Genomic DNA, 55,715 nt, shown 5'->3' with positions numbered 1-55,715 from the left:
CCCGCGTGAGCCACGTTTCACGTGAAACGGTGAACTGAAACGTGGACGAAGAGTTCGTCACTGAGCCGCCAGCCGCACCTTCGGGTGCGGCTGCGGTTTTCGGTGACCGTATGCCGACCGCCCACTGCTTCGTGGAGATCCTTGCCGACACCGGTGTGAGTCATGGACTCATCGGTCCTCGCGAAGTCCCCCGGCTCTGGGAGCGGCACGTCCTCAACTGCGCTGTCATCGAGGATGCCTTTCCGGAGGATGCCAAGCTCATCGACGTCGGCTCCGGTGCCGGCCTGCCGGGCGTGGCCCTGGCCATTGCTCGTCTGGACCTCGACGTGCATCTCGTGGAGCCGATGCAGCGCCGGACCGAGTGGCTCACTCACACCGTGGCCGACCTCGGGCTGGAGAATGTGACGGTGCACCGCGGGCGCGCCGAGGAGTTCGTCGGGGTGTTGTCCGCGCCGTTCGTGACTGCTCGGGCCGTCGCCAGGATTGGCAAGCTCGCTCGGTGGTGTGTCCCGCTGCTCAGTGGCCCGGGCACCCTCGTGGCCATGAAGGGCCGCTCGGCCCACGAGGAGCTCGAGAGCGACCGGCGTGAGCTCACCAAGATGGGACTGGTTGACGCTTCCGTGAACGAGCACGGCGCAACGGTGCTCGAGGAGCCGACCCTCACGCTCGATCTGGCCTTCACCCCGAAGGTCCGCCCGAGCAAGAAGTCGAAGCGACACTGACGGGGTTCCCCGGCAGAGATCAACGGCCCGACTCCTGAGGGAGTCGGGCCGTTGGCGTCACGGAAGGCGGTCGGGGTGAGGCTGGGAGTCGGGCCACGTCCGCTGTCGCGGTAGGCATGGTGACGAGCGTCGTTCCGTTTCACGTGAAACATCGTGCGGCGATCCAGGCGACGAGTGGGAGCGTTGCCTCTGTCAGGTCGTGGCTCACCCAGCCCGTGGCGACCAGAGTCGAGCGCCCGTGTCGCGGAAACCACCGCCTCCGCGATGGACGGTCGCGACTCGGACCGCGCGCGTCGATGGGGGATTGCGGACAAGAGGCAACGCACGCCATCTCCACCGGGCGATCCTCGCGCCAGACCACGATGAGCAGACATGAACGGAGTAGCGCCGTGGGAGAGCGACGTCTCTGTCGTCTGAGTCGGCGAGACGCCTGTGCCCCCAGTGCACTCCGGAGAGGGAAGGGTGGGGGACGCACGGCTGGGACTGACCTCGCTCCAGTGAGAACGGAGAAGAGGTGCCCCGGCTCCGTTTCACGTGAAACGTTCGGATGCCTTTGCCGCACCGAGCCGGTCGTCAGCATCTGGTCATCTGCCGAGGACCGTGTACGCAGGGCCACCCCGACGAGGAAGCCATGGATCAGGGACGGGCCAACCAGTGCGCGGTCACCGCGAGCTTTCGTCGGCCCTGTAGGCGTGGCCCCTGCGGAATCACAAAGTGGCGGGGGTCGGCCCACCCGTGAGTCGAACACTCGAGCCGTGTGTGGGCCGGCGCGGCCCACGCTCGGGTGGCGGCGGTCTTCAGCCGGAGTGCGTAAGCCGGCGGACTCCCGTCTGGAAGTCGGAGTGCATCAGCCCAGGCTCTGGGGGCCACCAGGATCTCGTTCCTAGCGGATGGCTGCCTCGAGCACGAGGTTTCGCCGAATGTCGCAAAGGCCGAACGAGACACTCCCTCTGGGGTGTGAGAGTCGGAAACCACCGGCCGAACGGGTGGCCTGTCCGCGACACCGCCCGGGTTGAGAGCGTCTGTTTCACGTGAAACATTGTGCTGAGAGCGGACGAAGCGTTCGACGCGCCGGTGCAGTTTGGCGTGTCGCGGGTCGCCGGGGTTGGATTGGGTGTTCCCAGCCGACGACCGTGAGGTGGTTCCCGACAATGTCCGTCGAGACCGAACGCCGAGTGACCCCAGGACTCGGGTTCCCGGCCCTGCCGGGGCACGAGACTGCCCCCTTGGGATGGCCCGGCCCGGACGGCGTCGACCGTCGTGACGCCGCTGTTTCACGTGAAACGGAGGGTGAGGCAGCGGAGGGCGGTGCTCCGCAGGACACTGAGGAAGCAACGCACTCACCCGCGCCGGCACACGGAAGCCAGGCCGGTGCGGGGGAGTCCCTGTCTGAGCACGTCACACCAGCCGCGGGAGCGGAGACGGTGGACTCCACCTCCCCGCAAGTGGCCCATGCGCAGGACACGACACTCACCGAGCTCGGTGGACCGGATGTCGATGTCCCTGCTGGATCGACAAGGCAGGCGGTCGAGGAGAGCACTCCCACCGAGACGACCGTCGATGGAGCGACACCGGTGGAGGCCGTGACGGACCCTGAGAAGGCGCGCGGTGAGGTGGTCGGCGCGTCGGATGGACCGAGTGACCAGACCGTCGGTGGTCTGGGGGAGACTGACGCCGTGACTACTGAGACCGACGCCGTTTCACGTGAAACGCCACCCGTGAGCGAGTCCCAGAAGGCGGCCGACGCGCTGGCCCGGGTCTCACGCGACTCCCTGTCGAGCACGGACGCCGCCGTCGCGGACATCCCTGAGGCCGGCGAGGACACACCACTCGCGCGAGCCGTCGCCGAGGACACGCGCAAGCGACTCACCCTCGCCGGTCGCGAGCTTCCACGTCCGACCCGCACCCGCGTTCTCACCGTCGCCAACCAGAAGGGCGGCGTCGGCAAGACGACGACGGCCGTGAACGTTGCCGCCGCACTCGCCCAGGCCGGGGCGACCGTGCTCGTCATCGACCTCGACCCGCAGGGCAACGCGAGCACGGCTCTGGGGATCGAGCACCACGCCGAGGTCCCCAGCGTCTATGACGTCCTCGTCGACGGCGATCCGTTGAGCAAGGTCGTGCAGCAGTGCCCGGACGTTCCGGGGCTCCTCTGCGCGCCGGCCACCATCGACCTCGCCGGTGCGGAGATCGAGCTCGTGTCGCTCGTCGCCCGAGAGACCCGGCTGCAGAAGGCCATTGCCACCTACGCCGGAGAACTCGCCGCACGCGACGAAACCCTGGACTACGTCTTCGTCGACTGCCCGCCCAGCCTGGGCCTGCTCACCGTCAACGCGTTCGTTGCGGCGAGCGAGGTGTTCATCCCGATCCAGTGTGAGTACTACGCCCTCGAAGGGCTTTCGGCGCTGCTCAAGAACATCGAGTTGATCCGCAATCACCTCAACCCCGCACTCCACGTCTCGACCATCCTCCTGACGATGTTCGACGGCCGCACGCGACTCTCGGCGCAGGTCGCCGAGGAGGTCCGCAATCACTTCCCTGACCAGACCCTCAAGGCAACCGTGCCCCGCTCGGTTCGCATCTCCGAGGCTCCGAGCCACGGGCAGACCGTCATGACCTATGACCCCAACAGCAGTGGCGCCCTCTCCTACCTCGAGGCCGCCTCAGAGATGGCAGCGCAGAACGCCGCCGAGAACAGTGAGGACCGCTCATGAGCGACAAGCGACGGGCCCTGGGCCGCGGACTCGGTGCCCTCATCCCGCCGGGCAGCGGCGGTTCGGGTGCCACCCGTCCGGTGGACGTCTTCTTCAAGGAGAGCACCGACGCTCCAGCCGGATCCGTGGACACCGCCGAGCGGCCCTCGACCCCCGAGGCCACCCCCACCGTTCCCGCCTCCGGGGGTTCGAACGACGCCCAGAACACCGGACAGAACGAGGCGTCCTCGCAGGTCAGCGGCACAAACGGGGCCACGCCCGCCGATGCTGCCGGGGCCAGCGAGACGGCAGCGTCCCACTCCGCAACGTCAGCCGAAGCGGACTCCGACTCGGAGCTCCTCGCCGTGCCCGGGGCACGGTTCGCCGAGGTCCCGCTCGACGCCATCCGCCCGAACCCGCGGCAGCCACGCACCGTCTTCGACGAGGACGACCTGGCCGAACTCGTCCACAGCATCAAGGAGATCGGCGTCCTCCAGCCGGTCGTCGTGCGCCCCATCCCCGCCGGCACGACTGATGTTGCGGAGGGTGTCGAGTACGAACTCATCATGGGTGAGCGCCGCTGGCGTGCCAGCCGTGAGGCCGGCAACGACACGGTGCCCGCGATCATCAAGGCCACCGAGGACGACGACCTCCTCCGGGACGCGCTCCTGGAGAACCTGCACCGCAGCCAGCTCAACCCGCTGGAGGAGGCGGCTGCCTACCAGCAGCTGCTCGACGACTTCGCCTGCACCCAGGAGGAGCTCGCCACGCGCATCGGTCGCTCGCGTCCTCAGGTGAGCAACACCCTGCGCCTCCTCAAGTTGCCGCCCATCGTTGCCCGCCGGGTCGCGGCGGGTGTCCTCTCGGCCGGTCACGCGCGGGCACTGCTCGCGGTGCCGGACGCGGCGGCCATGGAGCGACTGGCCCAGCGCATCGTCGCCGAGGGCCTGTCGGTCCGCTCGGTGGAGGAGATCGTCGCGCTCGGGCTGGACGACGAGAAGCCGGCCAAGCGTCGTCCGCGTGCCGGTGGGCGCCACCCGCAACTCGACGACCTCGCAGCGTCCCTCTCCGACCGTCTCGAGACCCGCGTCGGGATCGCACTGGGCAAGTCCCGGGGCAAGGTGACCATCGACTTCGCGTCGGTCGAGGACCTCAACCGGATCCTCGACGCGATGAACCTGCGGTCCACGAGCGCTTCGGTCGAGTGACCAACGCGGCGTGAATCCCGTTGCCACAGAACGGAATTCACACAAAGAAGGAGCCCCCGGTCATCGACCGGGGGCTTCTTGGTGGAGCTGAGACGCTCAGGCGAGGAAGGGCTCGAGCTCGCGGAGCAGCTTGGGCTTGGCCATCGCGCCGACGATGGTCTTGACGATCTCGCCGTCCTTGTAGACGTGCATCGTCGGGATCGAGGTGATGCCGAGCTTGCCGGTCACCGCGGGGTTCTCGTCGGTGTTGAGCTTGACGATGTCGAGGCGGTCACCGTGGTCGCGTGCGATCTCGTCGAGGACGGGCGCGATCGCCTTGCACGGGCCACACCACGGCGCCCAGAAGTCGACGAGGGTGACCTTGCTGTTCTTGAGGACGTCGGCCTCGAACGAGGCGTCGTCAGTGGTGCGGGTGGCTCCCATGTCGGGGGTCCTTCCTGGGTTGGGGATGGTGGTCGGTGCGGGCCGGGTCTGCCTGGGCAGGACGTCGGCGGAAGTGGTCGGTGCGACGGGCGCGATCAGTGGGCGATGAGAGCGGCATCCGGTGCGGGTGCCCCGGCGTGCTCGGCTGCGGCGAGGAAGCGCTCCGCGTCGAGAGCGGCGGCGCATCCGGAGCCGGCGGCCGTGATGGCCTGCCGGTAGGTGTGGTCGACGAGGTCGCCACAGGCGAAGACGCCGGTGAGGTTGGTCAGCGTGGAGCGACCCTGCACGAGCACGTAGCCCTCGTCGTCGAGTTCCACGCGACCTGAGTCGTCGGTGTTCTTGAGGAGTTCGTTGCGCGGGTCGTGTCCAATGGCGATGAAGAGGCCGGTCACGGGCAGCTCGCGGGTCTCACCGGTCTCGGTGTCGCGCAGCGTGACCCCGGTGAGCTTGTCGCCGCCGTTGACCGAGGCGACCTCGCTGTTCCAGGCGAACTGGATCTTGTCGTTGGTCAGGGCGCGCTCGGCCATGATCTTGGAGGCGCGCAGCTCCTCGCGGCGGTGGACGATCGTCACCGATCGGGCGAACTTCGTCAGGAAGGTGGCCTCCTCGACGGCGGAGTCGCCGCCACCGACGACAGCGATGTCCTGGTCGCGGAAGAAGAAGCCGTCGCAGGTCGCACACCACGAGACACCGTGGCCGGAGAGTCGCTTCTCGTCGGGCAGGCCCAGCTCGCGGTAGGCCGAACCCATCGCGAGGATCACGGCGCGGGCACGCCACGTGCGACCCTCACCGTCGACGACGCTCTTGATGTCGCCGTCGAGCGACACCGACTCGATGTCGTCCGTGATGAGCTCGGCACCGAACCGCTCGGCCTGGGCGCGCATCTCATCCATGAGGTCGGGACCCATGATGCCGTCGCGGAATCCGGGGAAGTTCTCGACCTCGGTGGTGTTCATGAGCGCGCCACCTGCGGTGACGGCACCCTCGAAGAGGACGGGCTGCAGGTTGGCGCGCGCGGCGTAGACCGCTGCGGTGTAGCCGGCCGGCCCGGAGCCGATGATGATGACGTTGCGCACGTCCTGGTCGTCGGTCGCGATCACGGTCGCGTCGGCGGAGGAGCTCACGAACACCGTCCCTTGTGGCTGTGATGGGCAACCACCGCAACATGCGGTGGTTTGGATGCAACCGATCCTAGGTGCTCGATGTTCCCGAGACCCAGCCCGACCCGCGGTCAGGGGAGCGGGATCGGACCCGTTCGCAGTGCGGCATTGCCCGTGGTGCAGTTGCGACCGACGGCGTATGCCGTCCGCTCGCCTCCCAGCGTCACGACGACGATCGCCACGTCCTCTCCGTCGAGGGTGCCGAGGTCGACGTCGGCGGCGCTGCCAGAGGGGAGGCCGAGTGCCTCGAGGCAGCTCCGAACCCCGACCTCGGTGCCGATGGGACCGATCGCCGGCGACTCCGCCGTCAGCGGGGGGATGGTGGGACCCGGCGTCGCACCCGCAACCTCGGCGGCGAGCCCGGCGCTCGTGTAGGCCTGACCGGAGTGGTGCACCCGAACGGGACCGAGGGCGGCGGAACCCGCCATCCGGTCGCTGTCCGAATCATCGGTTCCTCCCTTGGCGCCCTGCGGCTTCGCGTAGCTCTCCGCCTGACTTCCCGCAGAGTCGGACACTGCCGACGAGGTGCCGCTGTCGCTGCTGGAGCCACCGAGACCGAGGTTTCCGGTGAGAGCCGCACCGCCACCGATCAGGACGACCGCCGCGACCGCCGCGTGACCGGCATGACGTGACCACCACGAAGGGCGCACCGCGGTCGTCGCGGGGAGTGCTCGCACACCGGGCTCGTCGTCGGGGACGGACCGGGGCGTGGACGTGGGGACGGCCACCGGGAGCGTTCCACGTGAAACGTCGTCGTCGCCGGACAGGTCGAGTGGTGGCAGGTCGGCCAGGGTGGCGTGGATCCGGGCGACGAGGTCCTCGGGCATGGGCCCGGGGTCGGGGAGCCCGCGCAGCAGCGCGCGCATCCCCGTCGGGTCCGTGTCGTCGTCGTGCGTGGTCACCACCAACTCCTTGATCCGCGCCCCGGAGTGCAGCCCGTCGCGATGCACGGCACTGGACGGAGGGGGCACTTCAGATAAGACGTCATGGCGACGTCTCCGGTTCCCGCGCTGCCGTCCCGGGAGTCTCCCGGCCGGGGTGCCCGAGCAGCGCGGCGAGCGCTTCGCGACCGCGAGCGCAGCGGGATTTCACGGTGCCCACCGCGACGCCGAGCGTCTCGGCTGCCTCGGCAACCGGCATACCGTGCATGTCCACGAGGACGAGGGCGACGCGCTGGTGCTCGGGCAATTGGGCCAGCGCGGCCCGGACATCGAGCCCGGTCTCGGCCTGCCCGTGCCGGTCGTGCGCGTCGATGACGTCGATCTCAGCCACGTCACCGGCCCGACGGAGGACATCACGCTCCTTGCGGAGACGGTCGAGGCACGCGTTGACGACGATGCGGTGCAGCCAGGTCGAGACGGCGGCATCGCCGCGGTAGGACCCGGCCCGACGGTAGGCGTTGATCAGCCCGTCCTGGACCGCGTCGGCCGCCAGCTCCCGATCGCCCGTCGTGCGCACCGCCACCGCCCAGAGGCGATCACGATGACGCCGGACCAGCTCCTCGAACGCCGCGGACTCACCCTCGCAATGACGAGCCATGAGGACGCGATCGTCGACGTCCCCGAGGTCGTCCATGGCTACTTCGTGACCTCGACCTCGCCGAGGACGGCGCGGTAGCGACCGTTGTCGTCGGTCGTGAGGCCGGTGAACCAGACGATGACGTATTGACCCGTCACACCTGCGGGGACGGGGAAGGTCACGGCACCGTCGGCGTCGGCCTTCTCGCCGACCTTCGTCGCACCCTCGAAGCCGCGTTCACCGCCGATCCACACCTCGACATCGGCCCGGTTGCGGAGCGTGAGCTTCACCTCATGCGCAGTGACGTTGGGACCGAGGTCGACCGAGACGCCGACGCCCTTCTTGAGCCCACCGAACGCCGCGGAGGAGTAGCCCTCGGACTGCCACACGGTCGAGGGGTCACCGTCGTAGACGCGGGGCGCGCGCGTGCCGTTCTCGCGACCGTCACCCTGGGGGTCGAAGCCGTCCGCACCGAGGATCTGGAGGGCCTCGCCGGTCGCCGCCCCCGCACTCGGCGATGCCGCCGAGACGCTGGGCGCAGCGGAAGCCGTGCTGGCCCCGGTCGAAGCCCGGGTCGGGATGCCACCCAGGTCCAGGTTGGTGTTGGAACCGATGCGGGACACACCCCAGAGCCCGATGATCAGGGCCAGCACGAGGAAGCCCGCGACGATCCCGAGGGCCAGCTTCGACTCGTCCTTGGTCAGGGGTTCGGCCGGAACGAGGGGTGCCGGGGGCTCGAGGAAGGTGTCGCTGCCCGTGCCCGGACGCAGCCGCTCGCCGTCGGGGGCAAGGCCGGGAGCGTTGGGAGCGGTGATGCGCTCGTGGAACTGACGACGCTCGGCTGCCTTCTCGGCGGCCCGGTCGCTCACCTGCCGACTCAGGGCACCGACCCGAGAACCGACCCGGCCCATGGCACCGGCCACCGCAGAGCCCGCCCCGGCCAGGGCTGCACCCGTGGCGGCCGCCGCTGCGGAAGCAGCCGCTGCGGCACTCGCCGCGCTGCTCGGCCCGGTCGGCTCCGACGGAGCCGGAACGGGGGCCGCAGAGTATCCGGGGGCCGCCGAAGAAGGAGTCGAGGACGCAGCGGTCGGGGAGCCCGCGGGAGCAGGGGCACCCTCCGGCGTGGACGGAGCAGGCGCCTGCACAGGCTCGAGTTCAGCCGTGCCATCCGTCGTGCTGTCGAGGGCCGTGCGCGGAGTCGTGTCGACCTCCTCCGCGCGGACGGGGAGGGCCTCGGCCACCGGAGTCGCGGAGGCAGCGGGCTGATCCGCGTGACCCGGGCGGTCGATGACGCGCGTGGGGGAGTCGTCGTGGAACACCTCGACCGGCTCGTGCTCCGGCCCCTCCGAGGTCGGCGCCGGCGAAGGCGTCGCTGTGGCAGCCGGAACCGCGGGAGGCACGGACCGCTTCAGACCCGCCGGCACGCGCGGGTCGACGGTGCTCGTCGTCGCGATCGTCGAGCGACCGGCCACCTGACGCGAGGGCCACGGAGCGATCTGGCGGGCGAAGTCGCCCGGCGATGTCGGGCCCTGGTCCTCGGACAGGGTGAGCCGGCACAGTGCGTCGAGGTCGCGAGGCACACCCGCGGCAATCTCGGACGGCGCGGCGACCCCACCCAGCACCTTGGGTGCTGAGCCGAGCGACGTGGGACCGGAACCGGGCCACAAACCGGTGAGGCCGGCATACGCGAGGGACACGACGCCGACCGCATCGCGACGGGACGCATCATCGGACTCGAGGTCGTCGAGTTCGACGAGCGCGGCACTCGTCGCGACACCGCGGACGTGGACCTCGCCGTCGAGCGTGCGCAGGACGTCCTCGGGCCGCAGGTCGAGGTGGTGGAGCCCGCGCTGACGAGCGGACTCGAGCGCGGTCGCGACCTCGCCGGCGATGCGGCGGACCTCGTCAGCGGGCAGTCCGCCCTCGTGGACGAGCTGGGCCAGGGTCCGCGCATCGGCCACGTCCGCCTCGACGACCCAGGCGACGCCACGCTCACGACCGACGTCGAGGACGCGGTGCAGGGCAGGCGTGTCGAGACCAGCGGCACGGCGCGCGGCGTCGAGGACGGCGCTCGCGCGGTGGTCGGACTCGGGGAGGCACAGCACGACGACGGAGCGCCCCAGGGTCGTGTCGTCAGCGGACCAGCGTTCGCCACCGTGGCGTTGCTCGATCCTGCGCTGCGTGGTGTACCGCCCATCGAGGGTGGTTCCCGGTCCGACGCCCTCCAACGGGTGCCCCTTCCGCTCGTGTGGCGCCCATCCTAGGTGGGGAGGCTGGGCGTGGCGGGGTTCACTCCCCGGCGAGCCGCTGCCAGGCGATGCGCGCGATGCGGCGTTCGTTGGGGAACGTCAGGTGCCGGTGCGCGTCGCGCAGGGCGAACCACGCGACGTCGATCGCCTCGTGGTCGGGGTCGTTCTCGATCGTGAGATCGCCGCCGATCGCCTCGAGGAGGTAGTGGTGGACGAACTTGTGGATCCGCCGGTCGCCGACCGCGAACCAGTAGTCGATCGTGCCCAGCTCGATGAGGACACGACCCTGTATGCCGGTCTCTTCCGCGACCTCGCGGGCTGCGGTTTGCGGGAGGGTCTCGGCGCCCTCGATGTGACCCTTGGGCAGGCACCACTCGATGCGCCCGGCGCGGTTGCGTCGCGCGATGACGGCGATGCGGGCCTCACCCTGGTGGACGTCGACGACGACGCCACCGGCCGACCGCTCCTCGACCGCAGCGAGCCGCCGGGTGGCCCGGGGCGGTTCGGCTGCGGCATGGCTCATCTGGTCACTCTAACCACGGTGGCCCGACGTGGTCCGGCACGTGGCCGGGTACGGCGAGGTCTCGGGGCCCACACGGTCTGGGTGCAGTTTCGGGCCCAGGGACCCATCCGTCGGGCGCGGGCCCCGACGTAACCTCTCGGGGTCATCGTCAGAATCAGAGGGGGACCCATGCAGCCCGACCGGGGGCGTCGACGCCACGATCGAGGGGCGATCGGCACGGAGTACGGCGCCATGATTGCCGTCGCGGCACTCGTGGTCGGGCTCATCGCCGTGGCCATCTCATCACCAGCCGCCGACGTTCGGGGGCACGTGTGCCGGGCCGTCGCTGACGTCTTCAACCTGGATGCCTCCTGCAGTGGTGGGGGCGACGATGGCGAGACGGAGACGGGCGATCCGGATCAGGAGTTCGAGCCGGAGAAGTGCAAGATCCACGAGACCGGCGACGAGTACAGCTCGGTCATCAAGATCGGCTTCATCGAGATCGGTGAGAACGCCGGATTCGTCGTCACGGAGTACAGCGACGGCACCGTCACCATGATGGCGACGAACGGGTCGGAGATCGGTGCGACGGGTGGGTTCGGCGCCGATGCGGCCTACGGCGAGCTCGAGGCCAATGCCAGCGTCGACTTCGGTGGGGGTCTGAAGTTCGATTACGGCAGCACCTGGACCTTCGAGAGCCAGGAACAGGCCGACGAATTCCGCGAACAGCTCGACGACTACCTGATGGACCAGTGGTCGATGACTCACCCCGTCTGCGGCCCCACCGGCATGTGTATCCCGCGGCCCACCACCGGTGCTGAGCCGCCCCCCGTGCCGTCCACGACCTTCGGTGGCATCGCGCTCACGGGCGAGGTGTCGGCAGACCTCGGCATCTCGCTCACGTCCGGCACGACACCCCTGACCCAGGCCGAACTCACCCAGCAGGGAGTGGCGGGGTCGATCTCGGGCGACGCTCACTGGACGGTCACCAACGACAACAACAACACCCCCGACGACCCCTCCGACGACACGCGGACCTACGTCACGGACATGAGTCTCAACTCCGAGGTCACGGGTCAGATCGGGCTCGCAACCGGCGGCGTCGGCTCGATGGTCGGCATGTCCTACTCGATCAAGAAGGACGCCGACGGGAACATCATCGAAGTCCAGATCGTGTCCACCAGCCAGGTCGACTCCAGCGGCGGCGCCGGTGCCGAGGGTGAGGTGAACCAGGGCCAGGGCAAGAACCAGAACAGCGGGGGCGGCAGCGTCACCGACACCACGACGGACGGCGACGTCGTCGTCACCGAGACGACACTGGCGATCGACCCGGACGACTCGGCGTCGCAACAGATCGTCCAGGACTGGATGGGCGGCGACGGTGACTTCGCCTACCCCGGCCTCATCAAGCTCAACATGGTCGACCCGTCCCAGGCCGATCCGAACGATCCCTTCGCGATGCTCCTGCACAACAACGCCACGAGCAGCACGATCGCCTATGACCACGTGAGTGATGTCGAGGGATTTGCCCTCAACGTGAAGTTCGGACTCGCCTTCGGCGTCGACTTCTCGATGGAGAACTCCGAGACCACGGCGACCGAAGCGACCTACCTCGGTGCGCCGCGACCCGATGGCACGAGGCCCGTCCTCGACTACACCGAGTGCGTGTCATGATCGAGACGCAGCGCGACAGACGACGGGGCGTCGTGCGAGTGCGCACCACACGACAGGGAGGACGACGGATGAAGGGCAGGGCACTGGGCGCCGCTGTGGCCACGCTGGTGGCGTTCGCCACCACGTCCTGCGCGGGAGGCGGGTCGGACGACTCGACGGGCTCCGCGGACGGGTGGACCAAGGTCACCGTGGGCCAGCTCACGCTCGAGCGGCCGTCGGACTGGACCGAGGAAGCGCCCACGGGCGAGAAGTGGACCAAGCGCTTCGTCGGGGACGGTGTCGAGCTCCAGGTCGCGGGGGAGTTCAGCGAGGACCCCACCGCATCGGCCGCACTCAGCAGACTCGACCTCCCGGCCATGGTTGGCCTCGAGAACTACGACGGGGGTGGCGCGACGAAGGTCGACGTCAAGGGGGCTGATACGGCGGTTCGCAGCGACTTCACCTTCTCGGACGCAGGGACGGCAAAGAAGGGCGTCTGGCTCATTGCCGGGCAGTACCCCTACCCCCGCACCTCGGCCGTGTCGATCACGGGCTCCTCCCTCGAGGATTCGACCGTGGCGCACATCGTCGAGAGTCTCTCCTACGAGAAGAAGAACTCGTGAGTGCTCGTGCGGTTGGCGTCGCTGTCCTCACCGCCGTGCTCGTCGGGCTCGGCCTGTCACGGCTCGCCCTCCTCCTCCCGATCATCACCATCCCCGTGGGCTGTGTCGTCGGGGGCGCCGTTCTCGCGGTCTGGGGCCGTCCGGTCGATTGGGGGCAAGCGCTGTTCGGGGGTGGCCTGGTCGCCGTCGCCGTGACCTTCACGACGATCATGTCGTTCACCGCTACGGGTGCCAGTCCTCTCGAGGGGCGCTACCTCATCTCCTGGATCCTGTGCCTCCTCGTGGGTGGCGCGGCTGCGGCCGCCGTGGCTCGACTCGGCGGCCAGCGGGTGGACCGGGCCCAGGTCTGAGCGCGTCCGACTGACTGCGTCGCTCCCACTACCCTTGGTCCTCGTGTCACCCGAGTCCCAGACCCCTTCGCCGACCGCGGCCCAGATGCAGCGTGCCGTCGCCGAACTCGTGCCGGTGCTTCCGCTCCTCACCGATCTGGGGACCCGTTTCGCCGCGGCGGGACACGAGCTGGCCCTGGTGGGTGGACCGGTGCGCGACGCGTTCCTCGGGCGGACGCCCCCAGACCTCGACTTCACGACGTCAGCCTCGCCCGACGAGACCGAGGCGATCCTGCGCGAGTGGGGCACAGCGACCTGGGACATGGGTCGGGACTTCGGAACGATCGGCGCACGTCGACGCGAGGGTGGGACCGAGACCGTTGTCGAAGTGACGACGTACCGGGCCGACGCCTACGACGGAGTGACCCGCAAACCGGTCGTGGCTTTCGGTGACTCCCTCGAGGAGGACTTGGTCCGGCGTGACTTCACCATCAACGCCATGGCGCTGCGCCTGCCCTCACTGGAGTTCGTCGATCCGCACGGCGGCCTCGGCGACCTCCGTGACCGTGTGCTGAGGACCCCGTCGACTCCTGAGGTGAGCTTCGGCGACGACCCACTTCGGATGATGCGAGCGGTCCGCTTCGTGGCTCAACTCGGGTTCGTGCCCGCACCCGAGGTCCTCGCCGCCCTGCGTGAGATGGCGGGGAGCCTCGAGATCGTCTCGGCCGAGCGGATCCGCGACGAGCTCGTCAAGCTCATCCTCGCGAACCATCCCCGAGCGGGACTGGAGCTCCTCACCGAAAGCGGGCTCGCGGCATACGTGCTTCCCGAGCTTCCGGCCCTCCAACTGGAGGTAGACGAGCACCACCGACACAAGGACGTCTACGTCCACTCCCTCATCGTCCTCGAGCAGGCCATCGACCTCGAAGGTCCGGCCGATGGACCGGAGGAGTCGGTGCCCGGGCCCGACCTGTGGCTGCGTCTGGCGGCGTTGCTCCACGACATCGGCAAGCCCGCGACGCGTCGCTTCGAAGGTGGTGGTGGCGTGAGCTTCCACCATCACGAAGTCGTCGGTGCCAAGCTCACCGCGAAGCGGTTGCGGGCGCTGCGCTTCGACAAGGACACAGTCAAGGCTGTCGCGCGCCTCGTGGAACTGCACCTGCGCTTCCACGGGTACGGCGATGGGCAGTGGACGGACTCCGCGGTGCGCCGGTACGTCACCGATGCCGGACCGCTGTTGCAGCGGCTCCACCGCCTGACACGGGCCGACTGCACGACGCGCAATGCCCGCAAGGCACAACGGCTCTCTCGCACCTACGACGAGCTCGAGGCGCGGATCGAGAAGCTCCTGGCCGAAGAGGAACTGGCCGCGGTGCGACCCGAGCTCGACGGCAACGAGATCGCCGAGGTCCTGGGGATCGCTCCTGGACCGGCGCTCGGTCGCGCCTACAAGTTCCTGCTCTCGGTGCGACTCGACGACGGCCCCATCGGCAAGGAAGCCGCGGCGGACCGTCTGAGGACGTGGTGGGCCGAGCAAGAGGAGTCCACGTCATGAGTCTGGGAGTTGGTGCCGGCGCGGCCTTGCTCTCGGTCCTGTTCGGTCTGTGGGCGACGCGGTGGCTCGACTCGCGGGCCTATCGCTATGAGGATGAGTCGGACATCCGTCTGCGGACGCACTCCTGGGTGCCCTTTGTCCTGCCGCTTGCGGTCACCGCGGTTGCCATCGGCCAGACGTATGCCGTGGGGGTGGCTGCCGGTGTGGTCGACCGTCTCGGCACCCAACTGCGAGAGCCGCGCCGCGACGACTTCGGCGAGCCCCTCGACAGCGCGCGCCATGAGCTCACCCGAGGCGAGCTCCTCCTCGAGAGCCGCCTCGGCGGCATACACGTCCTCCGGGTTCCACGCCTCGATCACTGGGACTCCTCGGGTCGGCGGGTCAGGTGCATCAGGATTCGGCGATGACGACGGCGGAGGCGATCCCCGCGTCGTGCGACAACGACACGTGCATGTGCTTCACGCCGAGCTCGTCGGCGCGAGCCTGCACCGTGCCCTGCATGACGATGTGCGGGCGCCCGTCGTCGCCGCGGACCACCGTGACGTCCGTCCAGGCGAGACCCGCCGGAGCGCCGAGCGCCTTGGCCAACGCCTCCTTCGCGGCGAATCGCGCTGCGAGAGAACGCATCGGCAACTCCCGCTCCGTCTCCGTGAAGAGCCGGGTCAGCAGGCCGGGCGTGCGCTCGAGGGTCTCGGCGAACCGCGGGATGTCGACGACGTCGATGCCCGTGCCGACGATCATCGCTGCGCCCCGCGCCTCACCGAGTCAGCCTCACTCGACGGTGACGGACTTGGCGAGGTTCCGGGGCTGGTCGACGTCGAGGCCCTTGGCGGTGGACAGGTGCAGCGCGAAGACCTGGAGCGGCACGACCGTGAGCAGCGGCTGGAGAAGCGGCGACGTCCGAGGCACGCGGATCACCTCGTCGGCGAACGGCACGACGTCCTCGTCGCCCTCTTGGGCGATGACGATCGTGCGCGCACCGCGGGCCCGGATCTCCTGGATGTTGGAGACGACCTTCTTGTGCAGCTCGTGCGGGGTGTCCGGTCCCGGCACGACGATGAAGACCGGCTGGCCCGCGTCGATGAGGGCGATGGGGCCGTGCTTGAGCTCGCCCGCGGCGAAGCCCTCGGCGTGGATGTAGGCGAGCTCCTTGAGCTTGAGCGCGCCCTCCATGGCGATGGGGAAGCCGACGTTGCGGCCGAGGAAGAGCACCGAGCGGGTGTCGGCCATGAAGCGGGCGATCTCCTTGACCCGGTCCATCGTGCCGAGGAGCGCCTCGATCTTGCCGGGCACCTCGTGGAGCTCCTGCATGACCGCCTTGGCGTCGTCGGCGTAGGTGCCACCGCGGAGCTGGGCGAGATAGAGGCCGAGGAGGTAGCAGGCGGTGATCTGCGCGAGGAACGCCTTGGTCGACGCAACCGCGATCTCGGGGCCGGCGTGGGTGTAGAGCACGGCGTCGGACTCGCGCGGGATCGTCGAACCGTGCGTGTTGCAGATCGAGAGGGTGAGGGCGCCGAGCTCGCGGGCGTGCTTGACGGCCATGAGCGTGTCCATCGTCTCGCCAGACTGGCTGATGCTCACGACCAGGCTGCGCTCGTTGACGATCGGGTCGCTGTAGCGGAACTCGTGGGCCAACGACACCTCGACCGGGATGCGGGTCCAGTGCTCGATGGCGTACTTCGCGACCATGCCCGCGTAGGCCGCCGTGCCACAGGCCACGACGGTGATGCGGTCGACGTTCTTGAGCTGCTCCTCGCTGATCCGCAGCTCGTCGAGGACGAGCTCACCGTCGTCCTTGGTCCGGCCGAGGAGCGTGTCGCCGACCGCGTGCGGCTGGTCGAAGATCTCCTTCTCCATGAAGGTCGCGTAGCCGCCCTTCTCGGCAGCCGCGGCGTCCCACGTGACGTCGTAGGCCTTGCCCTCGGCGGGCGTGCCGTCGAAGCCGATGACCTGGTGACCCTCGGCCGTGATCGTGACGATCTGGTCCTGACCGAGCTCGAGCGCCTTGCGGGTGTAGCCGATGAAGGCGGCGACGTCGGAGCCGAGGAAGTTCTCGCCCTCGCCCAGACCAACGACGAGCGGGCTGTTGCGGCGGGCACCGACGACGACACCGGGCTGGTCGGCGTGGACGGCGAGGAGGGTGAAGGCGCCCTCGAGGCGGTTCACGACCTGCTGCATGGCCGTCGTGAGGTCGCCGGTCTCGTCGAACGCGCGCCCGACGAGCTTGGCCGCGACCTCGGTGTCGGTCTCGCTCGCGAAGCCGACCCCCTCCGCGAGGAGCTCCTTCTTGAGCGAGTGGAAGTTCTCGATGATGCCGTTGTGGATGAGCGCGAGCTTGTCGTCCGTGCCACCCAAGTGCGGGTGGGCGTTGCCATCCGTCGGGCCGCCGTGCGTGGCCCAGCGGGTGTGGCCGATCGCCGTGCGCGACGCGTCGAGCGGGTGCGACTCGAGGGCGCCCCGGAGGTTCTCGAGCTTCCCCGCACGCTTCTCGGACTCGACGCCGTCAACGGTCACGAGCGCGATGCCGGCGGAGTCGTAGCCGCGGTACTCGAGGCGGGCCAGACCCTCCATGACCACGGCCTCGGCGCGCTCACCGTTGGCGCTGCCGACATATCCCACGATTCCACACATGTCGGCAAGACTAATGGCTCCCCGGACCCAACCCGAACCATGCGGAGCCCGCCGCTTCAGCACCCCCAGAACGCCCGGGTGAGTCACAATGGCGCGCGTGTCTGCCTCACTCGACGTGCCGTCGCCCTATGTCGACTTCACCCGTGCCGATTGGGCCGCCCGACGCGAGAACCACCCGCTGACGCTGATGCCCGACGAGGTCGCGCGGGTGCGGGGTCTCGGCGACCGGGTCGACATGAAGGAGGTCGAGGAGGTCTACCTCCCGCTGTCCCGCCTCCTCGCCTTCTATGTCAATGCCACTGCGGGTCTGCACCGGGTCACCACGGACTTCCTCGGCGACCGCCCGGCCAAGGTTCCCTTCGTCATCGGCATCGCCGGATCGGTGGCCGTGGGCAAGTCGACAACCGCCCGCGTCCTGCGAGAACTGCTGCGCCGCTGGCCCCAGACCCCTCGGGTCGACCTCATCACGACCGACGGATTCCTGCGCCCCAACGCAGACCTCGAGGCGCGAGGACTGTTGCAGCGCAAGGGTTTTCCCGAGTCGTACGACCGCCGCGCGCTCTTGCGTTTCGTTGCGGACGTGAAGTCCGGTATGCCGCGTGTGTCGGCTCCGGTGTACTCGCACCTCACGTACGACATCGTTCCCGGCGAGGAGATCGTCGTGGACCAGCCGGATGTGCTGATCGTCGAGGGGCTCAACGTCCTCCAGCCGGCGACGGTGCGGACCGACCCGTTGCGGACCCGCCAGGTGCTGTCGGACTACTTCGACTTCTCGGTCTATGTCGACGCCCCGGTCGAGCAGCTGCGCGCGTGGTACGTCGAGCGCTTCCTGCGCCTGCGTGAGACCGCCTTCGCCGATCCCGACTCGTACTTCCACCGCTATGCGGCCCTGACCGACGCCGAGGCCCGCGAGACCGCGGCAGGGATCTGGCAGCGGATCAACGAGCCCAACCTGCTGCGCAACGTCCTGCCGACGCGCGACCGGGCCACGCTCGTGCTCACCAAGGGTGCGGACCACGCTGTGACGAACATTCGCCTGCGCCGACTCTGAAGCACGCCCGCCGGGTTGCGGAACGGGCGCCGTCAGCGCGGGCTCAGTACCAGTGGGGGTAGCGGCTCTGCCACTTGTTCCAGGCGTTGCACGGCGAGCCGTAGGACGCCTCGATGTACCAGAGGCCCCACTTGATCTGGGTGATCGGGTTGCTGCGGTAGTCCGCGCCAAACTTCGCCATCTTGCGGGCCGGCAGGCTCTGCGGGATGCCGTAGGCCCCGGACGAGGGGTTCTCGGCGGTGTAGCGCCAGGAGCTCTCGCCCTCCCACAGGAGGTTGAGGCAGCGCCACTGCGAGTCGCCCCAGCCGTACTCGGACGCGGCCAGCTCGCGCGCAGCCGAACGAGGGTCGGACTTGGCGTTGGCGATGATCGAGGCGCGCTGCTTGTCGCGGGCGGCCTTCTCGGCGGCAGCTGCGCGGGCTTTGGCGAGAGCCTCGGCCTGCGCCTTGGCGGCAGCCGCGGCGGCGTCGGCCTTGGCCTTGGCCTCGGCCTCCTGCTTCGCGTTGACGGCTGCCCTCTGGGCGTTCGCGCCCGCACGCTCGGACGAGATGCGGCTGTTGTCGGCCGAGGTCTCCTTGGCCGACAGCGCGGCCAGGGACATCGCGTTGGGGCTGAGGGTGAAGGGCTCCGCATCTGCGTTCGCGCCGGTCGCCCCGGCACCCATCGCACCCGTGCCGACGAGGGTCAGGGCCATGCCAGCGGTGACGGCGGGACGGCGGGCCACGCCCAGGGCCTGCGCGAGGGGTCCCTCGGACGGACGGGCGTGGCGCCCACGGTGGGCTCCGCGATACCGGCTCATACGGAAGGTTTCCTCTCACGACGTGCAACAGCCCGGCTGACGGGGCAGTCGGGCTGCGTTACCAAATCGAGACCAACGTACGCGATGAGCCGCCGATGACCAAACCGGGCTCTCCAGCATGGCCCTCTCGGCAGCACGACGTGCCCGAACGCATCGTGACGCGGGTCACATCGCGACCACACGACTCCGGTATGCCGTCCGCCCACCTCGGGCGGACGGCATACCGGATCGTCGTGGGACGCCGATTCGGGCGTCAGAGGTCGCCGTGCTCCTGCTCGAGCAGGTCGGTGACGAGCGCGGCGATGGGGCTGCGCTCGCTCCGGGTCAGGGTGACGTGCGCGAACAGCGGGTGGCCCTTGAGCTTCTCGATGACGGCGGCGACCCCGTCGTGGCGGCCGACCCGAAGGTTGTCACGCTGGGCCACGTCGTGGGTCATGACGACGCGCGAGTTCTGGCCGATCCGGGAGAGGACGGTCAGGAGGACGTTCCGCTCGAGCGATTGGGCCTCGTCGACGATCACGAACGCATCGTGCAGCGACCGCCCGCGGATGTGGGTGAGCGGCAGGACTTCGAGCATGCCGCGGTCGAGGACTTCCTCGACGACCTCGCGCGAGACGAGGGCGGAGAGGGTGTCGAAGACCGCCTGGCCCCACGGGTTCATCTTTTCCTGCTCGGATCCGGGGAGGTAGCCGAGCTCCTGACCGCCGACGGCATAGAGCGGACGGAAGACGACGACCTTGCGCTGCTGGCGACGCTCCATGACGGCCTCGAGTCCGGCACAGAGCGCGAGCGCCGACTTGCCGGTGCCCGCGCGGCCACCGAGGCTCACGATGCCGATGTCCGGGTCGAGCAGGATGTCGAGGGCGATGCGCTGCTCGGCGCTGCGACCGTGGAGGCCGAACGCGTCACGGTCGCCCTTGACGAGACGGACCTGCTTGTCGGCGCCGACCCGGCCGAGGCCACTGCCGCGGGGTGAGAGCAGTTTGAGGCCGGTGTGGCAGGGCAGCTCCGCGGCACCGAGGTGCTCGAGGCGGCCGTACTCGTAGAGGTGGTCCATCTCCTCGACTGTCACCTCGACCTCGGTCATGCCGGTCCAGCCGGAGTCGACGGCGAGCTCGGCGCGGTACTCCTGCGCCTCCATGCCGCACGCCGATGCCTTGACCCGCATGGGCAGGTCCTTGCTGACGATCGTGACGACGCTGCCCTCGTTGGCGAGGTTCTTGGCCACCGACAGGATGCGGGTGTCGTTGTCGCCGAGGCGGAATCCGGCCGGGAGCGACGACGGGTCGGTGTGGTTGAGCTCGACCCGGAGCGTGCCGCCGTCCTCACCGACCGGGACGGGAGCGTCGAGCCGGCCCGCCTTGATGCGCAGGTCATCGAGGAGGCGCAGAGCGGTGCGGGCGAAGTAGCCCAGTTCGGGGTGGTGGCGCTTGGCCTCGAGCTCGGTGACGACGACGACGGGGAGGACGACCTCGTGCTCCTTGAACCGTAGGATCGCCCGCGGGTCCGAGAGGAGGACGGAGGTGTCCAGGACATAGGTCCGAGTGGGCGCGGCCTCGGCCACTCCCTTGCGCTTGGCGCGCTGCCGGGTGCCCCCGGCGCTGGTCGTCGAGGAGGAGGTCGATCGCGAGGTCGTGGCCACGGCAGGGCTCCTAAGCGCGCACCGGTGTCAGGTGCGCTTGCTCGAAGGTGGTGGTGCCGGTCGGCCCGCTGCGGTGAGCAGGAGCCGGGTCCGGCCCCTCCTCCGGAGCATCGTGAGCTCCATGCGTTGGGCCTTCCCGAACACGTCAGGGTGACGCGTCCCTGCTGACGCTACGACTCCCGCAGGCTGGCGTGTCGAGCACATTGGGCGGCGTGTCGGAGTGTTCACGCAGCCTTAACTCGACGGCATCTCGGAGAGCGCGATGACGTTGTGTGACAGGCGTGCTGGGTGTGACTGGTGTGGTTCCGGCGTCAGGTTCCGAAACGGCGGTGGCGCTCACCGAAGGCCCGCAGCGCGCGGAGGAAGTCGACCTTGCGGAAGTCTGGCCAGTACGCCTCGCAGAAGTAGAACTCCGAGTGCGCGCTCTGCCACAGGAGGAAGCCGCCGAGCCGCTGTTCCCCCGACGTGCGGATGACGAGGTCGGGGTCCGGCTGTCCCTTGGTGTAGAGGTGGTCGGCGATGTGCTCGACGTCGAGGATCTCGGCGAGCTCTTCGATGGTCGTGCCGCGATCGGCGTGCTCGAGGAGCAGCGAGCGCACGGCATCGGCGATCTCACGACGTCCGCCGTAGCCCACCGCCACGTTGACGAGCAGCCCGTCCACAGTCGCGGTCCGGGCCGCCGCCGCCTCGAGTCGTTCCCGGGTCTCGGCGGGCAGGAGGGACAGCGCACCGACGAGGTTGAGCCGCCACTGCCCCGAGTCGGCGAGGGTCGACACGGCCCGCTCGATGATCCCGAGGAGGGGGCGCAGCTCGGCCTCGGACCGGTTGAGGTTGTCGGTGGACAGCAGCCACAGGGTGACGACCTCGACCCCGACCTCCTCGCACCACTGCAGGAGGTTCGCGATGTTGTCGGCTCCGGCCTGGTGCCCCTCGCTCGTCCCGGCGCCGCGGGCCTTGGCCCACCGCCGGTTGCCGTCGAGCATGATGCCCACGTGTCGCGGGATGCTTTCCGGACCGAGTGACTTCGCCAGACGACGCTCGTATGCCGTGTAGAGGACATCCGTGAGCGCCATGCGGTCACGGTACCGCTGGCCCACCCGCTGCCCGGTAACGAGACCTTTCCCACCACGAACCCGTCACATTTTGGCCAGGGAACCTACGCAAACGTAGGTATCGTTGATGGACCATGAGCAACCCACGCGAGCCCCGCACCATCGACGCCCTCGAAGAGCGCGTCGACGCCGTCCTAGACGCCGTGAAGCCCAAGCTCCGTGGTTGGCTCCACCTGGCCATGGCACCGATCGCCTTCATCGGTGGCCTCGTCCTCGTCGTCCTCGGCGACACCGTCCAGGCCCGCGCGGCCGCAGCGGTCTTCACCCTGACCGCGGTGCTGCTCTTCGCGATGTCCGCGGTCTACCACCGTGGCGACTGGTCGCCGCGCTGGGGTGCGGTCCTGCGCCGCATCGACCACTCGAACATCTTCCTCATCATCGCGGGCAGCTACACGCCCTTCGCGCTGCTGCTGCCGCGCGACCAGGGACGCACGCTCCTCGCGATCATCTGGACGGGCGCCATCCTCGGCGTGCTGTTCCGCCTCGTGTGGATCCACGCGCCCCGGTGGCTCTACGTGCCGGTCTACGTCGCACTGGGCTCCGTCGCGGTGTTCTTCCTCGGGCCACTCCTCAAGCACGCCGGCACGACCGTCGTCAGCCTCGTCGTCGCCGGTGGCGTGCTCTACATCGCCGGCGCCGTGGTCTACGGCATCAAGCGACCGAACCCCTCACCGCGCTGGTTCGGGTTCCACGAGATCTTCCACACGCTGACGATCCTCGCGTTCGCGACGCACTACATCGCTGCGTCGATCGCGCTGTACGACAAGGTCTGAGCGCCGTGGCGCGTCAGCGCCCGGAGTTGTCGGACTCGCCGGAGTCCTGCCCTTCCGCGTCGTCCTGCGCCGCGGTGTCCTTGGCGGTGTCCTTCGCAGGGTCGCCCTCGGGGCCGGCCCCGGCCTCCTTCTCGGCCGCCTTCGCCCGGTAGGACATACGGCGCAGTCGGGAGTTCATGTTGCGCATGAGCAGCCAGAGCGCGATGGCGAGGAAGAGGAAGGCGACGAACGCCCACAGTCCCGGAGCCGCCTGCTGGCTCGGGGTGCCGTCGAGGGCCGCACTCGGCGACGGCGACGGGCTCGGCGACATCGGCAACGCGTGCGCGAGGGTGAGCATCGGGGTGACAACGGCGTTCATACGGTGCGCTCCTTGCGTCCGTCATGGGCGATGGTGAGCGTGCCGGACGTCGCGAGCGCGTCCGCCTCGGCGAGGTCCGTGGGCAGGCCGGCGAAAAGGTCGTCCTCGCCCTCGACGATCGGGACGTAGGACAGTCCGGCCTCGAAGTCCTCCCACGGCCACACCTTCGCCTGCTGCTGGCGCGAGACCCGGAAGAAGTTGCCGTTGGGGTCGACCTGGGTCGCGTGCGCCAGGAGCGCGTTGTCACGCCGCTCGAACCACTCGTCGCACTTCACCCGAGTGGTGATGGTCCGCTCACGCGAGGGATCCCAGTTCTCCAGCCACGCGGCATACGGGCTCTCCTCGCCCAGCGCGGTGAGGGCTTCGTGGAAGGCGACGACGCGGCCGCGACTGAAGGTCTGGTTGTAGTAGATCTTCAGCGGCTGCCACGGGTCACCGGCATTCGGGTATGCCGTGGGGTCCCCTGCCGCTTCGAAGGCCGCCATCGACACGGTGTGGCACATGATGTGGTCCGGGTGCGGGTAACCGCCGTTCTCGTCATATGTCGTCATGACGTGCGGGCGGAACCGGCGGATCTCGCGCACGAGCGCCTCGGTGGCCACCTCGACCGGCTCGAGGGCGAAGCAGCCCTCGGGCAGCGGCGGCAACGGATCGCCCTCTGGCAGACCGGAATCGACGAAGCCGAGCCACGTGTGGTCGACACCGAGGATCGCCTGGGCGCGGGCCATCTCGTCACGCCGGACCTGGGCGAGGTCACGCTGGATCTCGGGGTTGTCGGCCAGGTTGGGATTGAGGACGTCGCCGCGTTCGCCGCCGGTGCAGGACACGACGAGGACATCGTGGCCCTCGTCGACGTACTTCGCCATGACGGGGGCACCCTTGCTCGACTCGTCGTCGGGATGCGCGTGAACACACATGAGACGGAGGCGATCAGCCACGGAAGGTCCTTCTCGTTCGGGTGGTCGCACGCGCAGAAATCGCACCGGCGACAATGGTCTCCGACCATCTTTGCACCCACTGGGTGCACGGCCGCTCTCGACCCAGGACGCTGTATGCCGCTCCCCCGCCCCGCCCCCGGCACCACCAAGTGGTGGGTCATCGGTGCCGTCGGCATCTCGGCCGCCGTGGCCGTCATCGTGTGGTTCGCCCTCGCATCGGCGAACTCGCTCCGGGCGGTCGTCACGGCATACAACGTCGTGTCCGACTCCGAGGTCACCGTCTCCTACGACGTCCACCGGCCCGACGGCGCCGCCGTGCAGTGCACGGTCGACGCCCAGGACGTGAGGCACGGACGCGTCGGCACGATCACCGACGACGTCCCCGCGGGTGCGACGTCGGTCCACCGCGTTGTCACTGTCCGGACCAGTGCCCGCGCTGTCGTGGGAATCGTCTCGTCCTGCGTCCGGATCCCCTGACCCCGTCCCCCCATTATCGGGTCACCCGACAAAGGGCCGCTCCGCCCGGGTTGCCACCTCGGATCAAGCAGCCCAAAGTCGGGTCACCCGATAAAGGGCCGAACATGGCCGCCGTGGCCCGCCAAAGCACCAATCGGTGTGCCTTTTCGCCACCTCGTTGTTATCCTTGTCCTTTGCACCACTGGGTCTGGGGCCCACCGAACCGCACTGGTTCCGGCCCCGGGCCCTTTCACGTAGGACCACCACCCCCGTGACTCGATGCGGCTGCGCCGCCCGATCGCGGGCACCCGAGGAGTGAATCTCAGTGAGCGAGACCGTCGTCAAGACGAGCTACCTGACCCAGGAGGCGTTCGACCGCCTCAAGGCCGAGCTCGACCAGCTCTCCGGCCCCGGTCGCGCCGACATCGTCGCGAAGATCGAGGCGGCCCGTGAAGAGGGCGACCTCAAGGAGAACGGCGGCTACCACGCAGCGCGCGAGGAGCAGGGCAAGAACGAGGCCCGCATCCGCCAGCTGACGCAGCTGCTCGAGAACGCGATCATCGGCGAGACACCGCCCGACGACGGCATCGTCGAGCCCGGCATGCTCGTCACGGTCGAGATGTTCGGCGAGGAGGAGACCTTCCTCCTCGGGTCGCGCGAGATCGCCGACGGCTCCCTGCAGGTCTACAGCGAGCAGTCCCCCATCGGCGCGGCCGTCAACGGCAAGCAGGCCGGGGACTCGACGAGCTACGAGGCCCCCAACGGCAAGCAGATCGACGTCAAGATCCTCTCGGCCAAGCCGTACACCGGCTGACCACCCTCGAGCGAACCGCCCAGCGGTCGCCGTCACACGAACGCTGAGCGCGAGGTCTGCGCTCGGCGTTTCGTGCTGTCTGGGACCATCGCGCGACCGGTTGCCCGGTCCACCGCTTGGTGGACCCGCGCCCCACCCAGGAGTGGATGTGGGGGTGCCGGGTGTCCGGCGAGCATGGACACATGACGACAGGGCATCCCGACATGGCATCCGCAGCACCCATCGGCTCACGCATGGGTGCGCTCGTGTTCGGAATCATGGGCACCATCTGGTGGCTGGCCGCGAGCAACGGGTTGAACGGCGGCGCGATGTTCGCGTTCCTCGTCGCCGGAATCGTCGCTGGCATCACCACGACCGTGATCACCGCACGAGGCACCCGCAATGACGGCCCGATGAACGCGCCACAGGTCACGCGCACCTACAACCTCGTCAACCTCACCCAGCTCGTGGCGATCGTTGTGACGGTGTGGGCGTGTGTCCGAGCCGGACGACAGGAACTCATTGCGCCGATCGTCGCCGCCATCGTCGGGGTGCATTTCCTCCCGTTCCGACGGCTGTTCCAGTGGTCGGGCTACGGCGTCGTCGGCGGGCTGTTCGTCCTCGTCGCGTTGGTGGGGCTCGCCGTGGCGCTGACGACCGGCGAGGTGCAGATGTCGCTGCTCGTCACCGGCGTCGGCGCCGCCCTCGTCCTCTGGGGCAGCGCCTGGGCCCTCCGACAGGCCCAGTCGACTCGACCGTCTCTCAGGGCCTGACCCCCAAGCCCACTTCTTGCCCGGGCGGGACACGTGCGGGCGGCCTACGGCCGCTGCTCCGTGTCCCGCTGGGGCAAGGAGTCGTGGGAGCGGTCAGTCGTGGTCGGGGTCGTGGATGACCTGGTAGCCCTTGTCACGCATCGCGGTGAGCACCCGTTCGATGTGCTCGGGCCCCCGGGTCTCCAACCGGAGGGCGATCTCGACCTGGTCGACGCTGATCTCCCGGCCGGTGCGGATGTGTTCGATCTCGAGGATGTTGGCGTCGGCTGCGGCACAGTCGGCGAGGATCGCCGCGAGTGATCCGGGGGTGTCCGGGACGCGAACGGAGAACTGGAGATAACGGCCGGCCGCGACCATGCCGTGCCTGATGATCCGCATCATGAGGAGCGGGTCGATGTTGCCTCCCGAGAGGACACACACGATCGGGCCCTCGATGTCCGCGCTGCCGGCGTTCTCGAGGAGCCAGCCGGCGGCCGAGGCACCAGCGGGCTCCACAACGAGCTTGGCCCGCTCGAGAAGGAAGAGCAGTGCCCGTGAAATGCCCTCCTCGCTCACGGTCTCCACGGAGTCCACGAGGTCGCGCACGAGTGGGAACGTCACGTCGCCCGGGAGTCCGACGGCGATGCCGTCCGCCATGGTCTGCATCCTGGTCGCGGCCACGGGGTGGCCCGCTGCGAGTGAGCCCGGGTAGGCCGCAGCCTGCTCGGCCTGGACGCCGATGATGCGGACGTCCGGCTTGAGCTCGCGCATCGCGACGGCGATCCCCGCGAGGATGCCACCGCCACCGAGCCCGACCACGACGGTCTTGACGTCGGGGCACTGCTCGAGGATCTCGAGTCCGCAGGTCCCCTGCCCGGCGACGATGTCGTCGTGGTCGAAGGGGTGGATGAGGATGGCGCCGGTCTCCTCGGCCCAGGCGCGGGCGTGGACGAGGCTCTCGTCCAGCGTCTCCCCGACCTGCTCGATCGTCGCGCCATAGGCCTTGGTGGCCTGGACCTTGGGCATGGGTGCCCGCACGGGCATGTAGACCTTCACCGCGATGCCGAGCATCTGTCCGGCCAGAGCCACACCTTGCGCGTGGTTCCCCGCGCTGGCAGCGACGACGCCGCGGGCCTTCTCCTCGTCGGTGAGGTGGTACATCCGGTTGTAGGCACCGCGGATCTTGAAGGAGCCGGCCCGTTGGAGGTTCTCGCACTTGAGGTAGACGTCGGCGCCGATGCGCTGCGACAGACCTCGGTTGAACTCCATGGGTGTGGGAGCAATGACAGTGGAGAGCAGGTCAGCGGCGGCACGGATCTCGGCCACCGTCACCGACGACGATGTGGGTGTCATGGGCGTGAGGCTACTCACGTCCCGCGCGGCGCCGTCGAGTGGCTGATCAGTCGGTGGTGCGGGCGTTGAAGGCGCGGAGCGCGAGCGGCGCGATCACGGCCGTGATGGCGAGCGACCAGATGAGGGTCGCCAGTTCCGGATGGTGCAGCGGCCACGGGGCGGTCGCCCGGACCGGATCGCCCGCGACCCCCCAGTTGTCACGCAACGCCTGGGTCAGGGCACTGATCGGGTTCCACTCGGCGATCGTCCGCAACCAGCCCGGCATCCGGTCGGCCATGGTGAAGGCGTTGGAGAGGAAGGTGACCGGGAAGATTGTCGTGAACATCAGCCCGTTGACGGCTTCGACCGAACGCATCGCCGAACCGACGAGGATGCCGACCCAGATCATGGCGAAGCCGAACAGCAACAGGAGGAGAAAGCCGAGCACGGCACGGCCGAGGCCTTCGTGGAAGCGCAACCCGATGAACAGGCCGGTCACCGTCATGACGGCGACACCGATGCTCGAGTGGATCAGGGCTGCGATGGAACGGGAGACGAGGATCGACGACCGCGCGATGGGGAGTGACCGGAGCCGGTCGACCATGCCCTTGCCGATGTCGGTGTTGAGCCCGATGGCGACGATGAAGGAGCTGAACGCGATCGTTTGAGCCATGATCCCCGGCACCAGCCACGGCTTGTAGTCGACACCGGGAACGTTGATCGAGCCACCGAAGACGTAGGCGAAGAGCAGCACGAACATGATCGGCTGGATCGTCACGTCGGTGAGCATCTCGGGCTGGCGCTTGATGTGCGTCAGGTTGCGCCGCACGAGCGTGAGGACTTGGCGCAGCCGACCGGCGCCCTGCGGCGTGGGGGCCGCCCGGTCGATGGCGATGGCATCCGTGGCGGCGCTCATGCCGGAACCTCTTCCTGGTTGGTGGAGTCTTCGGCCTTGTGCCCGGTGAGGGCGAGGAACACGTCGTCGAGGCTGGGTCGCTGCATGCCGAGGTCGTCGACGTCGATCTCGGCCTCTCCGAGTCGACTCGCAATGTGGCTGAGCGCGGAAACGTCCCCGCCAGGTGCTGTGAGTTTGCGGGCATCGACGTCGACGTGGACGTCGCCCTCGACGACGCCGCGCAGCAGTTCGGCCGCCTGCTCCACCCGGTCGTGGCGCGACACGGTGACGACGAGGCTCGCCGCACCCGACTGGTTCTTGAGCTCGAGCGGCGTGCCCTGGGCGATGATTCGACCGTGGTCGATGACGACGATGTCGTCGGCGAGCTGGTCGGCCTCGTCGAGGTACTGCGTCGTGAGCAGCAGCGTCGTCCCGTCGCGCACCAGGTTGCGCAGGACGTCCCACAGCTCCACGCGGCTGCGGGGGTCGAGGCCGGTCGTCGGCTCGTCGAGGAAGAGCACCGACGGCTGCGCGATGAGGCTCACCGCGAGGTCGATACGACGGCGCATTCCGCCGGAGTAGTCCTTGACGACCTTGTTGCCCGCTTCGGTCAGCGAGAACTGCTCGAGCAGCTCCTCCGACCTCGAGCGGACGAACTTGCGGTCGAGCCCATAGAGATCGCCGATGAGCCGGAGGTTCTCGCGCCCCGTGAGCAGGTCATCGACGGTGGCGCTCTGCGCCGTGAGTCCCATCGAGGCACGCACGGCCGCGGGCTCGGCCACGACGTCGTGCCCGGCGACCCGGGCCGAACCCGCCGTGGGCACGGCGAGCGTCGTCATCATGCGCACCGTCGTCGTCTTGCCTGCTCCGTTGGGACCCAGCAGGCCGAAGACCGATCCCTTGGGCACTTCGAAGCTGACGTCGTCGACGGCGGTGAAGTCGCCGAACTTCTTGACGAGGCCATGGGCCTCGATGACGATGTCGCGCATCACGGTGCTCCTACGAGGCAGAAGGGGTGGCCGGCCGGGTCGAGGTAGACCTTGAACGACCCGCTCTCGCTCGGCTGTTCGGCCGCGACACTCGCCCCGGCTGCGAGGACGGCGGGCTCGGCCTCGGAAATGACGGGCACGGCGAAGTCGAGGTGGAACTGCTGCGGGTGCGAGCCACCGGGCCACGTGGGCACAGCCCAGTCGTCGATCCGCTGGAAGGCGAGCGTCGCACGCCCGTCGGGCCGGTCGGGAGCGATGCCACCACCGGGTGGCACGAGGGTGGACCAGTCACGGTCAGAGGAGTCCTCGAGGTCCCAGCCGAGCACCTCGCCATAGAACTGGGCCAGCGCGAGGGCGTCAGGGCAGTCGAGCACCACGAGGTCGAGGAGTGGCTTCACAGGAGGTCGAGCGGCATCATCACTCATGTCCACGAGGCTAGATCCGACCACCGACAGCGGCCCACCCCTTTTCTCGACGGCTACCCCTGCAGGACGGTCGCGGCGAGCCCACGCGCCGCCTCTGGATGCTCGTCGGCGAGCAGTCCACAGGCAAAGAGGACGTTTGCCGTGTCGACGCCTCGCGCTGCGGCTCCCGGCACCGTCCACCCGCCGGCGTGGTCGCTCGTCACTGCGCCCAACGCGGCCTCGGAGGGGGTGTTCGGTCCGTGACGGAACACCCCACCGGACCCGAGGACGAGTCCGACGTCGGCGAGCGGCCGCGGTCGGTCCCCGACGACCCGGGGTCGCCCGTGTCGACGCGCTGCCACGACCGCAGCGACCCGGGCCAGCTCCGCCTCGGACTCCCACTCCCCCGGCGACGACGCGCGGTGACCGGTCTCGGAAGCGACGTGGCCGGCATACGCGATCGCCGAAGGCGTCAACGGGAGGTGCTCGCGCTCGGCGGCCTCGACGATGCCGAGGGCGTTCCAGCGCATGCCGAGGTCGGCCTCGACGGTGCGTTCGTGCCACAGGGTGCCGGCGACGTCGCGCTCGATCTCGGCGTCCTCGCCCTGGGGGCTGAGGACGGTGTAGACGTCGGTCGTGGCCCCGCCGATGTCGACGACCATGACATCCTCGCCACGGACCTCGGCGAGCAGCTCGACGCCACGAAGCACGGCGTCCGGGGTCGCGGCCCTGACGAGGTCGGCGAACCCACGCCCGTGCGACAGACCCTTGCCACCGATGACGTGCACGAGGAACGCCTCGCGGATCGCTGCTCGGGCCGCGTCGGGGGCGATGACGCCGATCCGGGGCAACACGTTCGACGTGACGACGTGGCGCCGACCGGTGCGGGACAGCTCGGCCGACACCTCGTCGGCGACGTCGGCGTTGCCGGCGACGACGATCGGCACCGTGATGCGCGCGTTGGCGAGGCGAGTTGCGTTGTGTCGCAACACATCTGCGTTGCCACCGTCTGTACCGCCGACGAGCAGGACGAGGTCCGGGGCGGACGCGCGCAGAGCACTCACACCCGAACCAGACAGCGGTCCGGCCGACACGTGCACGACCCGCCCGCCCGCCGACAGAGCCACACGATGCCCGGCCTCCGCGGTCACCTCACGCTCGTAGCCGACCACCGCGATCCGCAGACCGCCACCCGCCGAGCTGCACACCAACGTCGAGGTGACGGGTCCGTGGGAGGCGAGCTCCCGGCATACCGAATCGACTCCGTCCATGACATCGGTCGCGACGGTCGTCGGGGACGACGCAGCCCCGACGAGCGCGCCGGAAGTGACGTCGACGAGGACGGCCTTGGTGAAGGTCGAGCCGACGTCGACGCAGAGGACGAGCGACACCTCAGGTGAGCCGGTCGAGCGCCTGCTTGAGGTCGGCGATGAGGTCCTCGACGTCCTCGATGCCGACGGACAGGCGGATGAGGTCGGACGGCACCTCGAGCTCGGTCCCGGCGACGGACGCGTGGGTCATCCGGCCCGGGTGCTCGATGAGCGACTCGACGCCACCGAGCGACTCGCCGAGCGTCCAGATCTGCGTCTCGGCGCACACCTTGACCGCCACGTCCTCGCCACCCTTGACGCGGAAGGCGACCATGCCACCGAACCGCTTCATCTGCCGCTTGGCGACCTCGTGGCCGGGGTGATCGGGCAGGCCCGGGTAGTGCACCGCTGTCACGCCGTCGTGGCCCTGGAGGAACTCGACGACCTTCTCGGCGTTGTCGCAGTGGCGCTCCATGCGGATCGCGAGGGTCTTGAGGCCGCGCTGCACGACCCACGAGTCGAAGGGCCCGGCGACGGCACCCATGGAGTTCTGGTGGAAGCCGATCCGGTCGCTCGCCGGCTCGTTGTCGAACCACGGCACGGTCACGCCGTGGCCCACGACGACCGCGCCACCGACGACGTCGGAGTGGCCACCGCAGTACTTCGTCGTCGAGTGCATGACGATGTCGGCGCCGTCGGCCAGCGGCTGCTGGAGGTAGGGCGAGGCGAAGGTGTTGTCGACGACGAGGAGAGCACCGGCCTCGTGGGCGATCTCGGCCAGGGCCTTGATGTCGGCGATACCGAGCATCGGGTTCGTGGGGGTCTCGACCCAGACGATGCGGGTCTTGCCCGGCTGGATCGCGGCGCGCACAGCATCGTTGTCGGCGATGGCCGCGATGGAGTGCTCGACGCCCCAGTGCTTGAGGACCTTGTTGAAGAGGCGGTAGGTGCCGCCGTAGGCGTCCGACGGCACGACGACGTGGTCGCCGGGGCTGAGCAGCGCACGCAGGATCGTGTCCTCGGCGGCAAGACCGGACGCGAACGCGAAGCCGCGCTGACCACCCTCGAGAGCCGCGAACCCGGTCTCGAGTGCGGTGCGGGTCGGGTTGGCACTGCGGCTGTACTCGTAGCCGTTGCGGAACCCGCCGATGCCGTCCTGCTTGTAGGTCGAGGTCTGGTAGATCGGGGTGACGACGGCGCCCGTCGTGGGGTCCGGATCCTGTCCGGCGTGGAGCGCGCGGGTGGAGAAGCCGAGGTCCGGGTTGCTGCCTGCGTCAGTCATGAGCACAGGGTATGCCGGGTGGTCGGCTCGGCCTTCGGCGAGCCGCTTCTGCCCCTCGCCATGTGTGCCCCAGCGGTCCCGATTCAGGCTCGCTGGGGCACACAAGGCGCGGCGGAATCCGACTACTTGCCGTTGCCGGGGCGGCCGTCGGGACCGCGACCGAAGCTGGCGAGGTTCTTAGCCGCTTCGTCGGCGAGCTTCGTGGCGATGGTGCGAGCCTGGACCTGGGTCTCACCCTGGGCCACCACCGAGATCAGGACGTTCCCCTCGAGGCGGAGAGCGATCTGCTGTGGCCCGTTCTCTCCCGGCTGCCCGGCGAGGAAGGTCGTCCCCTCATCGTGTCCACTCCACGCTTCACGCGTGGGAGCTGTCAGCCACCGGGCCGTCCCCTTGTTGGCGATGATCTCGTCGAACGCCTTCTTCCCGTCAGGGAAGGAGTGCCACACGATAGAGGTCTCCAGCGATGCGTTGGCCCCTGACTGTCGCGCGTAGAAGGCGACTCGACCGGCGACCGACTCACTGCCGGGGTGGACCGGGTCCCCCACCTGCGCCCCCAGGACGGGCACCGTGTAGAGATCCGAGCGGGGGAAGATGCTCTCCGGGCCATCCGACGAGACGTCCACCCGGGTCAGACCCTTCACACCGGCGACATCAGCCGAGGGGGCGATGTCGGGGAGGATGAACTGGGCCTTGTCCGGACCTCCCTCGGAGGTCCCGTCGGTCCACGCGAACTCGGCCGGCTGCGGATCGTCGAGGACCTTGCTCGCGAGCAGGTTGGCAACCGAGTCGTCGACGAGCCGGCGGGCCGTCGCCAGAGCCGCCTGTTCGTCCGAGCCGCTCGTCCAGGCATCGACCGTCACGTCACCGACCCGACGGATGGCGACATAACGCTTGCCCTCGGCGATGCGGGACTCGTCGACGACGAACTGGTTCCCCTCCGAGGCGGACAGCCCCGACCACGCGACCTTGCGGAAGTGCTGGTCGAACGTGCACGCACCCGAGTTCTGGTCGAGCTGCTGCATCGCCGTGATGGCAGTAGTCGTGGGCCAGCCCGCCACCGTCACACCCGCCCTGACCGCCCCGTCCGTTCGGCCCGCCCGCTGGTAGGTCCACCCCTCGGTACCCCACTGCTGGGGCTGCGGCGCGGAGGACCCGTACTGACAGGGCGCGGAGGCCATGGTGTTCCGGCCGGGGTCCGCGCCGGCCGGCTGCGTACCCATGCCCTTCGTGGAGCGGACGAGGCCCGCGGGAGCCTTGTCACCCTTGGGGGCGATGTCCGGGAAGGCCATCGGCATCGTGTAGCCACCGTTGGCGTGCTTGACCCGGGGCACGAAGGGCGTCGAGTCGGGCACCGTCGACGTCGTCGAGCCGGCTGGCGCGGCACCGTCGCCCTCGAACAGGGGTGCCATCGCGACCCCGGTTGTGATGGCCGCCACTGCGGCAGCCGCAGCGAATCCCGCAACGGAGCCCCGCAGCATACGGACGCGTCGTTTGCCTTCGGCACGGTCCTCGACGGCGGCCCGCAAAGCCGCCCAATCGGGTTCCGGCGCATCGCGCAGGACGTCCCTGACCTGATCCTCGAATGACGTGTTCATGACGTGACTCCCGTGAGCTCAAAAGATGCGGACCTGGCGCGCAATGCGGCCAGGGCGTGGTGGATGGAGGATCGGACGGTGCTCACGGAGCAGCCCATGAGGGCGGCGACGTCGGCATCGGGCAGATCCTCGAAGTAGCGCAGGGTGACGGCTGTGCACTGCCTCGGTGGCAGGCTCCGCAGGGCCTCGACGAGGGCGCCGCGCTCCACGACACCTCCGGCGAGGTCATCGGTGGCCGGGACCAACTCCGTCACCACCGCGTCGGAGACGACCTCTCGCGTCCATCGCTTGCGCTTCTGGCTGAGGAAGGTGTTGACGACGATCTGGCGGGCGTATGCCGTGGGGTTGTCCGCCCGTGACACCGTGCGCCACTTGCTGACGACGGTCGCGAGCGCCTCTTGGCTGAGGTCCTCCGCTTGGTGCCGATCCTGGGCCAACGCATACGCCAGCCCATAGATCCGCGGCATGGCGGCGTCGAGCCACCCGTCGAGGTCCGCCCCTGCTGTATTGGTCATACCCACCCAGACGCATGTCACTCGGGAATCATTGAGTCGCCCTGAGCATTGCATCGAACGAATCCCAGTCCCAACGGAGGAGCGACGATGTTCGGTTCGCGCGCGAAGACGACGATGCCCACTGCAGCCGAGGCCCTGGCCGGTCGCGAGACGCGATCGTTCACGGTGCCGACGACGCACGAGGTGCTGGGCACGCCGCTCGAGGGGCCGTGGCCCGCGGGCACCGAGGTCCTCTATGTCGCGATGGGCTGCTTCTGGGGTGCCGAGCGCATCTTCTGGCAGCTCCCGGGTGTCGTGACGACGGCTGCGGGCTACATGGGCGGCTTCACGCCCAACCCGACCTACGAGGAGACGTGCACCGGCCGCACCGGTCACGCGGAGAGCGTCCTCGTCGCCTACGACCCGACGGTCACGTCCCCGGAACTGCTTCTCAAGGCCTTCTGGGAGAACCACGACCCCACGCAGGGCAACCGGCAGGGCAACGACATCGGCACGGCATACCGGAGCGCGATCTTCTGGACCACCCCCGGTCAGGAGGCGGCCGCGCGGGCGACCCGCGAGGCGTTCCAGGGTGAGCTGACGCGCGTCGGTGCCGGCGAGATCACGACGCAGCTGACGCCGGCTTCTGAGGCAGGGACGTTCTGGTATGCCGAGGACTACCACCAGCAGTACCTCCACAAGAACCCCAACGGCTACTGCAACCACGGCCCGAACGGGCTGACCTGCCCCATCGGTGTCGCGAACCTGCCCGCGCAGACCGAGATCGCGCCGCCCGCCTGACGCTGTCGTCTTCGGTCGCCGAGGACGAACAATCCGGTATGCCGGGTGCCCGCCTCCGTGGCACAGTCACCTCTCGTGACTGCGGACTTTGCGACCAAGCCGACGCTCGAGGGTTCACTCGTGACGTTGCGGCCGATCCGGGCCGAGGACGCCGACCTCATCGATGCCATGGTGCGGGCAGACCCCGAGATCGCCAGGCTCACGGGTTCGGCGAACTCGAGCTCCGAAGAGCCGGCCGCGATGCCGCTTGAGAAGCTGCGCGAGATCTATGGCGGGTGGGCGGAGGCCGACGACCGGCTCGTGCTGGGGGTCGAGGACCGGGCGTCGGGTGAGCTCGTCGGCGAAGTGGTGTTGGCGGGCTGGGACGAGGGGAACCGGTCGTCCTGGTTCCGGACGCTCATCGGGGCCGCGGGGCGTGGCCGTGGTCTGGGGACGGAGGCGACGCGGCTCATCGTCGGGTACGGGTTCGAGGCGCTCGACCTGCACCGGATCACGTTGGAGGTCTACGACTTCAACCCTCGGGGGCGGCACGTCTACGAGAAGGTCGGGTTCGTCCACGAGGGGACGGGGCGCGAGGCGCTGCTGTTCGACGACGCCTGGGTGGATGTGCACTACATGGGGTTGCTCGCGAGCGACTGGAGCCGCGGTTCGGACGCGACCTGAGGGCCGGGCGGCGCCACCCCCGACGGGAAATCGTGAATCGTCCCGGTTGCAACCGGGCCAGGTGACGATTTCCGGGCAGTGGGTCAGAAGGCCTTGGCGATCGTGAGGATCAAGCCGATGACAGCGGCGACGATGACCGCGCAGAACCCGGCGATGCGCAGTGGCGCGCCGACCTTCCAGTGGTCTCTGGGGCCGGGTGCGTTGAAGTTGGGGTGAGTGCCGACATCGGCGCTGCCTGCGGGGCCGCCGAAACCGCCCTTGATCGTGGCGTCGGGTCTCGCCGCGCGCATCTGCAGGAACCCCACGACGAGCAGGAGCACGCCGAGCACGGCCAGCACGATGACCACCCACCACCATCCGCTCATGGGACCCAGCGTGCCACGCACAGCGCCGCAAGCGGGGTCTCCGGCACCCTCCAGATCCGGCTCGAGGGCGGTCAGATGCGGGCGGCGAGCTCCGTGCCCTGACGGATGGCGCGCTTGGCGTCGAGCTCGGCCGCCACATCGGCGCCACCGATGACGTGGACCGGCAGCCCACTCTCGGCCAGGTCGTCCGCGAGGGTCCGCACCGATTCCTGACCGGCACACAGGACGATCGTGTCGACGGGGATGACCCGCGTCTCGCGCTCGCCCGTGGAGCCACCCTTGCCGCCCTTGCCGCCCTTTCCGCCCTTGCCGCCATCGGCAGCGAACGAGACATGCAGCCCGTCATCGTCGATCAGGTCGTAGGACGCACCCGTGACCTGCTCGACGCCCTTGGCCTTGAGCGCCGCACGGTGCACCCAGCCCGTCGTCTTGCCGAGGCCCTTGCCGATGCCTGAAGCCTTGCGCTGCAACAGGATCACCTCGTGCTTCGGCGTCTCGACGACCGCCGGTGCCAGACCCCCGCGCGACTCGGCCGGGTCACCAACGCCCCACTCAGCGCGCCACAGGTCGAGGTCGAGCGTCGGCGACGGCTGAGCCGTGAGGAACTCCGACACATCCACCCCGATGCCACCGGCACCGATGACGGCCACTCGCTGCCCGGGCTCACGCTCGCCGCGCACGAGCTCGGCATAGGTCATGACCGACGGGTGGTCGACACCCGGGATCGACGGCACGCGCGGCTCGACACCCGTTGCGACGACGACCTCGTCGAAGCCCTCGGCGCGCAACTCCTCGGCCGTCACCCAACGCCCGAGGTGCAGCTTCACACCCGTCACCTCGATGCGCCGACGGAAGTAGCGGATCGACTCGGAGAACTCCTCCTTGCCCGGGATGCGCTGCGCGATGGCGAACTGCCCCCCGATGTCGTCCCGGGCCTCGAACAGCTCCACCGAGTGCCCGCGCTCGGCCAGCGCCGTCGCGCACGACAGCCCCGCCGGCCCGGCACCGACGACGGCCACACGCTTCACCGAACGCGTCGGCCCGAGCACGAGCTCGGTCTCGTAGACGGCACGCGGGTTGAGCAGGCACGTCGCCCGCTTCTTCTTGAACGTGTGGTCGAGGCACGCCTGGTTGCACGCGATGCACGTGTTGATCTCGTCGACCCGCGCCTCGGCGGCCTTGCGGACCCAGTCCGGGTCGGCGAGGAACGGCCGGGCCAACGACACCAGGTCGGCGTCACCCGCGGAGAGCACACCCTCGGCCACCTCGGGCATGTTGATCCGGTTCGTCGCGATCACCGGAAGCGACGTCTCCGACTTCAGCCGGCCGGCATACGAGGCAAAGGCGGCGCGGGGCACGGAGGTGACGATCGTCGGGACGCGTGCCTCGTGCCAGCCGATTCCAAGGTTGAGGGTCGTGGCACCGGCGGCCTCGACCTCACGCGCGAGCGCGGCCACCTCATCCCACGTCTGACCGTCGGGCACGAGGTCGACCGCGGAGATGCGATAGACGATGAGGAAGTCCGGACCGACGGCCTCGCGGATCCGACGCACGATCTCGACGGCAAAGCGACGGCGCTTCTCGGGCGTGCCACCCCACTCGTCGGTGCGCTTGTTGGTCCGCGGTGCGAGGAACTGGTTGACGAGGTAGCCCTCGGAACCCATGACCTCGACACCGTCATAGCCGGCCTCGCGAGCCAGCCGCGCGGCCCGGACGAACGACTCGATCGTCTTCTCGACGCCACGCGACGACAGCGCGCGCGGCTTGAACTTCGAGATCGGGCTCTTGATGGCCGACGGCGCGACGCACCACGGCGTGAACCCATAGCGTCCCGAGTGCAGCAGCTGCAACGCGATCCGCCCGCCCTCTGCGTGCACTGCATCGGTGATGACCTTGTGCTGGCGCGCCTCGCGACGCGTCGTGAGCTTCGATGCGAGCGGCAGGAGCGTTCCGGCGATGTTGGGCGCGAACCCACCCGTGATGATGAGTGAGGCCCCACCGCGCGCCCGCTCGGCGAAGAAGGCCGCGAGCTTGGGGAAGTCACGCGCCCGGTCCTCGAGACCGGTGTGCATGGAACCCATGACGACGCGGTTGGGCAGCGTGACGTGGCCGAGCTCGATCGGGGACAGCAGGCTGGGGAAGGCACTCACTACTCGAGGGTAGGCAACACCCGCACCGGTCGGAACCGGTACGGGTGTGTTCCTGCTCTCGCTGGCCGAGAAGCCGGTATGCCGTCCGCCCACCTCGGGCGGTCGTCTGCGGCTCCTCGGTCAGTTGCGGGAGATGGCCTGGACGACGTCGCCGGTCTGGTCGTTCGGCAACTCCCGGGCGAGGTCGGCCTGGCTGATGATGCCGACGAGTTCGTCGCCATCGAGGACGGGTACGCGGCGAATCTGGTTGTCGGAGAACACCTTCGAGACGGCGGCCGCGTCATCGTCGGGTCCGACGCTGACGACCGTCCCCGAGCAGACTTCGTCGACACGCGTCGAGTTCGGGTCCTTGCCCTCGGCGATGCCGCGGATGACGAGGTCCCGGTCCGTGACGACACCGCACAGGGCGCCGTCGTCGCCGCGCACGGGCATCGAGCCGACGTTGCTCGTCTTGAGGGCCTGGGCGGCGACGTCGAGGGTGTCGCTCGCGTTGAGGTACTCGGCAGGACTGGTCATGAGGTCACGTGCAGTGGTCATGCTGGAACTCACTCCTTGTGGCCGGTGGGGCGGCCGGGCGACCGCCGGGATCCACCTTGCTCTCGACGTTAACGCGTCGGAGAGCTCGCGTGCGGTTCAGGCGTCGGCTTCAGGTCGCAGCACCCGGGCAACGATCCAGGACACGAGCTCGGCCGTCTCGTTCGGTGAGGCCGACGGTCGCATGACGTGGCTGACGACGAGCCGCACGATCGTGTCGACGAGTGCACCGACGCGCTCGAGTTCGAGGCCGTGGTCGTACTCCCCCAACCGCAGCTCGATCGCCACGGCCGCTGCTGCCACGAGGGATTGCGAGTCGGTCGTCAGCAGGGGCAGGAGCTCGGTGTCAGCGCCCTGGGTCGCGGACACCGCGGCCCGCAGCAGGGGGTTGACCTCCGCCCGCTCGAGGACCCGACGGATGGCGTCACGTGCCGCGTCGACGAGCTCGTCCGGGTGAGCGTCGAAGCCCTCGTTCACGGCGGTGAGGAAGTGTCCGAGCTCCCACAGGACGAGGGACTCCGCCAGCTCCGTCTTGCCACCGACCTCGTTGTAGACCGTCTGCCGACTCACGCCCACCACGTCGGCGAGACGCGACATCGTCACGCCCGACCACCCGTGCTCGACCGTGAGGTCGGCCGCAGCCTCGATGAGGCGCTCGCGCAACGAGGTCGTCTGCTCGGCCGTCACCCAACCCATCATGCCGGTGTTCTCACGCCTCGCACGTCATGCGGCCCGGGGTTCCACGACGACGAAGTCGACCTTCTCGCGCACGCCGCAGTCGGGGCAGCACCAGTCCGCCGGGATCTCCGCCCACGCCGTGCCCGCAGCAAAGCCTTCCCGCTCCTCACCGGCCACGACGTCGTAGGTGTAGCCACACCCCGGGCATCGCGCCGCCAGCACCTCGTCGACGGCTGCCGAACCGAGCACATCATCCGAAAGCCCCTGTCCCACAATGGAACTCGGCGGCGGATATGCAGTGAGAATGCGCTCCCGCTTGCGCGGCGACAGGTTCGCCCGCGACAGGTCTCCATCGAAATGACGCAGCACCCGCGGGTCCATGACCCGGCGCCAGACCGCCGGGACCAACGCGAGAACGATCATCCCGGCATACCCCGTCGGCAGGACCGGGGACTCCTCGAAGTCGCGCAGCGTCTGGTAGCGCCGAGTCGGGTTCGCATGGTGGTCGCTGTGCCGCTGCAGGTGGTAGAGCAGGACGTTCGTCGCGATGTTGTTGGAGTTCCACGAGTGCGACGGGCCGACCCGCTCGTAGCGCGTGCGGTCGCCGTAGCCGACCTTCTGCCGGAGCATCCCGTAGTGCTCCATGTAGTTGACGACCTCGAGCAGCGAGAAGCCGACGACCGCCTGGATGACGAGGTAGGGCAGGATCCCCCAGCCGAGCCACGCGATCAGCCCGCCGAAGAGCACCGCCGACATGAGCCACGCGTTGAGGACGTCGTTCGACAGTCGGAACGGGTGCTGCTTTCGGCGACCGATGCGCCGCGCCTCGAGCCGCCAGGCACTCTTGAGCGAGCCCCACACCGTGCGCGGCCAGAACTGGTAGAAGTTCTCCCCCACCCGGCTCGACGCGGGGTCCTCGGGCGTCGCGACGCGCACGTGGTGGCCACGGTTGTGCTCGATGTAGAAGTGGCCGTAGAAGCTCTGCGCCAGCGCGATCTTGCTCAGCCAGCGCTCGTTTGCCTCCCGCTTGTGGCCGAGCTCGTGCGCGGTGTTGATGCCGATGCCACCGATGCAGCCGATCGAGACGGCGAGCCCGATCTTCTGCCCGAGCGTGAGCTCCCACGGGCTCGCCCCCGAGACGACCCACATTGCGCCGACGAACCCGGCGTACTGGATCGGTAGGTAGAGGTAGGTGATCCACCGGTAGTACCGGTCCTTCTCGAGCGCCTCGATGACGTCGTCCGGTGGGTTGGCGCGATCGAGCCCCGCGAACAGGTCGATGGCCGGCACGACGCCGAGGATGATGATCGGCCCGAGCCAGAACCACAGGGACCAACCGGTGAGGAGCCACAGCCCGCCACCGAGGAAGGCGAGCGACGGGACGACGAGGCCGATGAGCCACAGGTAGCGCTTCGGGTCCCTCCACTGCTCGGTCGAGCCGACGGGGATGGTCGCGTTCGTCGCCATGGTTCAGGCCTCCTTGCCCGGACTGGTTTACAAATCACTATGACTTGTAAACCACTACTTGGCAAGAGGTAACCAGAGCCTCCCCCGGCGACCGTGTTTGTGCCCTGCACGGACAACTCGCTGGCGCTCGCCGCGCTCCCCGTTCGTCTTTGTGCCCTGCACGGACAGCTCGCTGGCGCTCGCCGTCCGTGCAGGGCACAAAGACGATGGCTGGTCAGTCGACGAGGTGACCGAGCAGGTCGGCCCGAGTCAGCACCCCGACCGGCTTGCCGCCCTCGATGACGAGGACTGCATCGGCGTTCTCGAGCTCGTGCCGGGCGGTGGCGACGGGCTCACCCGAGCCGACGAGCGGCAGACCCTGGCTCATGTGCTTCTCCACCGAGTCGTGCAGCGTCGCCTCGCCGTGGAAGAGCAACTCGAGCAGGTCGCGCTCACTCACCGCACCGGCAACCTCACCGGTCATGACCGGCGGCTCCGCCTTGACGACGGGCATCTGGGAGACGCCGTACTCGCGCAGGATCTCGATGGCGTCGCGGATCGTCTCGTTCGGGTGGGTGTGGACGAGGTCGGGGAGCTCGCCCGACTTGCCGCGCAGCACCTGGCCCACGGTCGTCCCACCGTTGGCGTGCATGAACCCGTAGGAGCTCATCCAGTCGTCGTTGAAGATCTTCGACATGTAGCCACGACCGGAGTCCGGCAGCAGCACGACGGCGACCGCCTCGGCCGGCAGGTCCTTGGCGACCTCGAGCGCAGCGACGACAGCCATGCCGCACGAACCACCGACGAGCAGGCCCTCCTCGCGGGCGAGGCGACGGGTCATGTCGAACGAGTCGGCGTCGGACACGGCGACGATGCGGTCGACGACCTCGGGGTCGTAGGCGCTCGGCCAGAAGTCCTCACCCACGCCCTCGACGAGGTAGGGGCGACCGGTGCCGCCGGAGTAGACCGAACCCTCGGGGTCGGCGCCGATGATCTGGACGCGACCACCGGCCGCAGCGTCCCGGTCGGCCGAGATCTCGCGCAGGTAGCGACCCGTGCCCGTGATCGTGCCGCCCGTGCCGACGCCCGCGACGAAGTGCGTGACCTGGCCGTCGGTGTCGTTCCACACCTCGGGGCCGGTCGACTCGTAGTGCGAGGCGGGGCCGTTGGGGTTGGCGTACTGGTTGGGCTTCCACGCGCCGGGCGTCTCACGGACGAGGCGGTCGGAGGTCTCGTAGTAGGAGTCCGGGTGGTCCGGCGCGACGGCGGTCGGGCAGACGACGACCTCGGCACCGTAGGCCTTGAGGACGTTGCGCTTGTCCTCACTCACCTTGTCCGGGCACACGAAGATGCACTTGTAGCCCTTGCGCTGCGCGACGAGGGCGAGGCCGACACCGGTGTTGCCGCTGGTCGGTTCGACGATCGTGCCTCCCGGCTGGAGCTCGCCGGAGGCCTCGGCAGCCTCGACCATCTTGAGCGCGATGCGGTCCTTCACGGAGCCGCCGGGGTTCATGTATTCGACCTTGGCCAGGACCGTCGCGGCGATGCCGTCGGTGACGGAGTTCAGCTTCACGAGCGGGGTGTTGCCCACGAGGTCGGCGATGTGCTCGGCATACTTCATGCCCCCATCCTCGCACCCCGCAGCACTCGGTTCGTCCTCCCCGAGAGAGGCCCGCGCCCGGCGACAACCCATCGCGTATGCCGGGTGGGCACCTTTGCGTCGGTGCCGGGCGTTAGCGTGGGCGAAAGGTCAAGGAGGTTGCGGGACACCATGGGACGCGCACGACGGGCACGCAAGATCGCGGCGACGGCTGCCTACGGGGGCGGTGGGCTGGCGGCGGCGAGTGCCGCGTTGGGCGCCGTGGGCTACGGCGTCATCAAGGGCGAGGCCCTGTTGGCCCGCCGGATCGTCGGCACGCCCTTCGACTCCTCTCCCGACGACAACGGCACCTATGGCGCCGGTCCCGGCGAGGCGATCGAGATCCTCGTGCTCGGCGACTCGAGCGCCGCCGGCATGGGTGCGCACCACGCACACGAGACGGTGGGTGCGATCGTCGCCAACGGGGTGAGCGCCCTCATGGGGCGCCGCGTCCACCTCAGCAACCACGCGGTCGTGGGTGCCGAGTCGAGCGACCTCCAACGCCAACTGGCCGAGGCGCTCGAGACGATCGACGTCCCTGACGTCGTCCTCATCATGGTCGGCGCCAACGACGTCACCCACCGGATCGACCGGGCCACCGCCGTGCGGCACCTCGAACTCACCGTGCGTCGCTGCCGGGCCCTTGGCTCCGAGGTCGTCGTCGGTACCTGCCCCGACCTGGGGACCGTCGAGCCCTTGGCGCAGCCGCTGCGACTGCTCGCCCGCCGTTGGAGCCGCGACCTGGCCGCCGCCCAGACCATCGCAGTCGTCGAGGCTGGTGGCCGCACCGTGTCGCTCGGCGACCTGCTCGGCAAGGAGTTCGCGGCGTCGCCCAAGACGATGTTCAGCGAGGACCGATTCCACCCGTCGGCCGCGGGCTACGCCCGCGCCGCCGCCGCGCTGCTCCCCTCGGTCTGTGCAGCCCTCGGGGTGTGGGGTCAGGACACGGCCGACCGTGCACCCGAGGCGAGGCGCGGCGAGGGCGTCGGCCCCGTGGCGGTGGCGGCCGGTCAGGCGGTCAAGGACGCCGGCACCGAGGTCTCCCCCACCGAGGTCGGCGGGCAGGACCGCGGCCCGCGCGGCCGGTGGGCGGTGTTGCTGCGCCGGCGCCACGATGCCGTGCCCGCAGCCCGCAACCCTGCGGCCCTCCCGGACGACGGGACGGCCTCCGCCACCGATCACGGACGCCCCGAGAGCTGGTCGGCGGCCACCCACGGCGCCGACCGGTCCTCAGGGGAGGGCTCGGCGCAGGTCGGCGAGGCTGTCGGCGAGGTCGGGGACACCCGCTGAGGCGGCGTCCCACACGAGAACGCGCAACTGGTCGATGAGCACGGCCGGGCCGAGATCCGGCACGCTCTCGCCTGCCGTCGCGTTGGCAAGGTTCTGGACGAGCTCGCGCACGTCCCTGGATGCGGCGAGCGCGTGGTCCACGGGCAGCTCACGCCACCTGCGGACCACGCGCTCGAGCTCCCGTTGGACGTCCTCGGGGAGACGATTCACGAGGACCTCGTGTCAGTCGCGCATGCGCGCGAAGAGGCGCAGGAACTCGATGTAGAGCCACACGACGGTGACGATGAGGCCGTGCGCGAGGAGCCACGAGTACTTCTGCGGGGCGCCCGTCGCGATGGCCCGATCGATCATGTCGAAGTCGAGCGCGAGCGACATCGCTGCGAGCCCGACAGCGAAGAGCGAGATGGCGATGCCGATGCCGCTCGTGCCACCGAAGCCGAACGCCGGCGAGTTCGGGACGAACGAGGCGTACAGGAAGTTGATGACAGCGAAGATCGCGTACCCGAAGATCGCCATCGTGACGATGCGGCGGAACTTGTTGGTGACCTTGATGAGGCCCGTCTTGTAGGCGAGGAACATGCCGACGAACGTCGCGACCGTGGCGACGGCCGCTGACGCGACGACTCCTTCCCAACCCTGCACGCTGTTGAAGAACTGCGAGACGGCACCGACGAACAGACCCTCAAGGACGGCATACCCGACGATGAGCGGGACGCTCAGCGCCTTCTTGAAGGCGATGACGAGGCCGAGGATGAGCGTGCCGATCATGCCGCCCATCCAGAGCATCATGCCGACCTGCTGGTTCTGCGAGGCGACGACCCAGCCGACGGCGCCGAAGCCGAGGACCAGGGCGAAGAGCCCCAGTGTCTTCATGATGACGTCGTCCATCGTCACGCGGCCGGTGTCGACCGGGCCGGCGGACGGCTGGTTGTACATGTTCTCGAGCTGCTGCTGCGAGAAGGTGTCGGTCGCGCCCTGTGCGGCGTACGACACGTTGCCGGGGTTCGCCCCCTGCGTCTGGAAGTTGGCGTAGCCGGACTGTGCGTCCTTCTCGAGTCGGTTGAAGGCCGGGTTGCTGGCCATCGTGTCCTCCGTTGGTCTGGCGCGATGGCGATCCACCGCGTCGTTCACCCATTCAACCGCGTTCGAGGCCCTGTTCGTTCCCGCGGCACGGTCAACTGTGGACAACGATCAGGAACAACAGTCACCGACCGCTCCGGCCGCCCCGGCGATTTTGCATACGCTCCTGCAACATCCCACGCGATGAAGTGGACCCATGCCGCCGCCCTCGCCACGTCGCCGTCGCCTCCTCGTCGCGACCTTCGCCGTCCACCTCGCGCTCCTCACGTGGATCGTCCTGTGGAAGCTCGAGGTCCCTCACGTCGGCTCGGGAGGACGTCACCTCAAGCTCGTGCCCTTCGTCGCAGGCGACGGGTATGCCGCGAGCGCACCTCGCGAGGTCCTCGCGAACGTCGCACTGTTCGTGCCGTTCGGCCTGTGGGTCGCTGCCCTGACTCGGAGGCGATGGTGGCTCGGACTTGCCGGTGCAGCGCTCATGAGTGCTGGTCTGGAGGTGGCCCAGTGGGTCCTGGCCGTGGGAAGCACCGACATCTCCGACGTCATCGCCAACTCTGGAGGTGCCGTCGTCGGACTGCTGCTCGCCCGAATTTGCCTCCTGGGCTTCGGGCCACGACGCGGCCGCATGGCGCTCGCTCGGCTGTCGGTCGTCGGGACGGGAATCGCCCTGGTCGGGTGCGGACTGTTCGTCGCTGGACCGGTCCACTACGGACCACCGGACGTTCGGTGCGACTCGGCCGGCGTATGCCAGGTGGGCCACCGCCTCGCACGGTGATCGCACAGTGGGGACGAGCCTGCGAGTGCCCCCGACGGGAGTCGAACCCGCACCGGGAGCGATTTTAAGTCGCCTGCCTCTGCCGATTGGGCCACGGGGGCGGGATCACTGTATGCCGTGTGTCCGCCCCCGTGACCGCCTCACCTCGACGTTGCGGTCGGGGTGGGAGTCGCCGCGGCCCCTGATCCGGGCGACGTCTGGGTGGCGCCGGGCGAGGCCGACGCAGAGGGTTGGGGACTGGTCGACGGCGTCGGCGAAGCGGTGGACGTGACGGTGGAGCTCGGCGTGGGACTGGCCTCGACAGTCGGAACCGGGCCGGGCAGCGGCGTGATCGCCATCGGCGGCTCCCACTCGCCCTCCTCGAACGGCTCCCACCCGGTGCGGTTGAGCCAACGCACCGGGAACACGCCCGATTCGATGTCGATCCTGCTCTTGGTCGGATCCCACAACTGCTCGTACTCACTCGGCGAGGTCTGGCTCAGCGTGTAGTCATAGACCATCGGGTCGATGACGAGCTGCTGTCCGGTCTGGTCGTACAGCCGGACCTTGTCGAGGCGCCGACCCGTCTCGTCGAACGCGTAGAGGTTCGTGACCTGGTTCCCGTTGCTGGTCACGCCCGAGATCGGCCCGGGTTCTCCGTAGTACGTGTCGTTGCGCACCGGACCGTCGGCGAGCAGCACCAGGGCAACGGGCAGGGCCAGGACGGCGGCACCGTTGACGACGAACCGAACCGGGCGGACCCAATGACCGACCACCTTGCCGTGGCGAGCGAGGAGTCCGAGTGCCACGGAGACGATCACACCGAGGATCCCGAGCCACACGATGCCCACGCCCAGAACCGTCGCCGGAATCGCGGCCAGCGCGAAGCCGCGCACGGCCCACCAGACGGGCCGCAGGTCGCGAAGCCACGGCAGGGCGCCGAGCACCTGAGCTGCCATGCGGTCCCATTGCTCTGAAAAGCGTTGTCCCACAGACTTTTTCGCCTCTGGCCCAACCAGGCGGGGAGGCAGGCCGGCAGCGGAACGCAACTCTGCGGCATACGCCTCTGGTACTCCGAGACGGTCTCGCAAGGTGCCGTCACCCGGTTCGGCGAGCCGCTCCGCAAGGTCGGCCTCCATCCCCGTCGTGAACTCCTCGACGTCCTCGACCGGCAGGTCGCTCAGGGCCTCCCGCACCCCGGCCACGTAGTCGCGGACCTCCCCGGACATCGTGCTGCTGTTCATGCCTTCACTCCTGCCTCGTCGAGGAGGCCGGCCATCGTCTGGGAGAAGGCGGCCCACGTCTTGCCCTGATTGGCCAGGGCGTCGCGGCCCTGGGCATTGATCCCGTAGTACTTGCGGTGGGGTCCCTCGTCGCTCGGCACGACGTAGGACGTGAGTGCCCCCGCGCTGTAGAGGCGACGAAGGGTGCCGTAGACCGACGCGTCGCCGACGTCCTCCAGCCCCGCGGCCCGCAGTCGACGAACGACGTCATAGCCGTAGCCGTCCTCGCGCGCGACCACGGCCAGCACGGCGAGGTCGAGCACTCCCTTGACGAGTTGTGTGGCGTCCACGAACACCCCCTGATCCGGTCCTTCGCCACCGGGGTCGGTGGCGCAGAACGCACACTACTACGCATTCCGCATTAGTGTGCCAACTGCAGGACCGGCGCGTGTCGGCGTTCTGGGAAAGCGGTCCTGACGTGGGGATACGCCCGGTAGGCTCGGTGTTCACCGCATTCGCCCCACTCCCACGAAAGCCGGCATGACCTCGACGGACCACGCAGCACCCGCCCCCTCCACGAGCACGGGCGACGCCCCCGCTCCGCGCCGTCGCGGGCCCGCCAAGGGCACGCCCCGCGCGCCGCGCATGTCCCGCAAGGACCGCGAGCGGCAACTCCTCGACGTCGCCGAGGCGGTCTTCGCCGAGCACAGCTACCAGGACACGACGATGGAGCTCATCGCCGCGGAGGCCGGCATCACCAAGCCCGTCATCTATGACCACTTCGGCTCCAAGGAGAACCTCCTCGTCGCCGTCGTCGCCCGGGCCCGCGAGGACCTGCTCTCCTCCACCAAGGAGGCGATCGACGCGATCCCACCGCACTCCCCCGTCGAGGACTACTTCCGGGCCGGCGTGCGCGCGTTCATGGAGTTCTTCGAGCGCCGTCGCGGCAGCTTCCGCGTCTACATGCAGGAGTCGGCGGTCGCGGTCGTGGCCGGACAGGACATCGAGCAGATCCGTCAGGCACAGGCGCGCGACATCGCCGACCGCTTCGGGGACATCCCGCAGATCGCGGCCTATCCCATGCCCTATCGCGAAGCCATGGCCGAGATCATGATCGCCACCAACGAACGCGTGGCCGGGTGGCGACTGCGCCACCCCGAGATCAACCTCGACATGGCCGTCGAGATCGTCATGGCCGTCCTGTGGAACGGCTTCAAGTCCTACACCGCGGATTCGGTGACCGACGTCGATCTCGGCGGCCGGGCCTGAACCGAGGGAGGGTCACTCCGCGCAGCTGAGCGCGATCCCGTCGAGGATGTCATGCTCGGACGTCACGACCTGCGCGTCAGGTGACGACTCCAGCACGCGGCCGAGCACCTCGTGCCAGACCAGCGCTCCTGCACCGATGACGTCGACGCGCCCCGGGTGCATGTAGCCCAGCGCCGCGCGCTCGGTCGTCGTTGCGTGGAGGAGAGCGAGCGCCGACTCACGGTGCGCTTCCGGGCTCAGCTTCGCGAGATGGATCCGATCGGGCTCGTATGCCGTGAGGTCCAGTGCCTGAGCCGTGATCGTCGTGATGCTGCCGGCCAGACCGACGACGGTCGCGATGCCCGACAGGTCCACGATGCTCGCCGCCTCGTCGATGGCGGCGTTGATGTCCGCGGTTGCTGCGGCGATCTGCTCGGCCGTGGGTGGGTCGGCCGTGAGGTGCCGTTCACTGATCCGGACACAGCCGACGTCGACCGATCGCGCGGCCTCGACCGCAGCCGTGCCGCGGACGAACTCGGTCGTGGCCCTTGTCGGGCCGGGCAACAACGGCGCAGACGCCCTGTATGCCGTGGCGCACCTTGCCGAGTCCGGCGCGAGTTGTGCGGCCGCCCTGGATCCAGAGCGGGTGCACGAGGGCGCTCTGGAGGCGGCCCGTGCGGCGGGCGTCGTCCTTGTCTCGGGCGCCGAGGCACTCGAGGACATCGGTGAGGCCGACATCGTCATCGACGGGATCCTCGGTCTGGGCGGTCGGCCCGGCCTGCCCGGTGATGCGGCGGCCTGGGTGGCCGCGATCCCGGACGACGCCCACGTCATCGCCGTGGACCTCCCGTCCGGTCAGGCCGCCGACGGATCGGCCTTCGACCCGGACGGAGTGCTCGCCGACGAGACCGTGACCTTCTCGGTCGCCAAGCCCGTGCACCTGCTGCCGCCGACGGAGCAGGCCTGCGGCACGCTCACTGTCGTCGACATCGGCCTCACGTTCGAGACGGATCCGGCCGTGGTCCGTTTGACCTTCGACGACGTGCCCGACCTCTGGCCGGTGCCCGGGCCGGACGACGACAAGTACTCACGCGGTGTCGTCGGCATCGTCGCGGGCGGCGAGAACTATTCGGGCGCAGCGGTGCTCGCGGTGACAGCCGCGGTCGAGGCCGGCGCGGGGCTGGTGCGCTACGTCGGCACGCCCACGCCCGAAGGGCTGGTCCGGGCCGCCGTCCCCGAGGCGGTCCACGGGGAGGGCCGGGTCCAGGCGTGGGTCGTCGGGCCGGGACTCGACATCACCGCGACGCGCAGGGAGGCCGAGGCGCAACTGGTGGTCGCGCGGGGCGCGCTCGCGGGGGAGGTGCCGGTGCTCGTCGACGCCGGTGGTCTGGACCTGCTCGACGACGATGTCATCGAGGCGCGAGCCGGTCTGCCGACCCTGCTCACGCCCCACGCCGGCGAACTCGCGACGCTGCTCTCACGCCTGGGCGCCAGCCGCCGATCGCGCAAGGCCATCGACGTCGACCGTGACGCGGTCGAGGTCGAGCCGCTCCGCCATGCGCGTGCTCTCGCCGACCGCACCGGCATGACCGTCCTGCTCAAGGGCTCGACCACCCTCGTCGTCCCCGCCGACCCGGACGAGCCCGTCTTCTCCCAGGCCGACGCGCCGGCCTGGCTTGCCACGGCCGGAGCCGGTGACGTCCTCGCCGGGCTGATCGGAACCCTCCTCGCCGCCGGTCTCGACCCGGCCGAGGCGGGCGCCCTCGGTGCGCTCGTCCACGGGGTCGCCGCGGACCGGGCCAGTCGCGGAGGTCCGGTGCGGGCTCTCCGGGTCGCACACGGCATACCGGATGCCGTGGCCCATCTCCTCACCCGGAACTGACGCACACCTAGACTGGTGGGTCTCATGACCACGCCATCCGCCCCCGTCTCCGCCGTGCCGCCCGAGGGCGCCAGTGCGTGGGTGACGATCGACCTCGACGCCATCTCCGACAACGTCCGCGAACTCGGCCGGAGGGCACCCGGGGCCGAGGTCATGGCCGTCGTCAAGGCCGATGCCTACGGGCACGGCCTCGCCCACAGCGCCCGTGCCGCCGTGGCCGGTGGCGCGACCTGGCTGGCCGCCGCGCAGCTCACCGAGGCCCTCCAGCTGCGGGCCGCCGGCGTGACGACGCCGGCCCTGACCTGGCTCTATCCGCCCGGTGCGGACTTCGGCGCGGCGATCGACGCCGATCTGGACCTCTCCGTCGCGGCGCCGTGGGCCGTCGAGGCGATTGCCGCCGCGGCCCGCGAGCGCGGACGCACCGCCCGCATCCACCTCAAGGTCGACACCGGCCTCGCCCGCAACGGCGCCCTCGGACAGGGCTGGACCGACCTCATTGCCGCCGTCGGGCCGCTCCAGGCTGAAGGCGCGGTGGAGGTCATCGGGGTCTGGTCGCACTTCGCCCTTGCCGACGCGCCGCAGCACCCGACCGTCCTCGCCCAGCGTGAGCGCTTCGTGGAGGCGGCCGCGGAACTCGAGCGGGCCGGCATACATCCGCAGATTCGCCACCTCGCGAACTCCGCGGCCACGCTCACGAATCCCGACGCGCACTTCGACGTGGTCCGCCCCGGCCTGGCCGTCTATGGGCTGTCACCCGTTCCGGACCTCGGTGCGCCGGAGGACTTCGGGTTGCGTGAGGCGATGCGCGTCACGGCCCGGCTTGCGCTCGTCAAGGCGGCGCCGGCGGGACAGGGCGTGAGTTATGGCCACACCTACACGACGACGCAGGACACGATCGTCGGCCTCGTCCCGCTGGGCTACGCCGACGGGATCCCGCGCCACGCCGGTTCACTGGGCCCGGTGCAGGTGGGCGGGCAGCGGCTCACCGTCGCCGGCCGGGTCTGCATGGACCAGTTCGTCCTCGACCTCGGACCGACGTATGCCGGGGGTGCCGGTGACGAGGTCGTGATCCTCGGCCGCGGGGCCGATGGTGAGCCGACCGCGCAGGACTGGGCGAGCGCCATCGACACCATCAACTACGAGATCGTCACGCGCATCAGCGGCCGGTTGCCCCGGGTTCTCGTCGGAGGCGGGGACTGATGGTGCGCGTGGGCCGGGCCATTGGGATCGGGGCTGCCGCCGCGGCCGCAGCAGGAGCCGCTGCGGCCGGTGTCGCCGCTGACCGCGCAGCCGCCGATCGGCGACGGCTCGACGCGCTCGACCCGCACGTCGACTTCAGGCACACGCCCGACGTCGAACTCGTCGTCGTGGCCACCGACAGCGTCAAGCTCCACGTGGAGGTCGACACCCCCGATTCGTGGAACGTGCGGCAGCCGACGGTCGTGCTCTCCCACGGCTTCTGCCTGAGCATCCCGAGCTGGATCTTCCAGCGTCGAGCCCTGCTCGACGCCGGCTACCGCGTCGTCACCTGGGACCAGCGCAGCCACGGCCGCTCCGACGTGTCCGACGCCGAGCACAGCACCATCGAGCAGCTCGGACAGGACCTCCGCGCCGTGATCGACTCTGCTTGCCCCGAGGGTCCGCTCGTCCTCGTCGGCCACTCGATGGGAGGCATGACGACGATGTCGCTCGTGCGCCATCACGCCGACCTCGTGCGAGAGCGGGTCATGGCTGTCGCCTTCATCGCGACTTCGGCCAACGGCGAGGGGTTGACCGACCTCGGTTTCGGCCCGTTGGTCGGTCGAGCGATCGGCCAGGCGGGGCCGCGCCTGCTCTCCCGCCTGGCGCCGCATCAGCGCTGGCTGGGCCCGGTGCGCCGGTTCGGGAAGACCGTCGAGGACTCCGTCGTCGACCGCTTCTCGTACGACTCGCCCGTGAGCGAGAAGCTGGTGCGCTTCACGTCCGACCTCATCCTCGCGACGCCCTTCGAGGTCATGGCCGCGTTCATCCCCGCCATCAAGGGCATGGACGAGTACGAATCGCTGACCGCCCTCGTCGACAAGGAGGTCCTCGTCGTCAACGGCGAGGGTGACCTCCTCACCCCTCCGAAGCACAGTGCGGCGATCGTCGAGCGCCTGCCCGGCTCCGAGCACGTCGTGGTCCGCGACGCTGGGCACCTCATCATGCTCGAGCACCCCGAACTCGTGAATGGCCAACTCCTCGACCTCATTTCGCGGGCCGCCGTCGACCTCGAACTCGGTGTCGCGGCGGGAGCCAAGCCGCGGGTCCGCCGGTTCATCACCGACATAGCGCGAGGACGCCGGGTGCGCGGTGTGCGCCGCGACGAGGCGGCGGAGCGGTCCCAGGAGCGGGCCGCCAAGGCCGCTCGCACCAAGGTCAAGCGGGCCGGTTCGACGCGCCGCCGGAGGCGCTCATGACGCAGCCGGTCGTGCTGGGGACAGCGGCTGACACGCGAGCCTTCGGGGAACGCCTCGCCCACGACCTTCGGGCCGGCGACCTCGTGATCCTCACGGGTGGCCTCGGCGCCGGCAAGACGACCTTCACCCAGGGTCTGGCCGCTGGCCTCGGCGTGCGCGGGCCGATCACCTCGCCGACCTTCGTCATCGCGCGCGTCCACCCCTCGCTCGTCGGTGGCCCGGCGCTCGTCCACGTCGACGCCTACCGTCTGGGTGGCATGGCCGAACTCGACGACCTCGACCTCGATGCCGACCTCGACGCGAGCGTCACCGTCGTCGAGTGGGGCCACGGCCTCGCCGAGGACCTCTCCGACGACCGTCTCGAGATCACCCTCGAGGCAGACCTCGAGACCGAGACCCGCACCGTCGCCGTCACGGGCCACGGCGAGCGCTGGAAGGCTGGAGTGCCGTGCTGATCCTCGCCATCGACACCTCGACGACGGCGATCACGGTCGCCCTGCACGACGGCGAGAGCGTCGTCGCGGCAGGGTCGCACCTCGACGCGCGCGCCCACACCGAGTGGGTGGCGCCGCTCATCCAGACCGCTCTCGACGATGCGGGTCGGTCACCGGCGGACCTCACGGCCGTCGTCGTGGGCAAGGGTCCCGGACCCTTCACGGGTCTGCGCGTCGGGATCGTCACGGGGGTGACGATGGCCCACGCACTGGGGCTCCCGGCATACGGAATCTGCAGTCTCGACGTCATCGCCGAGCAGGCGGCAGGGTCCGTCGCTGAGGGTGAGTTCCTCGTCGCGACCGACGCCCGGCGCAAGGAGGTCTACTGGGCTCGGTATGCCGTCCGCTCCGGTTCCGTGGAGCGCCTCACCGACCCGGCGGTCGACCGTCCCGGTGACCTGCCGGACGACGTCCGCGCGCTGCCCACCGCTGGACGGGGACCGGTCCTCTATCCCGACCTCTTCGCCACGGCCCTGCCGGTGCTCGACGTCGATGCGGGCGTGCTCGGTGCGGTGGCGGCTCGCCGGTCCGCGGCGGGGGAATCGATGCCGGTCGAGCCGCTCTACCTGCGCCGGCCGGACGCCCTGACGACCGCCGAACGGGCCGCGAAGTGACCGCCTTCGTCGAGGCCGCGGCCCACGAGGTCGCGGGTCTGCGTGCCCTCGCGTGGGCCGACATCCCGGAGCTCGTCCGGCTCGAGGGTGAGGCGTTCCCCGACGACGCCTGGTCGGCTGCCTCCTGGTGGTCGGAGTTGGCCGGAAGGCCACGCCGCGACTACGTCGTCGTGGACCGCGAAGGTGAGCTGGCGGCATACGCCGGAATTGACCACGGCGGTCAGGTCGCCGACCTCATGACGATCACGGTCGCCCCCGCGCATCGGGGCTCCGGGCTCGGCGCCCAGGTGCTCGACGAACTCGAATCCCGGGCCAGTGCCGGCGGCGCCGAGGCGATGATGCTCGAGGTGCGCGCCGACAACGCGTCGGCGCGAGCGCTCTATGACCGGCGCGGATACGACGTGCTCAACGTGCGCCGCGGCTACTACCAACCCGGCAACGTCGACGCATTGGTGATGCGGAAGATGCTGTCGCAGAAGGGAATTCAGCCATGAGCGTGGACCAGCCACTCATCCTCGGCATCGAGACGTCGTGCGACGAGACCGGTGTAGGCATCGTGCGCGGCGAGACCCTGCTCGTCGACGCCGTGGCGAGCAGCGTCGATGACCACGCGCGCTTCGGAGGGGTCGTGCCCGAGGTCGCGAGCCGCGCGCACCTCGAGGAGATGGTGCCGACGATCGAGCGAGCGTGCCGAGAGGCCGGCGTGCAGCTGCGTGACCTCGACGCGATTTCGGTGACGTCCGGACCGGGTTTGGCTGGATCCCTCATGGTCGGCGTGGCCTCGGCCAAGGCGTTGGCCCTGTCGCTCGGGGTGCCGCTCTATGGCGTGAACCACCTCGCGTCGCACGTCGCCGTCGACATCGTCGAACACGGGCCGCTGCCCGAGCCGACGATGGCGCTCCTCGTCTCCGGCGGGCACTCGTCGCTGCTCCTCGTGCCCGACGTGACCTCGGACATCCGCAGCCTCGGGTCTACGATCGACGACGCGGCCGGGGAGGCATTCGACAAGGTGGCCCGCGTGCTCGGGCTGCCGTTCCCCGGTGGGCCGCACATCGATCGGGCCGCGCGCGACGGTGAGATCACCATCGACTTCCCGCGCGGGCTGACGACGGGGCGCGACATGGAGCGGCACCGGTTCGACTTCTCGTTCTCGGGGCTCAAGACGGCCGTGTCGCGCTGGGTTCAGGCCCGCGAGGCTGCGGGGGAGTCAGTGCCCGTTGCCGATGTGGCTGCGTCGTTCCAGGAGGCGGTCGTCGACGTGCTCACCCGCAAGGCGGTGTTGGCCTGCCGTGAGCAGGGCGCCCAGCACCTCCAGATCGGTGGCGGGGTCGCGGCCAACTCGCGGCTGCGTGCGATGGCTCAGTCGCGGTGCGACGACGCCGGGATCGAGCTGCGCGTGCCTCGACCGGGCCTGTGCACCGACAACGGCGCGATGGTTGCCGCGCTGGGCGCGCAGATGGTCCTCAAGGGCCGCGACGCCTCGCGGCTCGACCTGCCCGCCGACTCGTCGATGCCGGTCACCCAGATCAGCGCCTGATCCCATCCGCCTCACCTTTTACGGGTCACCCGTAAAACAGTTCCCGAACAAGAGAACTGTTCTCTTGTTCGGGAACTGTTTAGCGGGGGCCCCGTAAAAGGTGAGGCAGGTGTGGCGGTCAGCTGCAGCTCATCAGGCCCATCCGCTCCTTGAGGGCGACGACGCGCAGCACGGACGTCTCCAGCAGGTTGGCGAACTCATCGTCGGCGCGGGCCTTGTCGGCGAGGGCCTTCGTCATCGTCGGCACGGACTTCGGGTCGCCGGTCAGGAGGATGTCGCCCCCGGCCTCGATGTAGCGAACGGCCCTGTCCGCAGCCGGGATCGAGCGCACGGCCTTGGCGTTGATGTCGTCCGTGATGACAACGCCCTCGTAGCCGAGCTTCTCGCGCAGCAGCCCCGTGATGATCGGCTTGCTGAACATCGCCTGCGTCTTGGTGGCGTCGAGCCCGGGGTACTTCGCCGACGAGACCATGACGAGCCCGGCACCCGCCTTGACCCCGGCGGTGAACGGCGCGAGGAACGGGTCGTTCGGCGTCGCGACCGTGTCGGTGATGCCGGTGGTGTTGAAGTCGGTGTTGTTCTCGACGCGGCCGAGGCCGGGGAAGTGCTTGACGGTGCCCATGATCCCGCCCTCGTGCATG

General features: G+C 69.5%; 58 protein-coding genes, 1 tRNA gene and 1 pseudogene (2 of these 60 cut by a window edge). 26 read left to right on the top strand and 34 right to left on the bottom strand.

Annotation, left to right across the window (positions count from 1 at the left end; genetic code table 11):
- The 4 genes from N803_RS10000 to N803_RS09985 all read left to right on the top strand — a co-directional run.
- A protein-coding gene (locus N803_RS10000) for a Jag family protein (protein ID WP_052112135.1) crosses the window boundary here: on the top strand, positions 1-9 show its final stretch. The gene continues 588 nt to the left of window position 1, outside the view; 9 of the gene's 597 nt are visible here — the last part of the coding sequence; the start codon falls outside the window, past its left edge; the stop codon is at positions 7-9.
- A gap of 32 nt (positions 10-41) precedes the next feature.
- On the top strand, positions 42-722 hold the full coding sequence (gene rsmG, locus N803_RS09995; RefSeq protein ID WP_035904782.1) for a 16S rRNA (guanine(527)-N(7))-methyltransferase RsmG: 681 nt from the start codon (positions 42-44) through the stop codon (positions 720-722).
- 1,424 nt (positions 723-2,146) lie between these two features.
- Complete coding sequence (locus N803_RS09990) at positions 2,147-3,436, top strand: ParA family protein (protein ID WP_281174997.1); 1,290 nt, start codon at positions 2,147-2,149, stop codon at positions 3,434-3,436.
- Positions 3,433-4,623, top strand: a complete 1,191-nt coding sequence (locus N803_RS09985; RefSeq protein WP_035904778.1) for a ParB/RepB/Spo0J family partition protein — start codon at positions 3,433-3,435, stop codon at positions 4,621-4,623. Before N803_RS09990 ends, N803_RS09985 begins: the two co-directional genes overlap by 4 nt.
- 96 nt (positions 4,624-4,719) lie before the next feature.
- Here N803_RS09985 and trxA read toward each other — a convergent pair whose 3' ends face one another.
- The 6 genes from trxA to N803_RS09955 all read right to left on the bottom strand — a co-directional run bounded on the left by trxA (position 4,720) and on the right by N803_RS09955 (position 10,496).
- On the bottom strand, positions 4,720-5,046 hold the full coding sequence (trxA, locus tag N803_RS09980; RefSeq protein ID WP_035904776.1) for a thioredoxin: 327 nt from the start codon (positions 5,044-5,046) through the stop codon (positions 4,720-4,722).
- Between the two features lie 95 nt (positions 5,047-5,141).
- Positions 5,142-6,176, bottom strand: a complete 1,035-nt coding sequence (gene trxB, locus N803_RS09975) for a thioredoxin-disulfide reductase (RefSeq protein ID WP_052112133.1) — start codon at positions 6,174-6,176, stop codon at positions 5,142-5,144.
- Between the two features lie 101 nt (positions 6,177-6,277).
- Entirely contained in the window at positions 6,278-7,108 is an 831-nt protein-coding gene (locus N803_RS09970) for a hypothetical protein (protein WP_035904772.1), read from the bottom strand.
- An 82-nt stretch (positions 7,109-7,190) separates the two neighbouring features.
- Positions 7,191-7,781 carry an RNA polymerase sigma factor SigM gene (gene sigM / locus N803_RS09965; RefSeq protein ID WP_035904769.1) on the bottom strand — a complete coding sequence of 197 codons (591 nt, stop codon included), beginning with the start codon at positions 7,779-7,781 and terminating at the stop codon, positions 7,191-7,193.
- A gap of 2 nt (positions 7,782-7,783) precedes the next feature.
- The gene (locus N803_RS09960; protein WP_035904765.1) at positions 7,784-9,952 is read right to left on the bottom strand and encodes a protein kinase family protein; all 2,169 of its coding nucleotides are present in this window, start codon (positions 9,950-9,952) and stop codon (positions 7,784-7,786) included.
- 61 nt (positions 9,953-10,013) lie between these two features.
- Positions 10,014-10,496 (bottom strand): NUDIX hydrolase, encoded by a 483-nt coding sequence (locus N803_RS09955; RefSeq protein WP_035904762.1) that lies wholly within the window; start codon positions 10,494-10,496, stop codon positions 10,014-10,016.
- A 168-nt stretch (positions 10,497-10,664) separates the two neighbouring features.
- Here N803_RS09955 and N803_RS09950 point away from each other — a divergent pair, with 168 nt between their 5' ends.
- From N803_RS09950 to N803_RS18330, 5 genes are all read left to right on the top strand, one after another.
- Positions 10,665-12,149, top strand: coding sequence for a hypothetical protein (locus N803_RS09950; protein ID WP_156969731.1), 1,485 nt, complete (start codon positions 10,665-10,667; stop codon positions 12,147-12,149).
- Between the two features lie 68 nt (positions 12,150-12,217).
- On the top strand, positions 12,218-12,751 hold the full coding sequence (locus N803_RS09945; RefSeq protein ID WP_035904755.1) for a hypothetical protein: 534 nt from the start codon (positions 12,218-12,220) through the stop codon (positions 12,749-12,751).
- A complete protein-coding gene (locus N803_RS18730; protein ID WP_052112132.1) occupies positions 12,748-13,101 on the top strand; it encodes a hypothetical protein in 354 nt (117 codons plus the stop codon). Before N803_RS09945 ends, N803_RS18730 begins: the two co-directional genes overlap by 4 nt.
- 85 nt (positions 13,102-13,186) lie before the next feature.
- Positions 13,187-14,635 carry a CCA tRNA nucleotidyltransferase gene (locus tag N803_RS09935; protein ID WP_035904748.1) on the top strand — a complete coding sequence of 483 codons (1,449 nt, stop codon included), beginning with the start codon at positions 13,187-13,189 and terminating at the stop codon, positions 14,633-14,635.
- The gene (locus N803_RS18330; RefSeq protein ID WP_035904744.1) at positions 14,632-15,042 is read left to right on the top strand and encodes a hypothetical protein; all 411 of its coding nucleotides are present in this window, start codon (positions 14,632-14,634) and stop codon (positions 15,040-15,042) included. The genes N803_RS09935 and N803_RS18330 overlap by 4 nt, the downstream gene beginning before the upstream one ends.
- Here N803_RS18330 and N803_RS09925 read toward each other — a convergent pair.
- Entirely contained in the window at positions 15,026-15,376 is a 351-nt protein-coding gene (locus N803_RS09925) for a holo-ACP synthase (RefSeq protein ID WP_035904741.1), read from the bottom strand. The two genes, N803_RS18330 and N803_RS09925, sit on opposite strands and share 17 nt — an antisense overlap.
- Before the next feature lie 30 nt (positions 15,377-15,406).
- Entirely contained in the window at positions 15,407-17,266 is a 1,860-nt protein-coding gene (gene glmS, locus N803_RS09920; RefSeq protein ID WP_035904738.1) for a glutamine--fructose-6-phosphate transaminase (isomerizing), read from the bottom strand.
- A gap of 97 nt (positions 17,267-17,363) precedes the next feature.
- Between glmS and coaA the strand changes: the two genes are divergently transcribed.
- Positions 17,364-18,317 carry a type I pantothenate kinase gene (gene coaA, locus N803_RS09915; protein WP_245617153.1) on the top strand — a complete coding sequence of 318 codons (954 nt, stop codon included), beginning with the start codon at positions 17,364-17,366 and terminating at the stop codon, positions 18,315-18,317.
- Between the two features lie 43 nt (positions 18,318-18,360).
- Here coaA and N803_RS09910 read toward each other — a convergent pair whose 3' ends face one another.
- The 3 genes from N803_RS09910 to N803_RS09900 all read right to left on the bottom strand — a co-directional run bounded on the left by N803_RS09910 (position 18,361) and on the right by N803_RS09900 (position 21,831).
- Positions 18,361-19,116, bottom strand: coding sequence for an aggregation-promoting factor C-terminal-like domain-containing protein (locus N803_RS09910; protein WP_245617152.1), 756 nt, complete (start codon positions 19,114-19,116; stop codon positions 18,361-18,363).
- A 253-nt stretch (positions 19,117-19,369) separates the two neighbouring features.
- Positions 19,370-20,680 carry an RNA 5'-3' helicase PhoH2 gene (gene phoH2 / locus N803_RS09905; RefSeq protein WP_035905049.1) on the bottom strand — a complete coding sequence of 437 codons (1,311 nt, stop codon included), beginning with the start codon at positions 20,678-20,680 and terminating at the stop codon, positions 19,370-19,372.
- A gap of 389 nt (positions 20,681-21,069) precedes the next feature.
- Positions 21,070-21,831: an isoprenyl transferase gene (locus N803_RS09900; RefSeq protein ID WP_035905047.1), complete on the bottom strand. Its 762-nt coding sequence runs from the start codon at positions 21,829-21,831 to the stop codon at positions 21,070-21,072.
- Positions 21,832-21,944: 113 nt separating this feature from the next.
- Here N803_RS09900 and trhA point away from each other — a divergent pair, with 113 nt between their 5' ends.
- The gene (trhA, locus tag N803_RS09895; RefSeq protein ID WP_035904734.1) at positions 21,945-22,643 is read left to right on the top strand and encodes a PAQR family membrane homeostasis protein TrhA; all 699 of its coding nucleotides are present in this window, start codon (positions 21,945-21,947) and stop codon (positions 22,641-22,643) included.
- A gap of 13 nt (positions 22,644-22,656) precedes the next feature.
- Here the strand turns inward: trhA and N803_RS17495 are convergent, their stop codons facing one another.
- Together N803_RS17495 and mca are read right to left on the bottom strand one after the other, a co-directional pair.
- The gene (locus N803_RS17495; protein WP_052112131.1) at positions 22,657-23,001 is read right to left on the bottom strand and encodes a hypothetical protein; all 345 of its coding nucleotides are present in this window, start codon (positions 22,999-23,001) and stop codon (positions 22,657-22,659) included.
- Positions 22,998-23,939 carry a mycothiol conjugate amidase Mca gene (mca, locus tag N803_RS09885; RefSeq protein ID WP_035904731.1) on the bottom strand — a complete coding sequence of 314 codons (942 nt, stop codon included), beginning with the start codon at positions 23,937-23,939 and terminating at the stop codon, positions 22,998-23,000. Before mca ends, N803_RS17495 begins: the two co-directional genes overlap by 4 nt.
- Positions 23,940-24,053: 114 nt before the next feature.
- On the opposite strand from mca, the gene N803_RS09880 reads away from it, so the two are divergent.
- From N803_RS09880 to N803_RS17490, 3 genes are all read left to right on the top strand, one after another.
- Positions 24,054-24,416, top strand: coding sequence for a DUF4307 domain-containing protein (locus N803_RS09880; RefSeq protein ID WP_035904728.1), 363 nt, complete (start codon positions 24,054-24,056; stop codon positions 24,414-24,416).
- Between the two features lie 304 nt (positions 24,417-24,720).
- Positions 24,721-25,209 carry a transcription elongation factor GreA gene (gene greA, locus N803_RS09875; protein ID WP_035904723.1) on the top strand — a complete coding sequence of 163 codons (489 nt, stop codon included), beginning with the start codon at positions 24,721-24,723 and terminating at the stop codon, positions 25,207-25,209.
- Positions 25,210-25,412: 203 nt separating this feature from the next.
- A complete protein-coding gene (locus N803_RS17490) occupies positions 25,413-25,961 on the top strand; it encodes a DUF7010 family protein (protein WP_052112130.1) in 549 nt (182 codons plus the stop codon).
- A 93-nt stretch (positions 25,962-26,054) separates the two neighbouring features.
- Here N803_RS17490 and ilvA read toward each other — a convergent pair whose 3' ends face one another.
- From ilvA to N803_RS09830, 8 genes are all read right to left on the bottom strand, one after another.
- Complete coding sequence (gene ilvA / locus N803_RS09865) at positions 26,055-27,293, bottom strand: threonine ammonia-lyase (protein WP_035904720.1); 1,239 nt, start codon at positions 27,291-27,293, stop codon at positions 26,055-26,057.
- A 46-nt stretch (positions 27,294-27,339) separates the two neighbouring features.
- Positions 27,340-28,188 carry an ABC transporter permease gene (locus N803_RS09860; RefSeq protein ID WP_035904718.1) on the bottom strand — a complete coding sequence of 283 codons (849 nt, stop codon included), beginning with the start codon at positions 28,186-28,188 and terminating at the stop codon, positions 27,340-27,342.
- Positions 28,185-29,156, bottom strand: a complete 972-nt coding sequence (locus tag N803_RS09855; RefSeq protein WP_052112129.1) for an ATP-binding cassette domain-containing protein — start codon at positions 29,154-29,156, stop codon at positions 28,185-28,187. Before N803_RS09855 ends, N803_RS09860 begins: the two co-directional genes overlap by 4 nt.
- Positions 29,156-29,581, bottom strand: a complete 426-nt coding sequence (locus N803_RS09850) for a VOC family protein (protein WP_035905041.1) — start codon at positions 29,579-29,581, stop codon at positions 29,156-29,158. The genes N803_RS09855 and N803_RS09850 overlap by 1 nt, the downstream gene beginning before the upstream one ends.
- A 53-nt stretch (positions 29,582-29,634) precedes the next feature.
- A complete protein-coding gene (locus N803_RS09845) occupies positions 29,635-30,951 on the bottom strand; it encodes a glutamate mutase L (RefSeq protein ID WP_035904716.1) in 1,317 nt (438 codons plus the stop codon).
- A 1-nt stretch (position 30,952) separates the two neighbouring features.
- Positions 30,953-32,152, bottom strand: a complete 1,200-nt coding sequence (locus N803_RS09840) for a cystathionine gamma-synthase (RefSeq protein WP_035905039.1) — start codon at positions 32,150-32,152, stop codon at positions 30,953-30,955.
- A 122-nt stretch (positions 32,153-32,274) separates the two neighbouring features.
- Positions 32,275-33,747 (bottom strand): hypothetical protein, encoded by a 1,473-nt coding sequence (locus N803_RS09835; protein ID WP_035904713.1) that lies wholly within the window; start codon positions 33,745-33,747, stop codon positions 32,275-32,277.
- Positions 33,744-34,262 (bottom strand): SigE family RNA polymerase sigma factor, encoded by a 519-nt coding sequence (locus N803_RS09830; RefSeq protein ID WP_052112128.1) that lies wholly within the window; start codon positions 34,260-34,262, stop codon positions 33,744-33,746. Before N803_RS09830 ends, N803_RS09835 begins: the two co-directional genes overlap by 4 nt.
- Positions 34,263-34,349: 87 nt before the next feature.
- Here N803_RS09830 and msrA point away from each other — a divergent pair, with 87 nt between their 5' ends.
- Complete coding sequence (msrA, locus tag N803_RS09825; protein ID WP_035904711.1) at positions 34,350-35,042, top strand: peptide-methionine (S)-S-oxide reductase MsrA; 693 nt, start codon at positions 34,350-34,352, stop codon at positions 35,040-35,042.
- 75 nt (positions 35,043-35,117) lie between these two features.
- Complete coding sequence (locus N803_RS09820) at positions 35,118-35,705, top strand: GNAT family N-acetyltransferase (protein WP_035905036.1); 588 nt, start codon at positions 35,118-35,120, stop codon at positions 35,703-35,705.
- Positions 35,706-35,788: 83 nt separating this feature from the next.
- Here the strand turns inward: N803_RS09820 and N803_RS09815 are convergent, their stop codons facing one another.
- The 6 genes from N803_RS09815 to N803_RS09790 all read right to left on the bottom strand — a co-directional run bounded on the left by N803_RS09815 (position 35,789) and on the right by N803_RS09790 (position 42,499).
- Positions 35,789-36,070 (bottom strand): hypothetical protein, encoded by a 282-nt coding sequence (locus N803_RS09815; RefSeq protein WP_156969730.1) that lies wholly within the window; start codon positions 36,068-36,070, stop codon positions 35,789-35,791.
- A 71-nt stretch (positions 36,071-36,141) separates the two neighbouring features.
- On the bottom strand, positions 36,142-38,220 hold the full coding sequence (locus N803_RS09810; RefSeq protein WP_035904705.1) for an NADPH-dependent 2,4-dienoyl-CoA reductase: 2,079 nt from the start codon (positions 38,218-38,220) through the stop codon (positions 36,142-36,144).
- A 120-nt stretch (positions 38,221-38,340) separates the two neighbouring features.
- A complete protein-coding gene (locus tag N803_RS09805) occupies positions 38,341-38,757 on the bottom strand; it encodes a CBS domain-containing protein (protein ID WP_035904702.1) in 417 nt (138 codons plus the stop codon).
- A gap of 96 nt (positions 38,758-38,853) precedes the next feature.
- The gene (locus N803_RS09800; RefSeq protein WP_035905035.1) at positions 38,854-39,450 is read right to left on the bottom strand and encodes a TetR/AcrR family transcriptional regulator; all 597 of its coding nucleotides are present in this window, start codon (positions 39,448-39,450) and stop codon (positions 38,854-38,856) included.
- A gap of 27 nt (positions 39,451-39,477) precedes the next feature.
- Positions 39,478-40,899 carry a fatty acid desaturase gene (locus N803_RS19090; protein WP_035904699.1) on the bottom strand — a complete coding sequence of 474 codons (1,422 nt, stop codon included), beginning with the start codon at positions 40,897-40,899 and terminating at the stop codon, positions 39,478-39,480.
- 214 nt (positions 40,900-41,113) lie between these two features.
- Positions 41,114-42,499 (bottom strand): cystathionine beta-synthase, encoded by a 1,386-nt coding sequence (locus tag N803_RS09790; protein WP_035904697.1) that lies wholly within the window; start codon positions 42,497-42,499, stop codon positions 41,114-41,116.
- 150 nt (positions 42,500-42,649) lie between these two features.
- Here N803_RS09790 and N803_RS09785 point away from each other — a divergent pair, with 150 nt between their 5' ends.
- A complete protein-coding gene (locus N803_RS09785; RefSeq protein ID WP_035904696.1) occupies positions 42,650-43,807 on the top strand; it encodes an SGNH/GDSL hydrolase family protein in 1,158 nt (385 codons plus the stop codon).
- Here the strand turns inward: N803_RS09785 and N803_RS09780 are convergent.
- Positions 43,748-44,017, bottom strand: a complete 270-nt coding sequence (locus tag N803_RS09780; RefSeq protein WP_035904693.1) for a hypothetical protein — start codon at positions 44,015-44,017, stop codon at positions 43,748-43,750. The genes N803_RS09785 and N803_RS09780 overlap by 60 nt on opposite strands.
- A gap of 12 nt (positions 44,018-44,029) precedes the next feature.
- The gene (locus N803_RS09775) at positions 44,030-44,890 is read right to left on the bottom strand and encodes a Bax inhibitor-1/YccA family protein (protein WP_035904690.1); all 861 of its coding nucleotides are present in this window, start codon (positions 44,888-44,890) and stop codon (positions 44,030-44,032) included.
- Positions 44,891-45,083: 193 nt separating this feature from the next.
- Between N803_RS09775 and N803_RS17485 the strand changes: the two genes are divergently transcribed.
- Complete coding sequence (locus N803_RS17485; RefSeq protein WP_052112127.1) at positions 45,084-45,659, top strand: VanZ family protein; 576 nt, start codon at positions 45,084-45,086, stop codon at positions 45,657-45,659.
- Positions 45,660-45,685: 26 nt separating this feature from the next.
- Here the strand turns inward: N803_RS17485 and N803_RS09765 are convergent.
- The 3 genes from N803_RS09765 to N803_RS09755 all read right to left on the bottom strand — a co-directional run bounded on the left by N803_RS09765 (position 45,686) and on the right by N803_RS09755 (position 47,211).
- A tRNA-Leu gene (locus N803_RS09765) sits at positions 45,686-45,760 on the bottom strand.
- A gap of 39 nt (positions 45,761-45,799) precedes the next feature.
- Positions 45,800-46,882: a hypothetical protein gene (locus N803_RS09760; RefSeq protein WP_035904687.1), complete on the bottom strand. Its 1,083-nt coding sequence runs from the start codon at positions 46,880-46,882 to the stop codon at positions 45,800-45,802.
- Positions 46,879-47,211 (bottom strand): PadR family transcriptional regulator, encoded by a 333-nt coding sequence (locus N803_RS09755; RefSeq protein WP_035905031.1) that lies wholly within the window; start codon positions 47,209-47,211, stop codon positions 46,879-46,881. The genes N803_RS09760 and N803_RS09755 overlap by 4 nt, the downstream gene beginning before the upstream one ends.
- A 190-nt stretch (positions 47,212-47,401) precedes the next feature.
- Here N803_RS09755 and N803_RS09750 point away from each other — a divergent pair, with 190 nt between their 5' ends.
- The gene (locus N803_RS09750) at positions 47,402-48,130 is read left to right on the top strand and encodes a TetR/AcrR family transcriptional regulator (protein WP_052112126.1); all 729 of its coding nucleotides are present in this window, start codon (positions 47,402-47,404) and stop codon (positions 48,128-48,130) included.
- Positions 48,131-48,142: 12 nt separating this feature from the next.
- Here the strand turns inward: N803_RS09750 and N803_RS09745 are convergent.
- Positions 48,143-48,589 (bottom strand): annotated as a pseudogene (locus N803_RS09745) (Ppx/GppA phosphatase family protein); the annotation flags it as partial.
- On the opposite strand from N803_RS09745, the gene N803_RS09740 reads away from it, so the two are divergent.
- Genes N803_RS09740 through tsaD form a run of 7 tightly spaced genes read left to right on the top strand, consistent with a single transcriptional unit; the run spans position 48,486 to position 55,074 of the window.
- On the top strand, positions 48,486-49,991 hold the full coding sequence (locus N803_RS09740) for a bifunctional ADP-dependent NAD(P)H-hydrate dehydratase/NAD(P)H-hydrate epimerase (protein WP_052112124.1): 1,506 nt from the start codon (positions 48,486-48,488) through the stop codon (positions 49,989-49,991). The pseudogene N803_RS09745 and the gene N803_RS09740 overlap by 104 nt on opposite strands.
- A 24-nt stretch (positions 49,992-50,015) precedes the next feature.
- Positions 50,016-51,191 carry an alanine racemase gene (gene alr / locus N803_RS09735; RefSeq protein WP_052112123.1) on the top strand — a complete coding sequence of 392 codons (1,176 nt, stop codon included), beginning with the start codon at positions 50,016-50,018 and terminating at the stop codon, positions 51,189-51,191.
- Positions 51,191-52,429, top strand: a complete 1,239-nt coding sequence (locus N803_RS09730; RefSeq protein WP_035904683.1) for an alpha/beta fold hydrolase — start codon at positions 51,191-51,193, stop codon at positions 52,427-52,429. The genes alr and N803_RS09730 overlap by 1 nt, the downstream gene beginning before the upstream one ends.
- Positions 52,426-52,884, top strand: a complete 459-nt coding sequence (tsaE, locus tag N803_RS09725) for a tRNA (adenosine(37)-N6)-threonylcarbamoyltransferase complex ATPase subunit type 1 TsaE (RefSeq protein ID WP_035904679.1) — start codon at positions 52,426-52,428, stop codon at positions 52,882-52,884. Before N803_RS09730 ends, tsaE begins: the two co-directional genes overlap by 4 nt.
- Positions 52,878-53,537 (top strand): tRNA (adenosine(37)-N6)-threonylcarbamoyltransferase complex dimerization subunit type 1 TsaB, encoded by a 660-nt coding sequence (gene tsaB, locus N803_RS09720; protein ID WP_035904676.1) that lies wholly within the window; start codon positions 52,878-52,880, stop codon positions 53,535-53,537. Before tsaE ends, tsaB begins: the two co-directional genes overlap by 7 nt.
- Positions 53,534-54,031 carry a ribosomal protein S18-alanine N-acetyltransferase gene (rimI, locus tag N803_RS09715; protein WP_052112122.1) on the top strand — a complete coding sequence of 166 codons (498 nt, stop codon included), beginning with the start codon at positions 53,534-53,536 and terminating at the stop codon, positions 54,029-54,031. Before tsaB ends, rimI begins: the two co-directional genes overlap by 4 nt.
- Positions 54,028-55,074 carry a tRNA (adenosine(37)-N6)-threonylcarbamoyltransferase complex transferase subunit TsaD gene (gene tsaD / locus N803_RS09710; RefSeq protein ID WP_035904673.1) on the top strand — a complete coding sequence of 349 codons (1,047 nt, stop codon included), beginning with the start codon at positions 54,028-54,030 and terminating at the stop codon, positions 55,072-55,074. The genes rimI and tsaD overlap by 4 nt, the downstream gene beginning before the upstream one ends.
- 118 nt (positions 55,075-55,192) lie before the next feature.
- On the opposite strand, the gene N803_RS09705 is transcribed toward tsaD, so the two are convergent.
- Positions 55,193-55,715, bottom strand: partial view of a glycoside hydrolase family 3 N-terminal domain-containing protein gene (locus N803_RS09705; RefSeq protein WP_245617151.1) — the 3' portion only. The gene runs 770 nt beyond the window's last position; the window shows 523 of its 1,293 coding nt (coding positions 771-1,293); its start codon lies beyond the right edge, outside the window; it ends in the stop codon at positions 55,193-55,195.

Origin of the sequence: Knoellia subterranea KCTC 19937, assembly GCF_000768685.1 — a bacterium.
GTDB lineage: Bacteria > Actinomycetota > Actinomycetes > Actinomycetales > Dermatophilaceae > Knoellia > Knoellia subterranea.
Note: the sequence above shows the minus strand (reverse complement) of the source record. Positions and strands in the feature narration are given on the sequence as shown.

Coding starts and splice junctions, on each gene's coding strand:
- N803_RS09985 (WP_035904778.1), top strand. CDS start 3,433: ATGAGCGACAAGCGACGGGCCCTGGGCCGCGGACTCGGTGCCCTCATC.
- trxA (WP_035904776.1), bottom strand. CDS start 5,046: ATGGGAGCCACCCGCACCACTGACGACGCCTCGTTCGAGGCCGACGTC.
- sigM (WP_035904769.1), bottom strand. CDS start 7,781: ATGGACGACCTCGGGGACGTCGACGATCGCGTCCTCATGGCTCGTCAT.
- N803_RS09955 (WP_035904762.1), bottom strand. CDS start 10,496: ATGAGCCATGCCGCAGCCGAACCGCCCCGGGCCACCCGGCGGCTCGCT.
- N803_RS09950 (WP_156969731.1), top strand. CDS start 10,665: ATGCAGCCCGACCGGGGGCGTCGACGCCACGATCGAGGGGCGATCGGC.
- N803_RS09945 (WP_035904755.1), top strand. CDS start 12,218: ATGAAGGGCAGGGCACTGGGCGCCGCTGTGGCCACGCTGGTGGCGTTC.
- N803_RS09935 (WP_035904748.1), top strand. CDS start 13,187: ATGCAGCGTGCCGTCGCCGAACTCGTGCCGGTGCTTCCGCTCCTCACC.
- N803_RS18330 (WP_035904744.1), top strand. CDS start 14,632: ATGAGTCTGGGAGTTGGTGCCGGCGCGGCCTTGCTCTCGGTCCTGTTC.
- N803_RS09925 (WP_035904741.1), bottom strand. CDS start 15,376: ATGATCGTCGGCACGGGCATCGACGTCGTCGACATCCCGCGGTTCGCC.
- glmS (WP_035904738.1), bottom strand. CDS start 17,266: ATGTGTGGAATCGTGGGATATGTCGGCAGCGCCAACGGTGAGCGCGCC.
- N803_RS09910 (WP_245617152.1), bottom strand. CDS start 19,116: ATGAGCCGGTATCGCGGAGCCCACCGTGGGCGCCACGCCCGTCCGTCC.
- N803_RS09900 (WP_035905047.1), bottom strand. CDS start 21,831: ATGGCGCTCACGGATGTCCTCTACACGGCATACGAGCGTCGTCTGGCG.
- trhA (WP_035904734.1), top strand. CDS start 21,945: ATGAGCAACCCACGCGAGCCCCGCACCATCGACGCCCTCGAAGAGCGC.
- N803_RS17495 (WP_052112131.1), bottom strand. CDS start 23,001: ATGAACGCCGTTGTCACCCCGATGCTCACCCTCGCGCACGCGTTGCCG.
- N803_RS09880 (WP_035904728.1), top strand. CDS start 24,054: ATGCCGCTCCCCCGCCCCGCCCCCGGCACCACCAAGTGGTGGGTCATC.
- N803_RS17490 (WP_052112130.1), top strand. CDS start 25,413: ATGGCATCCGCAGCACCCATCGGCTCACGCATGGGTGCGCTCGTGTTC.
- ilvA (WP_035904720.1), bottom strand. CDS start 27,293: ATGACACCCACATCGTCGTCGGTGACGGTGGCCGAGATCCGTGCCGCC.
- N803_RS09860 (WP_035904718.1), bottom strand. CDS start 28,188: ATGAGCGCCGCCACGGATGCCATCGCCATCGACCGGGCGGCCCCCACG.
- N803_RS09855 (WP_052112129.1), bottom strand. CDS start 29,156: ATGCGCGACATCGTCATCGAGGCCCATGGCCTCGTCAAGAAGTTCGGC.
- N803_RS09850 (WP_035905041.1), bottom strand. CDS start 29,581: ATGAGTGATGATGCCGCTCGACCTCCTGTGAAGCCACTCCTCGACCTC.
- N803_RS09840 (WP_035905039.1), bottom strand. CDS start 32,152: ATGACTGACGCAGGCAGCAACCCGGACCTCGGCTTCTCCACCCGCGCG.
- N803_RS09835 (WP_035904713.1), bottom strand. CDS start 33,747: ATGAACACGTCATTCGAGGATCAGGTCAGGGACGTCCTGCGCGATGCG.
- N803_RS09830 (WP_052112128.1), bottom strand. CDS start 34,262: ATGACCAATACAGCAGGGGCGGACCTCGACGGGTGGCTCGACGCCGCC.
- msrA (WP_035904711.1), top strand. CDS start 34,350: ATGTTCGGTTCGCGCGCGAAGACGACGATGCCCACTGCAGCCGAGGCC.
- N803_RS09815 (WP_156969730.1), bottom strand. CDS start 36,070: ATGAGCGGATGGTGGTGGGTGGTCATCGTGCTGGCCGTGCTCGGCGTG.
- N803_RS09805 (WP_035904702.1), bottom strand. CDS start 38,757: ATGACCACTGCACGTGACCTCATGACCAGTCCTGCCGAGTACCTCAAC.
- N803_RS09800 (WP_035905035.1), bottom strand. CDS start 39,450: ATGGGTTGGGTGACGGCCGAGCAGACGACCTCGTTGCGCGAGCGCCTC.
- N803_RS19090 (WP_035904699.1), bottom strand. CDS start 40,899: ATGGCGACGAACGCGACCATCCCCGTCGGCTCGACCGAGCAGTGGAGG.
- N803_RS09790 (WP_035904697.1), bottom strand. CDS start 42,499: ATGAAGTATGCCGAGCACATCGCCGACCTCGTGGGCAACACCCCGCTC.
- N803_RS09785 (WP_035904696.1), top strand. CDS start 42,650: ATGGGACGCGCACGACGGGCACGCAAGATCGCGGCGACGGCTGCCTAC.
- N803_RS09775 (WP_035904690.1), bottom strand. CDS start 44,890: ATGGCCAGCAACCCGGCCTTCAACCGACTCGAGAAGGACGCACAGTCC.
- N803_RS17485 (WP_052112127.1), top strand. CDS start 45,084: ATGCCGCCGCCCTCGCCACGTCGCCGTCGCCTCCTCGTCGCGACCTTC.
- N803_RS09760 (WP_035904687.1), bottom strand. CDS start 46,882: ATGAACAGCAGCACGATGTCCGGGGAGGTCCGCGACTACGTGGCCGGG.
- N803_RS09750 (WP_052112126.1), top strand. CDS start 47,402: ATGACCTCGACGGACCACGCAGCACCCGCCCCCTCCACGAGCACGGGC.
- N803_RS09740 (WP_052112124.1), top strand. CDS start 48,486: ATGCTCGCCGCCTCGTCGATGGCGGCGTTGATGTCCGCGGTTGCTGCG.
- alr (WP_052112123.1), top strand. CDS start 50,016: ATGACCACGCCATCCGCCCCCGTCTCCGCCGTGCCGCCCGAGGGCGCC.
- N803_RS09730 (WP_035904683.1), top strand. CDS start 51,191: ATGGTGCGCGTGGGCCGGGCCATTGGGATCGGGGCTGCCGCCGCGGCC.
- tsaE (WP_035904679.1), top strand. CDS start 52,426: ATGACGCAGCCGGTCGTGCTGGGGACAGCGGCTGACACGCGAGCCTTC.
- tsaD (WP_035904673.1), top strand. CDS start 54,028: ATGAGCGTGGACCAGCCACTCATCCTCGGCATCGAGACGTCGTGCGAC.